45 protein-coding genes (1 of these 45 running past the window's edge) are annotated in these 57,671 nt (G+C 49.9%); 25 read left to right on the top strand and 20 right to left on the bottom strand.

Annotated features, from left to right (window positions below):
* The 5 genes from KP814_RS09720 to KP814_RS09700 all read left to right on the top strand — a co-directional run.
* Positions 1-708, top strand: the 3' portion of a protein-coding gene (locus KP814_RS09720; protein WP_216736593.1) for an SDR family NAD(P)-dependent oxidoreductase. Its footprint begins 45 nt before the window's first position; only the last 708 of its 753 coding nucleotides appear in the window; its start codon lies beyond the left edge, outside the window; it ends in the stop codon at positions 706-708.
* A 37-nt stretch (positions 709-745) separates the two neighbouring features.
* On the top strand, positions 746-1,345 hold the full coding sequence (locus tag KP814_RS09715; protein ID WP_216736592.1) for a YigZ family protein: 600 nt from the start codon (positions 746-748) through the stop codon (positions 1,343-1,345).
* Between the two features lie 170 nt (positions 1,346-1,515).
* Entirely contained in the window at positions 1,516-2,277 is a 762-nt protein-coding gene (locus KP814_RS09710) for a M48 family metallopeptidase (RefSeq protein WP_216736591.1), read from the top strand.
* A gap of 130 nt (positions 2,278-2,407) precedes the next feature.
* Positions 2,408-3,748, top strand: a complete 1,341-nt coding sequence (locus KP814_RS09705) for a hypothetical protein (protein WP_216736590.1) — start codon at positions 2,408-2,410, stop codon at positions 3,746-3,748.
* Between the two features lie 593 nt (positions 3,749-4,341).
* Positions 4,342-4,968, top strand: a complete 627-nt coding sequence (locus KP814_RS09700; RefSeq protein ID WP_216736589.1) for a PEP-CTERM sorting domain-containing protein — start codon at positions 4,342-4,344, stop codon at positions 4,966-4,968.
* 138 nt (positions 4,969-5,106) lie between these two features.
* Here KP814_RS09700 and KP814_RS09695 read toward each other — a convergent pair whose 3' ends face one another.
* The 9 genes from KP814_RS09695 to KP814_RS09655 form a co-directional block, all read right to left on the bottom strand.
* Positions 5,107-5,373 carry a hypothetical protein gene (locus tag KP814_RS09695; RefSeq protein WP_216736588.1) on the bottom strand — a complete coding sequence of 89 codons (267 nt, stop codon included), beginning with the start codon at positions 5,371-5,373 and terminating at the stop codon, positions 5,107-5,109.
* Between the two features lie 300 nt (positions 5,374-5,673).
* Positions 5,674-8,346, bottom strand: a complete 2,673-nt coding sequence (gene acnA, locus KP814_RS09690) for an aconitate hydratase AcnA (protein ID WP_216736587.1) — start codon at positions 8,344-8,346, stop codon at positions 5,674-5,676.
* Between the two features lie 35 nt (positions 8,347-8,381).
* Positions 8,382-8,612 (bottom strand): DUF2061 domain-containing protein, encoded by a 231-nt coding sequence (locus tag KP814_RS09685; protein WP_127974208.1) that lies wholly within the window; start codon positions 8,610-8,612, stop codon positions 8,382-8,384.
* A gap of 185 nt (positions 8,613-8,797) precedes the next feature.
* Positions 8,798-9,358, bottom strand: coding sequence for a DUF4190 domain-containing protein (locus KP814_RS09680; RefSeq protein WP_216736586.1), 561 nt, complete (start codon positions 9,356-9,358; stop codon positions 8,798-8,800).
* A 284-nt stretch (positions 9,359-9,642) separates the two neighbouring features.
* Complete coding sequence (locus KP814_RS09675; RefSeq protein WP_216736585.1) at positions 9,643-10,668, bottom strand: substrate-binding domain-containing protein; 1,026 nt, start codon at positions 10,666-10,668, stop codon at positions 9,643-9,645.
* 167 nt (positions 10,669-10,835) lie between these two features.
* Complete coding sequence (locus KP814_RS09670) at positions 10,836-14,465, bottom strand: ATP-binding protein (protein WP_216736584.1); 3,630 nt, start codon at positions 14,463-14,465, stop codon at positions 10,836-10,838.
* Positions 14,466-14,532: 67 nt separating this feature from the next.
* Positions 14,533-15,204, bottom strand: a complete 672-nt coding sequence (locus KP814_RS09665) for a DUF4194 domain-containing protein (protein ID WP_216736583.1) — start codon at positions 15,202-15,204, stop codon at positions 14,533-14,535.
* Positions 15,201-16,676 carry a Wadjet anti-phage system protein JetA family protein gene (locus KP814_RS09660; RefSeq protein WP_216736582.1) on the bottom strand — a complete coding sequence of 492 codons (1,476 nt, stop codon included), beginning with the start codon at positions 16,674-16,676 and terminating at the stop codon, positions 15,201-15,203. Before KP814_RS09660 ends, KP814_RS09665 begins: the two co-directional genes overlap by 4 nt.
* A 105-nt stretch (positions 16,677-16,781) precedes the next feature.
* Positions 16,782-17,675 (bottom strand): FHA domain-containing protein, encoded by an 894-nt coding sequence (locus KP814_RS09655; RefSeq protein WP_216736581.1) that lies wholly within the window; start codon positions 17,673-17,675, stop codon positions 16,782-16,784.
* 179 nt (positions 17,676-17,854) lie between these two features.
* Between KP814_RS09655 and KP814_RS09650 the strand changes: the two genes are divergently transcribed.
* Positions 17,855-18,712, top strand: a complete 858-nt coding sequence (locus KP814_RS09650) for a PP2C family serine/threonine-protein phosphatase (protein ID WP_253938284.1) — start codon at positions 17,855-17,857, stop codon at positions 18,710-18,712.
* 56 nt (positions 18,713-18,768) lie between these two features.
* Positions 18,769-20,583: a serine/threonine-protein kinase gene (locus tag KP814_RS09645; protein WP_216736579.1), complete on the top strand. Its 1,815-nt coding sequence runs from the start codon at positions 18,769-18,771 to the stop codon at positions 20,581-20,583.
* 3 nt (positions 20,584-20,586) lie between these two features.
* On the opposite strand, the gene KP814_RS09640 is transcribed toward KP814_RS09645, so the two are convergent.
* A complete protein-coding gene (locus tag KP814_RS09640) occupies positions 20,587-21,564 on the bottom strand; it encodes a hypothetical protein (protein ID WP_216736578.1) in 978 nt (325 codons plus the stop codon).
* 365 nt (positions 21,565-21,929) lie between these two features.
* Here KP814_RS09640 and KP814_RS09635 point away from each other — a divergent pair, with 365 nt between their 5' ends.
* A complete protein-coding gene (locus KP814_RS09635; RefSeq protein ID WP_216736577.1) occupies positions 21,930-23,042 on the top strand; it encodes a triacylglycerol lipase in 1,113 nt (370 codons plus the stop codon).
* A 77-nt stretch (positions 23,043-23,119) separates the two neighbouring features.
* Here the strand turns inward: KP814_RS09635 and KP814_RS09630 are convergent, their stop codons facing one another.
* Both KP814_RS09630 and ilvG read right to left on the bottom strand, forming a co-directional pair.
* Complete coding sequence (locus KP814_RS09630; RefSeq protein WP_216736576.1) at positions 23,120-23,401, bottom strand: ACT domain-containing protein; 282 nt, start codon at positions 23,399-23,401, stop codon at positions 23,120-23,122.
* Positions 23,398-25,107, bottom strand: coding sequence for an acetolactate synthase 2 catalytic subunit (gene ilvG, locus KP814_RS09625; protein ID WP_216736575.1), 1,710 nt, complete (start codon positions 25,105-25,107; stop codon positions 23,398-23,400). The genes KP814_RS09630 and ilvG overlap by 4 nt, the downstream gene beginning before the upstream one ends.
* A 755-nt stretch (positions 25,108-25,862) precedes the next feature.
* Between ilvG and KP814_RS09620 the strand changes: the two genes are divergently transcribed.
* The 4 genes from KP814_RS09620 (at position 25,863) to KP814_RS09605 (ending at position 28,347) form a co-directional block, all read left to right on the top strand.
* Positions 25,863-26,354: a JAB domain-containing protein gene (locus KP814_RS09620; protein ID WP_216736574.1), complete on the top strand. Its 492-nt coding sequence runs from the start codon at positions 25,863-25,865 to the stop codon at positions 26,352-26,354.
* Between the two features lie 357 nt (positions 26,355-26,711).
* On the top strand, positions 26,712-26,759 hold the full coding sequence (locus tag KP814_RS33370) for a hypothetical protein (protein ID WP_371824048.1): 48 nt from the start codon (positions 26,712-26,714) through the stop codon (positions 26,757-26,759).
* Positions 26,760-26,823: 64 nt separating this feature from the next.
* On the top strand, positions 26,824-27,843 hold the full coding sequence (locus KP814_RS09610; protein ID WP_216736573.1) for a hypothetical protein: 1,020 nt from the start codon (positions 26,824-26,826) through the stop codon (positions 27,841-27,843).
* A 9-nt stretch (positions 27,844-27,852) separates the two neighbouring features.
* Positions 27,853-28,347, top strand: a complete 495-nt coding sequence (locus KP814_RS09605; protein ID WP_216736572.1) for a hypothetical protein — start codon at positions 27,853-27,855, stop codon at positions 28,345-28,347.
* 411 nt (positions 28,348-28,758) lie between these two features.
* On the opposite strand, the gene KP814_RS09600 is transcribed toward KP814_RS09605, so the two are convergent.
* From KP814_RS09600 to KP814_RS09570, 7 genes are all read right to left on the bottom strand, one after another.
* Entirely contained in the window at positions 28,759-29,529 is a 771-nt protein-coding gene (locus KP814_RS09600) for a nuclease-related domain-containing protein (RefSeq protein ID WP_216736571.1), read from the bottom strand.
* A 759-nt stretch (positions 29,530-30,288) separates the two neighbouring features.
* Positions 30,289-30,774, bottom strand: coding sequence for a hypothetical protein (locus tag KP814_RS09595; RefSeq protein WP_216736570.1), 486 nt, complete (start codon positions 30,772-30,774; stop codon positions 30,289-30,291).
* A gap of 106 nt (positions 30,775-30,880) precedes the next feature.
* Positions 30,881-31,102 (bottom strand): AlpA family transcriptional regulator, encoded by a 222-nt coding sequence (locus tag KP814_RS09590; RefSeq protein WP_216736569.1) that lies wholly within the window; start codon positions 31,100-31,102, stop codon positions 30,881-30,883.
* A gap of 337 nt (positions 31,103-31,439) precedes the next feature.
* Positions 31,440-32,081: a response regulator transcription factor gene (locus KP814_RS09585; protein ID WP_216736568.1), complete on the bottom strand. Its 642-nt coding sequence runs from the start codon at positions 32,079-32,081 to the stop codon at positions 31,440-31,442.
* Positions 32,078-33,601, bottom strand: a complete 1,524-nt coding sequence (locus KP814_RS09580) for a sensor histidine kinase (RefSeq protein ID WP_216736567.1) — start codon at positions 33,599-33,601, stop codon at positions 32,078-32,080. The genes KP814_RS09585 and KP814_RS09580 overlap by 4 nt, the downstream gene beginning before the upstream one ends.
* Positions 33,562-34,572: a hypothetical protein gene (locus KP814_RS09575; RefSeq protein ID WP_216736566.1), complete on the bottom strand. Its 1,011-nt coding sequence runs from the start codon at positions 34,570-34,572 to the stop codon at positions 33,562-33,564. Before KP814_RS09575 ends, KP814_RS09580 begins: the two co-directional genes overlap by 40 nt.
* Positions 34,542-35,237, bottom strand: coding sequence for a hypothetical protein (locus KP814_RS09570; RefSeq protein WP_216736565.1), 696 nt, complete (start codon positions 35,235-35,237; stop codon positions 34,542-34,544). Before KP814_RS09570 ends, KP814_RS09575 begins: the two co-directional genes overlap by 31 nt.
* Positions 35,238-35,397: 160 nt before the next feature.
* Between KP814_RS09570 and KP814_RS09565 the strand changes: the two genes are divergently transcribed.
* Positions 35,398-35,778 (top strand): hypothetical protein, encoded by a 381-nt coding sequence (locus KP814_RS09565; RefSeq protein ID WP_216736564.1) that lies wholly within the window; start codon positions 35,398-35,400, stop codon positions 35,776-35,778.
* 2 nt (positions 35,779-35,780) lie between these two features.
* On the opposite strand, the gene KP814_RS32775 is transcribed toward KP814_RS09565, so the two are convergent.
* Positions 35,781-36,230, bottom strand: a complete 450-nt coding sequence (locus KP814_RS32775) for a PH domain-containing protein (RefSeq protein ID WP_216736563.1) — start codon at positions 36,228-36,230, stop codon at positions 35,781-35,783.
* Between the two features lie 230 nt (positions 36,231-36,460).
* On the opposite strand from KP814_RS32775, the gene KP814_RS09555 reads away from it, so the two are divergent.
* From KP814_RS09555 to KP814_RS09500, 12 genes are all read left to right on the top strand, one after another.
* Positions 36,461-38,065, top strand: coding sequence for a hypothetical protein (locus tag KP814_RS09555; RefSeq protein WP_216736562.1), 1,605 nt, complete (start codon positions 36,461-36,463; stop codon positions 38,063-38,065).
* A gap of 115 nt (positions 38,066-38,180) precedes the next feature.
* Positions 38,181-39,074 carry a DMT family transporter gene (locus KP814_RS09550; protein WP_216736561.1) on the top strand — a complete coding sequence of 298 codons (894 nt, stop codon included), beginning with the start codon at positions 38,181-38,183 and terminating at the stop codon, positions 39,072-39,074.
* 195 nt (positions 39,075-39,269) lie between these two features.
* Positions 39,270-39,632: a histone-like nucleoid-structuring protein, MvaT/MvaU family gene (locus KP814_RS09545; protein WP_216736560.1), complete on the top strand. Its 363-nt coding sequence runs from the start codon at positions 39,270-39,272 to the stop codon at positions 39,630-39,632.
* 440 nt (positions 39,633-40,072) lie between these two features.
* On the top strand, positions 40,073-41,044 hold the full coding sequence (locus KP814_RS09540) for an RHS repeat domain-containing protein (protein ID WP_216736559.1): 972 nt from the start codon (positions 40,073-40,075) through the stop codon (positions 41,042-41,044).
* On the top strand, positions 41,044-41,481 hold the full coding sequence (locus KP814_RS09535; RefSeq protein ID WP_216736558.1) for a hypothetical protein: 438 nt from the start codon (positions 41,044-41,046) through the stop codon (positions 41,479-41,481). The genes KP814_RS09540 and KP814_RS09535 overlap by 1 nt, the downstream gene beginning before the upstream one ends.
* Before the next feature lie 305 nt (positions 41,482-41,786).
* Positions 41,787-42,122, top strand: a complete 336-nt coding sequence (locus KP814_RS09530; protein WP_216736557.1) for a DUF6572 domain-containing protein — start codon at positions 41,787-41,789, stop codon at positions 42,120-42,122.
* A gap of 66 nt (positions 42,123-42,188) precedes the next feature.
* Positions 42,189-42,821 (top strand): SMI1/KNR4 family protein, encoded by a 633-nt coding sequence (locus KP814_RS09525; protein WP_216736556.1) that lies wholly within the window; start codon positions 42,189-42,191, stop codon positions 42,819-42,821.
* Between the two features lie 748 nt (positions 42,822-43,569).
* Positions 43,570-43,989 (top strand): hypothetical protein, encoded by a 420-nt coding sequence (locus KP814_RS09520; RefSeq protein WP_216736555.1) that lies wholly within the window; start codon positions 43,570-43,572, stop codon positions 43,987-43,989.
* 102 nt (positions 43,990-44,091) lie between these two features.
* Complete coding sequence (locus tag KP814_RS09515; RefSeq protein ID WP_216736554.1) at positions 44,092-55,749, top strand: PQQ-binding-like beta-propeller repeat protein; 11,658 nt, start codon at positions 44,092-44,094, stop codon at positions 55,747-55,749.
* 16 nt (positions 55,750-55,765) lie between these two features.
* Positions 55,766-56,806 (top strand): RHS repeat-associated core domain-containing protein, encoded by a 1,041-nt coding sequence (locus KP814_RS09510; protein ID WP_216736553.1) that lies wholly within the window; start codon positions 55,766-55,768, stop codon positions 56,804-56,806.
* Positions 56,807-56,809: 3 nt separating this feature from the next.
* On the top strand, positions 56,810-57,250 hold the full coding sequence (locus tag KP814_RS09505; protein ID WP_216736552.1) for a hypothetical protein: 441 nt from the start codon (positions 56,810-56,812) through the stop codon (positions 57,248-57,250).
* 156 nt (positions 57,251-57,406) lie between these two features.
* Positions 57,407-57,671, top strand: a 265-nt coding sequence (locus tag KP814_RS09500; RefSeq protein ID WP_216736551.1) for a transposase family protein, incomplete at its 3' end; no start/stop codon positions are given.

Raw genomic sequence — 57,671 nt, 5'->3', positions numbered from 1 at the left:
AAGGGTATCGGACTGGCCGTGGTGAAGAAACTGTTGCGTCAGGGGGATTGCGTGGTTACCTGCGGTAGAAACGACGCCAACTGGGAAGAGGCGAAGGCCGCGCATCCAGATCTGGATGCGGTGGATTTTTACGCCTGCGACCTGACGGATCGCCGCTCCCTGCGCCGCCTGTTCGGATACATCGAGAGTCGCTATGGCGCATTGGATATGGCGGTGAACAATGCCGCCTCGGGAACCGGCTCCACGAGCGCCATTACTGATATGTCGGAAGAGCAATTGCGCGGGCCGTTGGAAAACGAACTCTGGGCGCCGGCGCTATGTCTCAAGTATGAGCTTGAACTCATGTCGCGCGGCGGCGCCATCGTCAATGTCAGCTCCGCCAATCGCTTCCGCCTGCAACCGGACCCATTCAACGCCGCCGCTGGTCAGGGGCTGGAGAGTCTGACCCGTTCTCTGGCGCTGTCGTATATTACGCGGGGCGTGCGCATCAATTCGGTCGCTCCCGGCGCCACCCGCACCCCGCGCTGGACCTCGCGGTTGCAAGACGGCCATAATCCACAACAGGAGCAAGCTGCCTCATCGGCGCCTATTGGCCGCTTCGCCGATCCTGAAGAAGTGGCGGAGGCCATTGTCTGGCTGGCCTCTGAAAGTGCAAGTTATGTGGTCGGCCATACTTTGGTGGTGGACGGAGGCCTGTCGCTTACCTGAATGTTGCGTTGAACTGGAATACCAAGAGTGAGGACTGATGTCTTATTTTGCCCCGGCGGCGGCTGTGGAAACTGTCTCTGAAGTGAAAAAAAGCCGCTTCATCACTCGCGCTGGATATGCGGACAGCCGCGAGGCGGCGATGACGATGCTGGCCCAGGCGAAGCAGGACTACCCCGACGCCGGACATCATTGCTGGGCCTATCTGTTAGGCAACCCGAAATCCGCACAGAGCGCGGCGATGTCTGATGATGGCGAACCCAGCGGCACGGCGGGAAAGCCGATATTGAACGTGCTGCAACACAAGGGCGTCGGCGATGTCATGGTGATTGTTATTCGCTACTTTGGCGGCGTCAAGCTGGGAGCGGGCGGATTGGTGAGAGCCTATTCCGGCGCGGCCCAGCAGGCGATGGTGGAACTGCCGGTACAGCTTCGCGAAACTCTGGCCAGCATCAGCTTGAGCTGTGACTTCCGCCATGAGCAGGTATTGCGTTTATGGCTGGATCAACATGGCGCCCGCAATGTGGCTGCGGAATATGCCGAGCATGTCATGCTCAGCGCTGAGTTGTCGCAGGATAAGCTGACTGCTTTGCAGGAGTTCTCCGCCGGCTTGGGAGTGACGTTGACGGTTGCGGAATAAACAAAGTAACGGCTGTAACCTGACGGACGGCGCTAATAGGATGGTTGCCAGCGGCGTCCGCATAATTTCTAATGGTCGCGCTAGCGCCCGAATAGATAATCAGACTGAATGATTTAATCCGGACCTGCTTGTGGGCGGGTTCGTTCAACTATAGCTGAGGAAGCCTGAGAATGTTGCGAAAACATCTATTGCCTTTAGTCGCCGCCCCTATTTTGAGCCTGGGCCTGGTGTCCGGTTGCGCCAATAGCGGCGCCTACACCGACTCCGCATTGACGCTGGGCGCCGGTGTGCTGCAGGCCACCACCCTCACGGAAGATCAAGTGGTGTCCGTGTCCCAACAGGCGGCGGACAAAATGGATAAAGAAAATAAAGTGGCTCCGTCCAGTAGCAAATACGCCAAGCGTTTGGACGCCATTACCCGCAATCTGAAAAATGCGGACGGGCTGACGCTGAACTACAAGGTTTATTTGTCGGATCAGATCAACGCCTTCGCCATGGCGGACGGCACCGTACGAGTCTACTCCGGACTGATGGACGTGATGCCTGACGATCAGGTTCTGGCGGTCATGCAGCATGAGATTGGCCACGTCAAACTCAAACACAGCTACAAGCAGATGCGTGAGAAAATGCTGACGGACGCGGCATTTCAGGCGGTTGTTTCAGCCGGCGGCACAGTGGGCGAGCTGACCCAATCGCAATTGGGGCAAATCGCATACGCGGCAGTGAATGCGCGTTTTTCTCAGGCGGACGAACTGGAAGCCGACGCATATTCCGTGAAATCACTGCACAGACTGGGCAAAGATCCCTATGCAATGAAGCGCTCCATCGAAACGTTGCAGAAAAAAGTCGGCGGCGAGTCCAGCTTTCTGAGTTCGCATCCGTCCAATGAGAAGCGACTGGAAAAAATCCAAGAAGAGATCAAACGTCTGTAAAAGATAAGATTCGACCCAGAGCAGGGAAGACCCAGCCTGAGTCGACAAGCTGTGCGGCGGACGCCGGTTTGGCGCCGCCGCGAAGCGGGACTACGCTTAAGAAAGCTCAACCAGACGCAGGGAGTGTGTGATGGCCGCGACAACAATCAGCCCCGTAATCAGTAAAGCCGAACCGGATTCCGGCTATACCGAACCCAACTTTCTCCCCTTTCCTGAAGAAAACGCCTGGAGCAATCTGGCCAAGGTGGTGCGCGGCGCGTTGAACATGTTCCCGCCGTTCTATCTGCAGTCCATCTTTGGACCAATTTCAAGCTGGCCGCCGCCACACCGTGAGTTGTCGGAATACACCATACTCGACCTCTGGCGTTTAAAGCGTACGCTCGGATTTCTGGCGGACGCCAATATCCCCGCCTATTCCCATCTGCCCAACAAATGGGCGCGGACCTTTCTTCCGCCCTTCGTCAACCGGCTGTTCTGGCGGCCAAGCGGCTACTTCCAGCAGGCGGACCCCTTTGACTCCGTCACCTCATTCAGTCACGAACGCTGGTTTTTCCTCAACGGTATTCTAACCAACAAACCTATTGCAGAGCTTAACTCGCAGCTGATCAGCCAGATGTTTCAGCGCCCGGTGACGGTTATCCACAACCAGACCAGCTCGTTTCTCTTGGATTTGTTTCAGTGCGCAGTCGGAAAAAGCTTCAAGATCGATCCGGATCTGGAGATTCCGCAAACCATGACTGAACCAGACGTTAAGGCGACGATAGCGTTGCTGGAGGCGATGAAAAATCCGGCGCTGGAGCGGGTGGTGCTACTCTGCCATTCACAGGGAACCATCATCGCAGCCAATGTGTTACGCGCAATCAGTCGGGCTTTGAAAGCGTTGCAGAAACTGAAAGATAACCCGGAATGCAATGACTGGGCGAACCTGGAGTTTATTGACCGTTTGGCGCTGGCGCACCTTACGCCGGATCAGTTTGGCCTCATGGATAAGAGCGGCTTTAACGCCTACGCCATTAAATTGCTCAAGAAGCTTGAGGTATACACCTTCGCCAATTGCGCCAATACCATGACCTATATCGCCAAAGTAAACCTGCCCATTGAGATGGGCGGCGGCGTTACTGCGCTGCCTTATATCGAAAACTTCGCCAATCAGTATGATCTGGTCGCCCGCCTTGGCGTCATCTCGCCATTGCGGGAATCCGGTTCATCCATCATTGATATTGACGGACCCCTCTACCTGCGTACGGATATCGACGCCTGGGGACATCTGTTGAACCAGCACTATTTGTACGCCATCAGCGATTACCTCTCCGCACCCCAGGGGACCTCTCGCAATCCTTATCAATTAGAAGGCGATAATGCGGATAAAACGCCTAGACTCTACTGTTACTTCCGAGGCGATAGCCCGGAGCGGATAAAGTCGTTGGATGAAAATCTGCGCAGATTCCCTGTTGCATTGGACATGGTTTGATCTGTTTTTCGCTGCGCGCCATCGTCGCCAAGGCTTCCAATGAGGGAAAAATCGCGGCAGCTTCCCCATTTAACTGCTGATTTTGTGATCAGAATCGCAGGTTAAAAGGCGAGAGGAACTTGTTTTTAGTGCGCAAACTGCAAGTGTAAAAAATACTGACGATTATTGGGTCGTTATTCCCGCGAAATCTCATCAGAGAATAACTGTATGTTTAATCGGCGATAATCTCGGCCAAATTATGTGATGCATTGTTATCTTTGTGGGTTTTTTATCTGTTCTTAAAGGAATGATTGAATAAAAGCCTAAATATAGTTCCTAAAGAATAGTCTCAAAAGTCTATGCATGTTCTTCATGAAAATATCGGGACTATTTCTTAAGGTCTATATCTTTTTTGTGTTTATTTAAATGCGAAGTGAACGGCTGATCAAATTTTGTCAGGCCTATATCTAAAGGCCGTGTCCACTAACTTTACTGAGAAAATATACTTTTATATTGGTTAAAAATATAACGATATGTTTTTTATTATATTTTTAAACCAGGGAATACTTTGTGCCTTTCGGGTAACTCCAAAATCAAAATTATAAGGAGTAACCATGCACAAGGTTATTAATGCATTGTTTCTAGCAAGTAGTGCAGTGGCCTTTGTAGGGTCTGCTCAAGCCGCCATTGTAGACATTTACACGGATCAAGCTGCTTGGGCGTTAACAACAGGAGCCTATGAGGTCGAAAGTTTTGACCGGGACGCGTTAACCTCAGGACTAAGTATTTCTTCAGGATGGAGCCACTCCACGGTCAGCGGCGGGAAGTTCTATGACCGTGTTAGCGACACCTATGCGCCCACCGTTTTCACTTTTGAAGGCGGCGCCACCTCTTTTGGCGGCATTTGGGACTTGGCGGGCCCCGGAGGAGAGGGGACTGGCATCAAGATGGAAATTGAGCTGCTGGACGGCAGCAAGGTTGTCGAAGAAATGGCTCCGACGTTGAGCGGCACTTTCTGGGGCTTCGCCCTGGACCAAGGCTTCTCTTCGATCAAGTTCCTGGAAGGCTCATTCGCTGCGCTGTTTGAAACTTACAGTCTGGACGAACTCTTTTTCACAGGAGTCGCCGGTAAGGACAAAGACGCGGCTGAGACCAGCGAAGTTCCCGAGCCGGGAGTATTCGCACTGCTAGGTTTGGGCATGCTCGGTTTGTCGATGCGCAGGAGATCTTCTCAAGCGTAATCGATCTAACCGATGGAATAGGCCGGCGGAGACGTCGGCCTGAACCAGGAGTTAGCTCAAAAACTCCCTTTCCATTTTCGCGAGAGTGCGCTACTGCGTTAGCGCCCATGAAGTACTCGCTCCTTTTCCGACGTCTCGTTACATTGAACGCAAATGCGTCGGGATAATTCTTTCTTCCAGAATCTCTGGAACCATCAGGCAAAGCTCCCAGTAAACGCCGTCTTCTTTCTCTGAGCGGTGTGAGGCGAAGCTGTATCCCAGCCGGCTTAACACATTTTCAATTCGTTTTGTGGAGAATTCAGGGCCGACTTTGAAAACTCCATTAGAGCGCCCGATACACCTGGCTTCCCGCACCATGCGAAACAGCTGTCGCTCAAACTCCGGAGATGTTTTCTTGGTGGTCATGTTCACCGTACTTGGTCATGCTGAGTGTTGGTTTTGAGTAAAACTTCCCAGACTTAACAGGCGAGCTTAACTGTGATGCCGCCTCTCTCAGCGTTAGGGAATAGTGCTATGGTCATAAAGACGCGGTAAATAACACTTGTATGAATATGATATAAAAACATCAAGTTATCAATATTTTTTAAACTGGCTATTAAGTGTTCGAAAACACGGACATGGAGAGGCGAACGTTCAAGCAGGCCGCCGCGGCGTCGCCGTGCGGCCTGGATAATCTCTTAACGCGATTTGAACGTGGCTTGAGCTTCAGGACGTCGACTTCCTGGCCAGATCTCGCACCACATATTGCAGAATTCCCCCATGGCGGTAGTAATCCCACTCGGTTGGCGTATCAATGCGTACGTCCATGTCGAAAGTCTTCTTCGAACCTTCTTTATCTACGGCAGTGACAGTAATTGATTTGGGTGAATCTTCCAGAGAACCGAAAGAGTAAGTTTCCTCTCCATCGAGGTTCAATGTCTGCGCTGATTCGCCGGGCTTGAACTGGAGAGGTAAAACGCCGAAGCCAACCAAATTGGAACGGTGAATCCGTTCATAGCTTTCCGCCAGCACCGCTCGCACGCCAAGCAAACTGACCCCTTTGGCGGCCCAATCGCGACTTGAGCCGGAGCCATATTCTTTTCCAGCGATGACAATCAGCGGAGTCCCATTCTCCCGGTAGCGTGAGGCGGCGTCGAAGATACTGACGACTTCTCCGCTGGGCCAGTGTGTGGTCCAGCCGCCTTCGGTTCCCGGCGCCAGTTGGTTGCGTAATCTGACATTGGCGAAGGTGCCGCGCATCATCACTTCATGATTGCCGCGACGGCTGCCGAGACTGTTGAAATCCCGTTGCTCGACGCCGCATTCGAGTAAATATTTTCCTGCGGGGCTATCCGGGCCGATGGAGCCGGCAGGGGAAATATGGTCGGTGGTAATGGAGTCGCCAACTTTCACCAAGGTCCGCGCTTGTTCGATTTTCGTCAGAGCTGGCGGCGATAGGGTCATTCCGTCAAAGAACGGTGGTTTCTTGATGTAGCTGGAGTCGGGCCAATCGTAGGTTTTACCCTCTGGAACTGGCAGTGCGCGCCAGGCGTCAGTCCCAGTAAAAACATCCGCATATTGGCTGCGATAACGCTCTGAAGAAACAGTAGCGGCGATAAGGTCGGCGACCTCTTTTTGCGAAGGCCAAATATCCTTCAGGTAGACATTCTCGCCATTCTTGTCCTGGCCAAGAGGATCTTTGTAAATATCCATACGCATGGAGCCGGCCAGGGCATAGGCCACGACTAACGGCGGCGAAGCCAGATAATTGGCGCGCACTTCTGGATGTATGCGGCCTTCGAAGTTGCGGTTACCGGATAGCACGGACGTCACCATGAGCTTGTCTTTGCGGATGGCGCTTTGAATCGCTTCCGGTAGTGGCCCGGAATTACCGATACAGGTGGTGCAACCAAATCCAACCAGATTGAAGCCGAGGGCTTCCAGATCATCCATGAGATCCGCCGCTTTGAGATAAGCCGGTACGACCTGAGAACCGGGAGCGAGAGATGTTTTCACCCAGGGTTTGACGGTCAACCCGCGCTGCCGCGCATTTCTCGCCACGAGCCCGGCCGCCAGCATGACAGCCGGGTTCGACGTATTGGTGCAAGAGGTGATGGCGGCGATCACGACGTCTCCATGCTGGAGTTGATGAGAATCGCCGTTGCGCTCTTCTGTCGACTTGTTGTCGGAAGCGGAACTCAGGTCCAGATAATCCTGAAGAGTGTTTTCAAAAGAGGCTTTGGCGTCGGAGAGCGCGACGCGGTCCTGTGGACGTTTGGGACCGGCCAGACTGGGTGTGACTGAGCCCAGATCCAGTGTCAACGTATCACTGTATTGCGCTGGACTATCGCCTGTTTCCCGCCATAGGCCCTGGGCTTTGGCGTAGGTTTCCACCAGATTGATCAGGCTGTCCTCTCTGCCGGAAAGCTTGAGATAGGCTAGCGTTTCTTTATCCACAGGGAAGATGCCGCAGGTGGCGCCGTATTCCGGAGCCATATTGGCGATGGTGGCGCGGTCCGCTAAGGGCAGGTGGTCGAGACCATCGCCGTAAAACTCGACGAACTTTCCTACCACGCCTTTCTTGCGCAGCATTTGCGTGACAGTGAGAACAAGATCTGTGGCGGTCGCGCCTTCGGCGAGCTTGCCGGTGAATTTAAAGCCCACGACTTCCGGCGCCAGCATGCTGACCGGCTGCCCCAGCATGGCGGCTTCCGCTTCAATGCCGCCAACGCCCCAGCCCAATACGCCGAGACCATTAATCATGGTGGTGTGAGAGTCAGTGCCGACCAGGGTGTCAGGGTAGGCGAACCATTCACCATCGATTTCTTTTTGCATCACCACCTGTCCCAGATATTCCAGGTTCACTTGGTGCACGATGCCGGTGCCGGGAGGGACTACCCTGAAATTGGAAAACGCTTTTTGTCCCCAACGCAGAAACTTGTAACGTTCCTCATTGCGTTCGAATTCTATCTGAGTGTTGCGCGCCAGGGCGTCCTGGTCGCCGAAATAGTCGACCATCACAGAGTGGTCGATGACCAGATCAACGGGTTCGAGGGGATTGATCAACCTGGGGTCGCCGCCGAGACTCATCATCGCGTCGCGCATGGCGGCCAGATCCACCACCACTGGAACGCCAGTGAAATCCTGTAAAACAACCCGCGCCGGCGTGAACGCAACCTGCGCGCTGGGTTGGGCGCTGGCGTCCCATTGCGCGAGAGCGGCGATGTCATCTTTGGTGATGCTATAGCCGTCTTCTCGCCGCAACAGATTCTCCAGCAGAATCTTGATGGAGTAAGGCAGCCGTTCGACTTTGTATTCCGCCGGCATCGAACTTAGTAGATGGATGCGGTAGCTGCGGTCTCCGACGGATAAATCGGAGAGTGTGTTAAAACTGTTCATGGCGCCTCCTTGATCCGCCTGGTCGGGAAGGAAGGTTAACCGCTTGCGGCGCCGGCTCCATGTACTGCTGCATCGGGAGAGGAGGCGGGCTTGGATAACCGGCCGAACCGTTCCCAGGCCTTTTCATGAAAGAAATAGGCTACAGTGTTGCACAGTGGCTCCACTAATGCGATAGCGCCTCCGACGATGAGGTCGCCGGTTAACAGGTACCCTACAGTGAAGGCGACGCTGAAATGGATGATGGCGAAGGTAAACGTTTTAACCATGTTTGACTCCCCCGTACCACGGTAGCCGTTTGTTTGTTATGGCTAGATTAGAATGATTCTCATTATTTAAAAAGGTAATCATAACTATGCTTCCGATTGATTGGTTTAATCGGAAGCAGGAGCACGCGCGGGGTCGTAAGTGATGAGCGCCAGAATGAAAGATTGCTACAGAAAGCAGATGAGTATCAGAGCTGTTGATGGTACGCCTGATAACCAATCCATAGGACAGTGCCTAACAGGCCAAGATAACCCAACACCAAGCCAGTGATAGCCAGCCCCGCGCCGGTCAGTACGCCAGCGCTTTCCCGAATTTTATGGAGCGCGATATGTCCACAGATAATCGCTATCAGGGAGCCAAAGAAGAACAGGCCAATGAGGCTGAATATAAAGCTGGTCACCGCCAGGCCAGAAGTATGGGAAAACGTGGCCTTGCCTGATGCCGGGTTAGCGTTGACGCGTTCACTCGACTGCGGTTGCGACGTCGGGGAAGCGTGCGCGGTGGGGGAAGGCGTTGCTGCCTGAGCTGAAGCGTTTGGCGCAGGCGTTGGCTCTGGTGTGGCGGCCCGTTCCAGAAAATAGATTTCCGTCGCTAGCGTGCCCAGAGGAAGGAAGTCCACTTTGTCTCCCCGTCGCGGCGCTTCCTGACTTTTCCACTCCGCCAGGCTGAAGGCGTAACGGTTGCCTTGATGACATCTCAACACGCCTTCACGGTTGTTATGATTGATATCAAGTACTACTCCGTCCATATCTGTCACCTACGTCTGCTGGAACTCTATATGCGTCATTTGGAAAAGAAGGGGCCGGTTAGTGTAACGGACGCAAACAGTGGAAGTAGCCTGGGGCAAACCCTAGGGGCGTTAGGTCGTTTTATCGGAAAAATATCAAATAGAATCAGAGAGAAAGCGCTGTATAAGTCGGAACGTAACGGACTGCTTATGCAGCTGGAAAGGAGGCGGTAAGCGGAGGGCGGACGTGATCAATCCGCCCTTGCAAGGCATGCGGCGAATAAGTGCGTTGAAATCTATACAGCTCACTCCTTGGTGACGCGCCTTTCCATAATGGCGGGATCGTCCCAACGGTAGATACGGTTTTCCGTATAAGTGATTTCGGGAACACGCTCTCCCTCTGAGAGCTTTTTCAGATAGCGGTAACTGATCCGTCCCATCTCCTCGAAATCAATGGAAACAAAGGCATGGACGAGCTTCTCACTCAACTGATCCAGCTGTTCAGGCAGTGGCGTGCCTATGCCTATGACAACTATCTTGTTGAGCGAATCAAGATACTCAGCCTTCGCCGGCATCATGGCTTCCCGGTAAAGATTGAGGTCGATCTGAGGCCATGAGCCGACGGAGAGGAATACATTGATCTCCTTGTTATAGATCGCCTCCCGCATTTGCAGCAGGGCGCGATCGTATTTATCCCAGTTGTACCAAGGACAGCGAACAGGCTCATGCCATCCGTTTTCGCCAGTGAGTTTGCGGTCAGCGGGAAAGGCGTCATCTCCGCTAAGCACCTGCCGCACGCCCAGCAAGCGCGCGTTAAGGTTTGGGTTGTAAGGGCCGCCGCTCATCAGGCAAACAGCGCCGCCTTGCGGTCGCAGACGCATGGCCTGAGTGGCGAGATTGCGTCCAAAGCCCAGGTTGTCGGGTCCCACGTAAGCGCTACGCAAGTTGTCGTGAGGTTTTTCCAGATCGGAATCAAAGGTAATGATGGGAATGCCGCGTTCTGAAGCAGCTCGTAAAGAACTTGCAGCGAGGTATTCAGAATTGGTGACGGAAACGGCAATGCCGTCAATGCGTCGATCCATCGCCTCCAGCAACACACGGTCTTGAGTGCGAAAATGTGCGGGGCCGACTTCTCCAATGTGAATACAGGTGTCGTCATTGAGGCGGGCCTCTTCTTCACATCCCTTCCAGGCGTTGATGAAATTGATGTCCTCCACGCTCTTGCCGGCGATGCCGAAAATGCGTCCGGCGGCCTGCGTCGAAAATGCGGCCAGGGATAGCGACAGTGCGGTGATGAAGTGAATCCCAAAGAGCCAAGATCGACTGTCCATGTGCGTCTCCAAAACTCATTGAACCCAGTGTTGTCTCTAAGTATGGAGCAATTTCCGTGAAATTCACGGCTATAGTTATTGGTAGCGTCGTGACGTAGGAATAGATAGCTGAAGCACGAGGGCCGGAGCCCTCGGCTTGCATGTTGAAAACGTAAGTTAAAACGTCTTCAACCAAACTCCTCCATAAAATCCAGCGCGAACTGGTGGCGGATTTGTTTGCGGTGGTTGGCCCAGAGTTCGGCGATTTTTTCCTGGTTGCACTTTTGCCTGTCCACCAGAACGCGGGTTTGCAGCTCGCCAACCGGGCGGGTGGTGGGGCATTTGGTGAACACAAACTGGTTGCTGATCAGGTCCATGAAGGGGCCGGATTTGCTGGTGGGCATAATGAATACCAGCTGCAGGCCCAAAGTCTGGGTCAGATAGTTGATGACCTCGCGGGAGCGGGTTTCGTCCATTTTCGAGAAGGCTTCGTCCACCAGCACCATACGCAGATGACTGTCGCCTTCGTTGAAGCGGAATGCGGAGGTGATCGCCGCCGAGCGGATGATGTAGGCCGGGGTCTCCAACTGGCCGCCGCTGCCTGTGCCGTATTGCGACAACGGAATCGGTTGTTTGCCTTGCGGCTCCTTATAAATCTCGTAATTGCGGTAGTTGCGATAATCTGAGATGCGTTCAAGCTCCCGCATCGCTTTTTGCTCGTCGTCGGACAGCAACATCGCCATCATGCGGTCGCGCACTTGCGAGGCTTTCTTCGACAACTCCGCGTCAAACAGCGTTGCGCCTTCGCCGAGATTAGGCAGGGCGATGATTTCCTTGAAGAAATCCCAGTACTCCTTGAATTCTGGCACCCACGTCCAGTCGAAGCGGAAGGATTCACGATCGGCGCCGAAACGATGGTGCTCCAGCTCCCGGTTCATGTCTTCCAGAATCTTCTTGCCGTCATTGATGGCCTGATAGATGGCGTGACAGAGGTGGGTGACGAAGGTGTTGTTGAATGCCAGTTTCAACTGCGTCAGCTTCTCTTGTTTCTCCACCAGAATATTGTTTTTCAGGCGGTTGCGAATTTTGTCGATTTCCCGGCTGACTTCACAGATGCGGCTGAAGAATGCGCGGTTGTGCATCTGGTCATAGTCGGGCAGATAGGCGATCTGATCCAGTGGATTGCTCGACTGGTTGTGCTCAATCAGCTTGTTTTCGAACTGTCGCGCCAGGCTTTCAATGTTGGATTGAGTATCCTGCAACTCCAGATGCAACTGATCGGAACGGATGCTTTCCGCACATTGATCCGCTTCCTGCAGCCGCGCTTCGCTATCGAAATTCGGCCATAGGGACGCAATTGAGCGCAGAGACTCTTCTTTTTCGTCCTGTTTGGTTTCCGAGGCGTCTTTACGTTCGCTGAGCGCTTTACAGAGATCCGCCTTCTGCGCCAGCTCGGTTTGCAGACTGCCTTCCCGCTTAAGAAGAACCTCAATACGTTGCTTGAGTTCTTTGTCCTGTTGCTTGAGTTGCTCCAGCTCTTGTTCCAGTTGCTCGAAGTCAGCCAGGTCCAGGTGGGCCAGGCGATCTTCCGCTTCGCGCAGTTCCCGGTGAATATCGAGCATGGCTTTCAGGCGGTCGGCGTAGGACAGCGGCTTGATCTGATCCGCGGCGCGCAGCAGATTGGACAATTCCTGCCACTGCTCGCCGGCGCGTTGGTGCTCGATGCGGATTTGCTGCAGCTCTTCTCTCTTTGCGTCCAGAGCGCGTTCCCGCGCCTCCTGTCCAAATACCAGCTCACTGTCGGCCACGTCACAACGGAACATGCTGTAAGAGCCGGAGCCCAGGCCGTTGGCGGTGACGCCGCGACGGGTCATCCGCAACTCTTCCTCAGAGCGCACCCGCAGCACGTTGCCGTAGCTGGCGGTGATGTAGTAGCGCGCGGTGGCGTGGCTGAACTCCATGACATGGATAATGGAATCTTTGTCCAGGTTCATGCGCTCGCAATCGCGGCGGGCTTTTTCGCCCTGGATTACGCGCGCCTGTCCGCCGCCTTTCAAGGAGCGCAGGATGCGGGTGGCGCGGGCTTCGTATTCCGGCTCCACCAGAATCGAGAAGCGACCGCCGCCGACATAGCCTTCGATGGCGTTTTGCCATTTGGGGTCTTTGATTTCGACGTAATCGCAGAGCACTCGGGGGTCTGCCTCGGGGCACTCCCGGCGAATCGCCTCTAACGCTGTTTTGACGTGGTAAGGATAAGTGACCTGACGCGTCTCCAGGCTTTCGATTTCCGCCTGTTTCTGATGGCGTTGCTGCTCCAGCTTCTGATTCAGGCTCTCGCGCCGGTGCAGGGCGCGACTGACTTGGTCGCGCAGGCTGACGCCGTCTGCGCTGATTTCTCCATCGTGCCACTGGCGCTGCCACTGATTGGCTTTCTGTTGAATTAATAACGCCTGATCGAGGTGGCTTTCAAGGGGAGAGATATCCACCCAGTCGCGTCCCAGCAGGGCGGCGAAATCCACCTGACCGTGTTGTTTCAGTTGGCTGAACTCCAGGGCTCCCGCCCAGACATCCTTATGCCCCAGACGCGGTACGTCATCCAGGATATTCTGGTTCTTCATCAGGTTGATGATGTTATTGGTGGCCTGAAAGATGGCGTCCAGACGATGATTCTGCTCCAGCAGCCCCGGCGCTTGTTCGTGCAGGGCGCGGCCATTGGCGGCGATCAGCTTCTCCAGCTCGTCTTTCTGCTGCAGGGGTTGATGGCCCATACGTTTGGCGGTCAGCTCCAGCAGGCGGCCCTCGATCTGGTCATGTCGGGCTTCCAGCGTATCGCGCTCCTGCTGGTTGGAAACTTTCTCATCCTGCAAGGACTTCTGCTGCTTCTTAGCGGTGAGATAGGCTTCCTGATCCGTCAGATACTGGTGACGCGCGGCGACGTATTGCCAGACGTTCAAATCGATCCAGCGTTGAATATAGCTCTCGCCGTAGCCCGTGGCGTCGCTCAGAATGCGAATGGCGTTCTTGAGGCGGGACGCGTCGCTTTCCATACCGTGGATAGTTTTGAGCAGATCGGAAACGGAGCGGATCGCTTCGCCCAGGTCTTTCTTTTCCAGGATTTCATTGGCGACGAAATCATTGATGCTTTTCACTGGCTTATAGGCCATGAAACGGGAGAATGCGCGCGCGGCGTTCATCGCCTCACGCTCCGGCACCTCGTGAGATTTGCCGCGCAGAATGCCGTAAAGGCGTTTTAGATAGCCTTTCTTGGTATCGTACTTCTCCACTTCGAATTTTTTACGCAGGCGCGCCACGATCTTGTCCATGGGCATGACGAATTTGTCGCCGCTGGCCTCTTCACCCTGCAGGTCGGTCAGGCTGATTTCCGCCCCGGGTAATATCAGGAAGAACAGGTCGTCCTGGCGCGCCACCCGTTGCGAGCCAGCCTGATCGATGTGGGCGCGGCAACAGATAATGGCGGTGAAGGGCTCGGCGGACTCGCCTGTCGTTGGATGAAAACAGGCGGCGATATAGCCTTCGGTGGGCTCCAGACGGGCGAAGCTGCCGTCGTCGCAACCGAGTACATAGGAAGACAGCGTACGCACCTGCTTGCCGCCGCGACCCCGTTGCGTGGTTTCATCCTGGCCTGGGTTGTAGGTAAACAGGTAATCGTGGGCGGCGGTCATCACTGTCTGAATGGCGTCTGCCGACGTGGTTTTACCGGAACCGTTGCCCCCGGAAAGCAGGTTAATGGGGCCGAAATCGAATTCGCTGTTGGGGATGTTGCCCCAGTTAACGTAGATGCATTTCTTTAGAAACATGGTGCTCTCAAATCACTGATAGTGGACGCCGCCTTATTTATTCCGTCCTTGGGCCAGCTTCCGCCGGTTAGCTTTCTTCCGGGGACGCCGCTGCGTCTTCCTGCTGCGCCTCTTCTCCCCGCAACGCAGACAGCGCTTCATCGCTGACGAAGTTGACGATTTGCGGACGGATGCGGACCCAGCTTTCGCCGCTTTCCAACGTGTCTTCCTGGCTGAATTGCAACAGACGCAACTGACGTAGGCGCTTCAGCAGCTGGCGGCGTTCCGTCAGATTCTCCGGCAGGGTGCGTTGCAGCAGGTTCTTCATGGCGATGGACAGCGCCTCAAAGCTGAGCGTGACGCCGCCCTGATCGTCCACCTGACCCTCTCGTAGGGCTTTGTCGTACTGGCTGCGCAATACCAGAATCAAGGCGATTTCCTGCTGATTCAGGCGCGCGCGCAAACCGGTGTTGAACGGCTGATCCACCTCATCGTCGAGACCTGGCGCCTCCGCTCCCGGCGGATACGCACGGATATATTGGAACTGACGGTCATGCAGCAGACGCACGCCGAGAACGGACAGATAATCGTCCACCAGCTTGTCGATGCGCAGGTAACGATCATACAAAGATTGTTCGATCAGGCTTTCATCGCGGCAGATGATGCTGTAATCCAGCAGACGCAGCACCAGCTCGCTGAAGTCCGTTAACTGAAGTCCTTCAGAGGACAGTTCATTTTCAAGGCATTGACTCAGAATCATAAGGTGTCTTGCATCGCTTTTTTCGGTCGTACTTCGATGATGAAATCATCCGCCTGCAGTAAATATTCATTGCTGACCAGATCGCCCGTCGGCTCAACCACGAACTCGTATTCGCTGGAGAGTCCTGACACGGAGCCCAGTTCCACGGCATGCATCGCCGCCAACAGATCGGGAGCGGCGTTAATGGGCAGATGTTTGGTCTGGATGCGCTGGCCGCCCCGTAGCGCCTGAATCAGATACTGACGGGTACGGTCGTCATTGATGACGAAAGCCTGATCCAGCGCGTGTTGTATGAACAACTCTTTACGAGCGCCCTGATCCAGCGGCTCATCGTTGAGCACCCGGCTGTCCACGGTAATCTTACGGCGACCTTCGCGCAGGCTGATCTGTTTGGGGTCGATAAGGCCCACATTGAGATTGGCCATCAGGGCGCCTGCGCGCTCCAGACGCGCCTGTTGCTCCTCCGCCGGCAGCTCGGTCAGCTCCTGGCAAATCTGCACCATGTCATTATGGCGCTGGCTGGCCAGATAGCTCATTTGACGGATAATGATATCTGCGCGTCGGGTGAAGTTACGCAACGCGCTGCGCAGGGCAGGCAACATGATATCGCAGGCGTTGGTGAGTCGGATTTCTATATTATCCAACAGCAGCCAGAGCAGGGATTGCCCCTCCACCACGCGATCCGGCAGCAGACGGCGCAGTTCGCCTTCGGCGTGCGCCTTGGCTTCTTTGGGGAGCCTGCGAATCTGACGCACCTGGGACATGATCTCGTCCCGGTGTTTCTCCACGGAGTCCGCCGACAGACGCACTGACAAATCCGGCTGGAAGCGTTTGTCCATGAAGTCGAAGAATTCATCGCTGGCTCGTTTGATCAGCGCGGTGATCTCAATTTCTTTCACCAATTGGCGCTTGCGATCTTCCAGCTCAGTAATAATGTCAGTGAAGTCGCTGATGATACGTTCGGAGTATTCGTAAGCGTCCAGCAGGTCGTGGACTTCGCCGGCTTCAATAAACGCCCGAAGCGCATTACGGGTATTGCGGGTGTTGCGGTGACGGGTGCGCACCGATGCGCCGCTGAGCTCCACAAAGGGCTGGGTGAACAAACGCCCTTTACGGCTGAAGTGGTAGCTGGACTGTAGCGTAACCTCGTCGACCTGTACTTCCAGCCAGCCGTAATCAATCAGTGTATTGAGAATCCACAGAGCCTTGTCGCGATCCGTACGGAAACGCCCTTCGGTTTCGCTTTCTTCATCGGTTTCCAGCTCCGGCGCGCGAGTCAGGGCGGTTTGGAAGATCTCCACCATCTGCTCTCGCTTCAGAGCGTGGCCGTAGTCCGCCATGCTGCTGTAGAAACGTTGATACAGCAAACGCAGGCATTCCACGATCATTTCGCGGTATTTGCTGGTCAGCGGACGAAAGAATTGCGGGCAGTCTGTAGAAAAAAACTGCTGAAAACGGTCTGGATTCGACATCAGTAACGGCTGTGCAGGTTGTTCTGGGGCGACCGCCTATTATAGGGGCAAGGTGGAGGAAATCCCATGAGCAAAATGTAACAGGGGATGCCCCGACCGGTATCCTTACCGGAGCAGGAAAAAGGCTGACAGGGCGCCGAACACCACGGCGAAGCCGATGACGGTGTAAAGCAGATAGCCGCTTTTGGATTCCGCTTTGGCTGCGACTTCCTGAGCGGGAGCAGGTTTCTCTTGCGCCGGTTTTCTGGCGGCTTTGGGCGGCGCAGCAGGTCGCATTGGGCGTGGCGGCGGATTATTGGCGACGGTTTCTTCACCGGTTGGCGCGGGAGAGGGCGCTTGGGCAACGGCGTCTGGACGCACGATGGTGCGGTCGCCGTCATCTTCGGGCCCGGTCACGGTAAAGGTAACGACGTCAAAACGCAGACGATCGCCTCGTTTGGCGCGCCCCTGGGTAATGCGCTCGCCGTTCAGGTAAGTACCGTTGGTGGAACCTAAATCCTTGACCAACATATAATTTCCCGCCACAGTCAACTGGGCGTGCTGACGTGACAAATGGGACACCGGCACAGTGATATCGCACTGTTCGTCACGGCCGATGATGACGGTGTCTTCGATCGGGTAAAACGATTGCTTGGCCCAGCTGGCGTTGGTTTGCAGGCCCCATTCATTATGGGCGATGCTTTGCGGCGCTTCGTGTTTCGGTTTATGCTCGGCACCGGGATGCACCACTTTAAAGTGGGCTTTTCCCAGTTGGATGGTATCGTTTTCGTTGATTTTTACGGCTTTTTGCACCTTTTTGCCGTTAACGCCCACGACATAGTCGGGGCTGAGGTTCAGCAGATACAGCTGTTCCTCCTGCAAACGAATCTCGGCATGAAAGTCCTGGATGTCCGGCTGGTTGAGAATCAGGTTGTTGGAAGAATGCTTACCTATTTTCAGGCGCGGTTCTACCAGCCAGATGCTCTCCCGGCTTCCATCGGTGAATTGCAGTTTCAGCATGCTGCTAGGGGCCTCGTTAAGCTCACACTTGTGGAAATGACTACTGAATTAAGGTTCTGCCGGTCAGAAGGCGCTTTAACACTTTAGAGTATAGTCAAGGAAACTAAACTGAAAACCCATCTATACTAAAGAAATATACTTTTTTAATCCCCATGAATCAGGGACTTGGAAATCTTTTAATGCAAGTAGGTTTCGCAACTCATACCGGCCGGCGGCAGCAAAATCAGGATAATGGATTAGTAGACGAATCGACAAGTCTCTATGCCGTCGCCGACGGCGTTGGAGGGGGCGACAGTGGGGAAGTCGCCAGCGCGAGCGTGTGCCAGTCCATGCAAAGAGCGGTGCACGCCGGACATCCATTGGAGCAGGCTATTCTGCTCGCTCATCAATCCTTGTTAGGCGACGACATCAGTGGCGAGCGCGGCTACGCGGCGTCCACCGTTGCGGCGTTGCATGCGCATTCCGATGAAATGGAAGTCGCTTGGGTGGGTGACAGCCGCGTGTATCTGTTGCGGGACGACCTCGTCATGCAGATGACGGAAGATCATTCCGTCGCGCAACGCAGCACTGGACTATCTGAAGAAGAAGCGGCGCGCATTCGCCATGTGCTCACCCAGGCGGTGGGCGCTGCGGGTGAGGGTGGGCTGCATGTGGACGCCTATCGCGTGCCCCGTCAGGCGGGGGATGTCTGGTTGATGTGCAGTGATGGACTGCATGGCGTGGTGTCTGAGGAGCGGATTCAGGAAGTGTTGGCGCGTCGCGGTAACTCGCAGAGTAAAGCCGATGAGCTGGTGGAAATTGCTCTCACTAATGGCGCTGATGACAACGTTACCGTGCTGGTGGTGACTGATAAAGACGGCGCGCCCCATAGCAACGCCGCTCCCAAGCGCGATTTGTCCGGTGAAAAAACCCGACCCATGCCGCCTTTCGCCGAGTCGAACGCATCACAATCCGCATCGGGACGGCCTTGGCGTTACATGGCTTTAGGCGGCATACTGGCCGCAATACTGTTTTTGGCGCTGGCGTTCGCTCTTTAGCGCTTTGGAGAGATTCGGCGACGGACTAATGCATCTAATTCGGAAAAGATAACTACATGGCGTGGCAGGGATACAAAGTTCTCAGCAAGCTGGGCGAGGGCGGCATGGCGACTGTATACAAAGCCCTGCAGGAGTCGCTGCAACGTCCTGTCGCCATCAAAATACTGTCCGCCAACCTGAAAGATCACCCTGAGATTCTGGAACGCTTCGAAAAAGAATCTCTCATCATCGCGCAACTGAATCACCCCCACATCATTCATGTCATCGATAAGGGCGTTACCGGCAAGGGACGCCCTTATTTCGTCATGGAGTATGTGGAAGGCATGACCCTTGAGGACGCCATCAACCGCGGAAAGCTCGACTTTTCCCGCAAAATGGATGTGCTGGTGCAGTTATGCAAGGCGTTGGCGTACGCACATAAGAACGGCGTGATCCACCGCGACATCAAGCCGTCCAATATTCTCATTGACAATGATTGGCAGGCGCGGGTGCTGGATTTTGGCATCGCGCATTTCTACGACTCGTCCAGCAAACAAAAGACCCTGCATACTGAAACCAGCAACATTATGGGCACGTCCGCCTATATGGCGCCGGAACAGCACAAGTCGGCGGACGCCGCCTCAGTGCAGAGTGATATCTATGCGCTGGGCATCCTCATGTATGAGTTGTTCACAGGAGTCTGTCCGCAAGGAGAAATCCCTCCGCCGCGCAAATTTGAGCCGGAGATGGCGCCGGCCTTGAACTCGCTGATCATGCGCTGTCTGGAAAAAGACCCGGCGGAGCGGCCGGCCTCCGCAGACGAGGTGAAAAACGGGTTGCTGCATATTCTGCAAGGCGGCCATCTCAGCAAGGCCCAGAAGGAGCGGGCGCTATCCAACAGCGAGGCGATAGAGTCCAAGTTTTCCCTGTTGGACGTGCTGAAGGAAGATCGTCATAGCTCCGTCTATTTATATGAAGATCAGGGCAAACAGAAGCTGCTGATCATGAAGAAGTTGCCCGCCGACACGCCGGGGATCAAGGAGCACAAGCTGCTGGCGCGGCTCAGTCATCCCAATATCTGCAAGATCCTTGCAGTGTCGAAGGGGGATAAGGGTTACGTTATCGTGACGGAGTATCTCCCTGGCGGCTCTATGGCCGAACAAATGCTGGCCCCGCTGCCTGCGGTGAAAGTGGTGGAGTGGGCGGAGCAAATTGCGGAGGGGCTGGCGTTCGCCCATCGCAACCGGATTGTGCATGGCAATTTGCGTCCCAGTAACCTGTTGCTGGATGAAGAGGGCTCCATCAAACTCACGGATTTCGGCTTGCGCGCGCACTATACTGATTCAGACGAGCCGAACTGGTATGAAAATGCCGACGCCAAGGGCATTCTCGGCGACATGTTCGCGCTGGGCGCTATCTGCTATCACGCGCTGACCGGACAACCACCGGTGATTCGCGGACAACGTCTGGTGCGCAGTAAAAGATTTACCGAGCTTCATAACCGGCTGCAAGAGCTGATTACTCGGCTGTTGGAGACACGCCCGGATAAACGCTATCCCTCGCTGGAAGTGGCCATGGCGGATATTCGCGGGGTCTTGAAAAACCTGCGTGCGCAAACGGCGGCCAAGCAGACGGAAGCGATCAAAAAGCATGTGTCTCAGGTCGCCAAGAAAGAACGTCGCTATCGCCCGCCGATTCGCTGGGGACGGTTGATTTTCTTCATGCTGGTGATTGGCGTCGCGGCGGAAGAATACTTCTGGGGGCACGGGTATCGTTATCTCAAACCTTACATTGACCCCTATCTACAGCAGATGCAGGAATCCGACGCCTGGATCGAATGGTCGGAGAAAGCCAAGGAAGTCGGCCGCAAAACCAATCAGATTGATTGGTGACCCTCAATTGATTCCGTATTGTTGTGAGCTCTCGAAACGAAAGTAACCGCTGGCTTCTTCGGCGGCGATGATATCCGCTTCGTCGCCAAAATATTTCTGCTGCAGCGCCTGAATACGCGCGGCGTTCTGCGCGTCACCCTCTGTCAGCGCCTGCCGTTGCGCCATATAGGCGTCGCCGTTCGCTCTCCGTTCGTCCCGGGTTTTATCCAGATCCCCCCAACGGCTCAGCGCCGCCTCATCCATTCCCAGTTCTTCACGTAAATGGCGTAGCTGCGAATAGCGCTGTTCCGGGGGCATGGTCCGCAATTGTTCCTGCACAGAGGAGAGACTCAGAAAGCGATCGGTCAACTCCTGCTTCTTATTGTTGATGAGGTGTTCGGCTTTTTCGGGGAAGCTGGCCAGGATTTGTTGTTTATATTGCGCAATTTTCTCTTCCACAGGAGCGGAGGACTGTTCCAGGTCGGCCAGGCGATCTTGAAACTGTTCGGCCTGCCACTGATCTTTCCAGATCTCGTAGGCTTGTTCGCCAAACAGCGCCTCACGTTTTTGCCAGAGGCGAGTGCGCTTTTCCGCGTCGCTCAGGGACATCAGAGCATAGCGTTCCGTGTTCATCCACTCGGTATAGGTTTCCAGAGCGACGAAGGTCTGCATCAACGCGTCCTGCAGGTCAGGAAAGGCGGCGCCGATCAGAATGGCCAGTTGTTCTCGCCAGCTTTCCGGATAGCGGCTTTGTACGAAACGCATGAGCTTTTCCAGCACCTGGACCTGAACTTTCGGATGTTGGATATGCGCCCCGAAGGTGCGTTGTAAATATCCAATCAGTTCCTCTTCTTCCAGATTGCGTTGGGCGAGGGCGTCCTGGGACGGCGTTGCAGTCTGAACGGTGGACGTGGATTGCGACGCTGCCGTCAAAGCAGAGGTTGGCGCAGGCGATGTTTGCTGTGTCGCGGCGTCGCTGGAATGTCGATCATGCCAAAACACGACGGCGGATATCAGAGTTAAAGCGAGGCAGCCGCTTATCAGGAGTGCGCTTCGACGTGAAGTAGCGTTTGTTATTTTTGTCATGCCTGGGATTGTTATTGTTTAGTCAGAGCGAATGCAAGCCTGAAGGCGCCGCAACAATTGCGGGTTAAGTTTTAATGGGAAAAATTGTCGGCGCCATCACACATTCGGGGGATGGTACAACTGAACTGTGCTTCATATTATGATTTACTCTAATGTCGCTGAGCGGAGTTCCTCCACGTAACCTGCATCGGCGCCGGCGTAGAACAAAAATAAAAAACCGAATTACGATCAAAAGAGTCGTATTACCTCGTTACAACAAAAACAAAATGAGGACTGAAAACATGAAACCAATGCTCAAGGCCGTTCCGGCGGCGCTTGTTTGCGCTTCGTTGGTCTGCGCACCGGTCGCTCAGGCCCGGGACGCAGACAAAACCAAGTACCCCATCGTCTTCGCTCACGGCATGGCCGGGTTCAACAATATCCTGGGACTGGATTACTGGGGCGACGATTTCGGCACTTATGTGCTCGATCCCTGCGATAAATTCCTTGAAATCGCGTGCAACGGCGACATCAACGATAATCAACAAAGCTACGTTTCCGCCGTACAGCCTTTCCATAGCTCCGAAGTTCGCGGCAAGCAACTCGCGGATAACATCGAAAGCTACATGGCCACCACTGGTAATCGTTACGTCAATCTGGTGTCTCATTCCCAAGGTGGGGTAGACAGCCGTAAGGCGGCGCGCGTGCTATACGAACGTAAAGGCTATCGGGTAGTGAAGACGCACGTCAGCGTTTCCTCTCCACACAGGGGGTCTCCCGTCGCCAAATTTATACTCGACAATTTCCGCGACTCCATCGTAGAAGTGCTGGCCAATTTCTACGGCAATGTCGTTTACGCCGCAGGCAACGACGCGGTGGCGGGCGCCAAGCAGCTGGTGTATGACGATTATGAAGCCGACGGCGTCACCACTGGCATGAAGGCGTTCAACCAGAACTATCCCGCCAGCGGCGCCTATATCGAACATGCGGCGTCGGTGATGACGGCGCAAAGCGGACTGAACGTGAACCCGGCGTTATGGCTGGTGTCGGAAGGCCTGTTCAATATCGACGGCAACGGCTATTGCCTGGACGATTGTAATAACGACGGCGCCGCCGGGCAGGGTGATGGCGACGCCAATCAACGGGACGACGATGGCCTGGTCGGCATCAACTCCCAGCAACAAGGGGAGCGGTTGCAATATTACGAGCATTGGGGATCGCTTGATTCCATCTACGCGCAGCCGGCGTTTGGCTATGTCAGCGACCTGAACCGACCCAGCGAATTGCAATCCACGTCTCTCGCTTACGTGCTGAATCAGGATCATATCGACGTCATTGGCGTTGGTCCTGACACCTTCGATGAAATGGAGTTCTACGCGGCGATCACGGACTACATCGCCGATCGCGGGCATTAAGCTCATAAGGGAAGGAGCGGCGGGACGCCGCGGCGATGGGGGAGCGGGAAACTCCACCCATCGCCTGCCGGGACGGCTCAGGCGCAAGCCAATTCAGGTGGTGCGGCCTGAGTGGGTTGATTGAGCGCCTTTAGCGTTTTCACATCCAATAGCTTTTGCAATTGTCGCAGCAGCGTTTCCGGTGGACGCGAACCGGAAACGATCAGTTGCGCCTCGTAGACATCCGCCAGTCGCTGCAGTCGCAGGTCCTCCACTTGAAATCCGCGTACGCGCACCACTCGCATAACGCGTTCGAGAGCGCCAGGCTGACTGGATATTTGGCATTCAAAAATAGTTTGCGGATGTCGTGGGGAGGTCATGCGGCTCTTCCTTTTTGCTGATTGGCGATAGTGGTCGCCGGAGCGTTCTCCAGCATATTGGCGTTGGCTTCGCCGGGTTTAACGATCGGCCATACGTTGGTTTCTTCTTCAATGTGTACGTGCAGCAACATTGGTCCAGGGTAGGCGAGCAGCGTTTCGATACTGCGACGCATCTGGCAGCGCTTGCTGATAGTCATGGCGGGGATACCAAAGGCTTTGGCGATGGCGCTGAAGTCCGGGTTATCAGAGAGATCCACCTCGCTGTAGCGGCCGGCGTAGAACAGCTCCTGTTGCTGGCGCACCATGCCCAGGCGCTGGTTGTCCAGAATGATGAGCTTAATCGGCAGGCCATAACGCTGGATGGTGGCGAGCTCCTGCATATTCATCATGAAAGAGCCGTCGCCGGACACGTTGATAACCGGCGCGCCGGGTTTTGCGAATTGCGCTCCCATGGCGGCGGGAAGGCCGTATCCCATGGTCCCGAGTCCGCCGCTGGACAGATGCTGGCGCGGGTGATTGAAGTCGAAATACTGCGCCACCCACATCTGATGCTGCCCTACGTCGCAGCTTATGATGGCTTCAGGCGGCGTTACTTTGTCCATGGTGGCGATGAAGTCAGGACCCTGAATTGGCGCCGGATCATCCTCGTTTGAAGTGGAAGCGAACCCGTTACGGCTCTTGCTCGCCATACATTGCTCGCGCCACTCCGCGATTTCCAGAGGCTGGCGCAGCCCGCGCAGAATTTCCCGCATGTCGCCCAAGAGTACGCAGTCGGCGCGTTTGATTTTTCCTATTTCGCTGTGGTCGCAGTCAATGTGAATAATGCGCGCGTTGGGGGCGAAGGCGCTGGGTTTACCTGTCGCGCGGTCATCAAAGCGTGCGCCGATAACGATGAGCAAGTCGCATTGCTCCACCGCCTCGTTAGCGGCGCGGGAGCCATGCATGCCCAGCATGCCCAGATTAAGAGGATGGCGCTTGCCGGGGTTGCCGACGCCTTTCAAAGTCACCACTTGCGGAATACCGGTGGCGTCCGCGAAATGGCGGTAGCTGGTCACTGCTTTTGCGAGCATGACGCCGCCGCCGCTATAAATCAGCGGACGTTTTGCGGCCTTGATCATTTTACGGGCTTGTCCCAACGGATTGTCCCAATCCGTCAGGTCGCCTCCGCTGCTTTCTGTGGCCAGGGAGGCCGGTGCGGGCGTTGAGTCCAGCTCTTCCAGCAATACGTCTTTGGGGATATCCAGCCATACCGGGCCGGGGCGGCCGGACATGGCCAGCGCAACGGCCTCGTCCATGATGCGCGGCAGGTCGTTGGCGTCTTCCACCAGGTATGAGTGTTTTACTACGCCTAAGGTCATGCCCAGGATATCGCTTTCCTGGAAGGCGTCTGTGCCGATCAGGGCGCGTGGCACTTGTCCGGTGATAACCAGCATGGGAATGGAGTCCATGAAAGCGTTAGCCACGCCAGTGATCAGGTTGGTGGCGCCGGGACCGGAGGTGGCCAGACAAACACCGAGTCGGCCCGAGGCGCGGGCGTAGCCGTCGGCGGCGAGGGCGGCGGCTTGTTCGTGACGGCAGAGGACATGTTTGACATCGGCGTCGAGGAGCGCGTCATACAGGGGCATGATGCAGCCCCCTGGATACCCGAAAATGGTGTCAACGGAGTGCTTCGTCAACTTCTCGATAATACATTGTGCGCCGTTCATATCCTCTGTTCCCGTCAGTGGCCGCTTGCTGCGGGGGCCATAAAAAAACCCCCGGTTCTTGCGAAGCGGGGGTTTTTCGAAGTCTTACTTTGCTAGTTCCGACTCGTAAACGCCAACCCCCGCGAAGGTACGACGACCACCGCGACGATAATAAGGTTGACGACTAGAATCAGGGCTTGCTTCATGTGTTTGCTAAATTCGTACTTTAAATTCGACTGTTGTCAGAAATCTTGAATGCTTTTTGACCTGGAAATCAGGTCTGAAAAATATAGACGCTGCCTTTTCAGAAGGCAACCCCCTTTTTGCAAGTTATTTTTTTCATCCTCATTTCAACCCTTAACGAACCCAGTCAGTTGCTGGCGCGGCTTAGGTTTTTCGATACGTATTTTCTGTCGCGTTCACCTGTTTGGGGGATGGCATAGTGTTGCTTGTTTGTAAAATTTATTCAATATATCAATCATTTATGCGTTTGTAGGCTGTGTCCATAATCTGGTTAATTGAAGTTTGGTACACATCTGGGACACTTTTAGAGCCAGTGAAAAAATTGATTGGTCTGTTCTACTCCCCTGTCCTCAACTTTTCTGCTCATTACACAGGAGCTCTCTGCTTAATTGCATTTCCCTTATCCGCTATCGCCGTTATAGTAGTCTGCTTGAAACTAAATCCATACTTTCCTGATGAGTTATAAATACTTAGCCGGAAGATATCCCGGTGTAGAAACAGCCAAGATACTGAGAAAAGGAGGCCGGAAAAACGTGGCGGAAAACAAAGATAACCGGCCTACCTATATCCGCGAGATTGATATCCGGTACAAGAAAAAGCGGGTGAAGTCTTCTGCTCCCGTGAATGTGCCTTTGACGGACCCGACTTTAGTTTTTGAGCTGTTCTCTGACCTACAGAATGAGGCGAAAGAAAAGCTAATCACAGTCAGCCTTGATAGCAAGCTGAAAATACTGTGCTTTGAAGTCGTCGCTATCGGTTCAGTTGCTTCCGTATACGCGAGGCCAGTGGAAGCTCTCAGAAGCGCCATTCCATTGAATCCCTATGGCTTGATAATTGTTCATAACCACCCATCGGGCGATCCGACGCCCAGCCCAGGCGATGAGCAGTTCACATCAAATTTATTAATTAACACCACATCCCTAGGGATACAGCTTTACGACCACATCATTATTGGAGAAAGCAGATACTTCAGCTTTGCGGAAAGCGGATTGCTGGATAAATTGAAGCAGAAACTGCCAATTTAGTTCGTATAGCGAGAGGGCGAGATCAACTGGCTTTAGAATAGCTGAAGTGGGTTGCCGAGACAGATTATTCTTCCCACCCACCTTTAACCAATACCTGAACTCTATCTCTGGAACATCAGAAACAGGGTGTCTATCACACGTGTGACAAAATCACTTAAACGGAAAATACTACCCGGCATAAATCCCGAAACTGTGAGAGCCACGCAGACAAGCGAGAGGCGACACGCTGGGGAGTCTGGCAACTATAGAAGGGCAGTGACACCCAACGCGGTTATGGTTGGCAATGGCGTAAGTTTAGAGCGCGGCCACTGAGGTCGATCATATCTGGCCCAAGGTGGGTCAAACCATGATAGAAACTTGATGGGTATATGTCTTACCTGCCATCGAAGTAAAACGTGTAAATAATTGTAGTTTTAGGGCTTCGTTTGCTATTCTTGATTTTGATTAATTAAAGATCAAAGGCGCTAACATGGATGGCATATTTCTATTGGTAATAATAATTATCGCCCCATTTCTTATTCCTTTTTTGTTAGTGTTCATTAAGTATGGAGAGGGGGAGCGTTTATCAAGTAAGGTAATTTCTGTATTTGGGTTGAATGCTGAGAAAGGGTTAGCGCAACAGGGTATACTTTGGTTGTGCATCCTGGTGCCGCTATTATATTTTTTAGTACTAGGTTGCATTATTTGGAGCGAGTATTCTATTTCGGTGAATAAAGAAGGGTTCTTGAAGTTCGCTGAAATAAGTACATTTCCATTAGCAGTGCTATCTCTGTCACTACCGCTGTCCGTACTTGTTACTCGTTTGCACTCTACAATGCAAACAGCTGAACAGATTTCAATTTTAAAGAGGAAGCAAAACGCTGAAGAATTTTATGCACACAGAGATCAGCTTTTTCAATATTTTTCCCAGATTGATGAAGTTTTATATCATAAGCATTTAAAAGCTAAATTTAAAGTTAACCCTAAACTACATAAAAGGTTTTTTGTAGGTTCTCATGAGACTGGAATGCCATTAAGGAATGAAACGCGATTTCATGATGTTAATTGGCGGATTGTTAACCTTAAGCAAATGCTGGGCACCGTGATTCAGAATTCATACAAAAATGATGATGAGACGCTTAAGACATATTTGATAGCAAGTGCATCAATATTCGATTTGGCGGAAGACCTATTTCTTGTTGAGTTGCGGACATTCCTGCTCCAGAAGAGCATTAAGGTGGTGTTAGAGGTTGCCCCATCCTGTAATGAGCAATTTTTAACAGCAGGAACTGAGACAGTGCACGTTATTGTGGCATACAGGTATTTAAGGGCTTACTTTGAGTACCTATGTGAATATTCTGGTTATAGGCTACAGCAGTGGGATACGCTAGATTCAGGTTTTATGTATTCAGGTGAGCAATATCTTAATGTTAATCGATTTTTGGTCATTGAAAGTCTACATGCTACGAAAATTAAAAATATAAAAGTAAGAGATCAGGATGGTATATAGGGGTAGCTGATGTGTAGATTAGTTGAAATATTTGAATCTTCTTCGGATAAGGTAAAGCTAATGACGTGGTTTTTGTCAACGGTAACTGCATTACTAGTAGTGTGGATGGCTCATCTACTTGCCAGCCGGCGAGGACGGAAAGAAGCATTTTCCAAAAAGCTAGAGGAAATATATTTGATTTGCAATGAATATTGCGCCAGCTGTATAGATCTGATTAATGCTAAAGTTTCAGAGAAGCGAGGCGGAGCGGGACAGAAAAGTCATTTTTCAGAAGTGTTTCACAATTACCATAACTTGCATATAAAGATGAGTATGTATGCTTCTGTTTACAAGTTACAAGAGCTTGATAATTTGAGTGAGCTTGATCGATTGGTATTCCGTGAGCCAGTAGATGAGTTTGTGAATGATCCTGATAAGTATGAAAAGCTGCTTGAGTCTATCTACGAGCTCAGAGCTCAAATGCTAGATGGCCTAGCTGCTAAAACCAGAAAGCTAGTTTCATAGCGGTGCGGGGCAGGTCAAATTTCTGATATCTGAGCGACCAGCACCGCACCCCTAAGACTTTATATATTCCGCGAAATTAAAAAATTTAGCCTTGGAGTTATTGCTCTCATTTTGCGCAATTGTCAGTGTTGAAAAAAGCATGATTTGGTCCTGCCTACAACCATCATACACATCATTAAGCTGCTTTCAATGCTTCATAACTCTGACTAATAATCCAGAGGCTGAATAGATTTGCCCACATTGTGTCTACATCGATTGCCAAAGTGGGAATCTAACTAGGCTTTGGGAACAAAACCCGTGGGGAGATAATTTCTGTAATTAGTTGAGTCCACTCGGGTTCACATAGCGCCTACATAAGTGGCAGTGAAACCGAGCGAAGCGGAGTGTAAGCCATCTTGCTCTTTTGACTTGCTAGATGGCATTTTGCACAGCTCTACATTTGGGATATGCCGAACACCCCCAAAACTGCCTACCGGCATTTGCGCCCTGTTTAGCTTTGCGCAAGACCATGTTGCTGCCACATCTCGGACACTTTCGTTCTGCTAAGATGTTTGAACGAGCTTTTATCTGCTGGATGTGTTGGCGGTGAGTTTCTCGCGTGGGTTCAAGACGACCAGACGCAATTTGTTCCACTACACGCTGAACTTGCGTCTCGCTTAGAACTGGCGCCGAAAAAGACTTGATGTATGTAATGAAACCTCCGCCACTGGTAACATTTGGCGGCATCTGCGATTTGAACTTACTGTCTCCAGCAAAGACGACTACAGAATGAATCGTGTCAGGTGGCACATCGAGCACCGCCTCTAATGCTTTTACATGCTTGTAGTTTTGGCGAAGTGGGTTCTGAAATTTGAATGAATTCCTAAAGATCTTCTGTGTCCACTGAGGCTGATTTTCATTGCCGAATATCCAGCCTTTCATATTCTTTGTTTCCACAACAAAGATACCAAACTGGGAAACAAATATGTGGTCGATCTGCGTAGTACCATCTGGCGTTGGCAGAGTTACGTAATGGATACGATGGTAGGTATCTTTCGGCAACCGGAGCCGTGCTGAAAATTTAACCAGGATCTCCCCAAGAATGCCCTTCAACCATGGAGTCTTGAACACGGAGATGAAAAGGAAGATGGGAATGAGCCACCAAAGTTTGAAGGCCTGGTTAATCATTGGAGAATAATCCATTGCTGAGATTTCCTAATGCCTGCCGTCCTCAAAGTGGGCGGCAATGCTCGATTACTTTGTTAAATTTAGAGTGGTTCGCAGAGATGACAGATGCTGTCATGAAAGCTAATAGATTTTTCAATTTTACTACCAAGCTCAGTCTTATCAAAGTTATCTATGGAAGCTTTGGCTCGCACTTAACCTTGTTAAGGTTATATTGTTTATGAAGTCTTGGAACTCTTGCCGCATTTTAGGATTGTATCTTTACTTCCTCGCGCGCCTTCTTCATCGTTATTTCAACTCCATCATATTCGCTGGAGTCAAAGTCCGGTTACCCTGCGTGTTTTTTTGAATTATGTTTAAATATAAACCTTTAAAAACAGATAGTTATGAAATTGACCGATAACAAGAATTGATCAAAGAATGTCAATGTGTCCACAAAGAGTCCGCACAGTTAATAGCGGATCTACACTAAGAATGTTCATCCCATCTCTCCAGACTGCTAGCGCTGCCTACAAAATGTTGCTGGGGTCTTCAATTCATGAAAATTGAAACTTCCTGCGACTCCATGGGCTCAAAGCTTCCCCTCAGTTTCTCAATTTCATGGCGAAAAAGATTTCGCAAAACCCGCAGGCGTGGGGAGGAGTGAATATATAGCCTGCTGGTGCTACTGAGGATTGTGGTTGTGTAAGGGAAAGTTCTGTCAGATCAGGATGCACGCCTACAAGAAAGAACGACCGCCAGCAGCGGTCTTAAGATCATTGCTATTTAATAGAAGGATTAATCTTCATCAAGCAGCATGGCATTAACTGGCTTATACTTTGATCTTTTCACCGTTGAGCATGGCGCTTTACGGGGCACTTTGGGCGGAGGCGCTTGTTTCCATGTGTTTGGCGCTGTATCCGTTGCTTTCTTCAATAGTTTGCCGCCACAGTCATTAATTGGGAGCCAAGCTAATGCATAGAGAGTTGGAATGTTGGGTCTGGCTCCCTTGCGGGTTTCAATCAGCCAACCCCGTTCTTCCAACTCTTTGCGGGCTTTATGAAGCTGGTCACTGCTGGTCCATCCATAGGACTTCATTATGGTTAAACTGGCGCATAGATCGCCGTTATTGTGGCCTCTGAATTGGCTGGCTACATCCAGAAGTAAACTCTTCGCCCGGTATGATAATGAACGGAAGTTATCATGCGCCAACATATGAAGGGGGAGCTTAAGAAACGGCGCTGAATCGCGGCGATTTTTAGCGCGTTTCAATTTGTATGACATCTCATATTCCTCGACTGATCACGAGTTAGGCTGTTCAATTGAAGAGAGCGATTAGCTCTCCTCTCTGGCGCCAGTAACGGGTGATGCTCTTTCTTTCCCTCAAACCTTAATGATGTGTTTCTTTGCGATTGACCCATTGCTGGTAAGGTACTCCAGCCTTTAGGGAGGCTTGCCAATCATCAAGGGATGACTCAAACCAACCTACTGCTCTTTCTCCTAAATGCACCGGAGGCGGGAAGCTGCCGTTGGCAACGCGTTCATAAATAGTTGATCTAGACAAGCCTGTTAGCTTGGTGGTTTCTTTAATTCGGAAAATCATTTCTGCCATACTTCATTGGACTCCTACAGTATTAATCGTGACCACTCGTCACGCCTTGGAATACTATCAGTCAAATTCAGTAAAAACCAATATAAACAAAAGGTTATAGGTACTAGGAAGGGCTAAAAAGAGTGATTTTTGATCTATTTTTTGATTATTTGTCGCACAAATGGAAAATATAGGAAACTAAAAAGTACTCAATTTCCCGCAATGTCCTGAAATGTCACATACCAAAAAATTTTCATTACAATCTGGTAATGTGCGACTGAAAAACATTCAATTGGCGAATCTGAAAGAGTTTCATGGTGTGTTGTCGGACGACGCAGCTTCTTAAAGAGGGCTTCCGCTAGTCATCAATATCATCAATCACCCCTAACCTGATGGCGCATTCCCTGAAGCCTGTTCGACTGACGCCAAGCACGGGTTTGATTTTCTCAGTAATGAGATTGTTGATCCGCTTTTCGCTCAGGTTCAACTCGCTGGCGACTTCAGTCATATCGCTGCCTTGAGCGAACATTAGGAAAATCTGCTTTTCCCTGTCATCCAGTTTACGCAATGGGTCGCGCACGGCTTTCATACCGATGCTTTCCAAGACGCCGGGTGCGAAGTAATCGTCGCCTTGCGCAACGGTTTCTATCGCCTCTACTACCAGTTTCAGGCTGGCGCTCTTTTTTACATAGCCTTGCGCGCCCATGGTGTAGCACCCGGAGATGGTATGAATATTCTCTCGCATGGAAAAAATGACAACCCGAATGTGCTCATTCCGCTCTTTCAACCGTCTGATAAGAGAGATATCCCCTTTGGTCCCTTTGAAGCCAAGATCGACAACAAACACGTTTACATCCTCTCGGCTGGCGTTCTCCATTAGATCCGCCTCAGTTGAGGCGTGCCCAACGACGTCAATGTGAGGATATTGGCAAAGCATATCCCTTAATCCGCTGATGACGATATCGTGATCGTCAGCAAGAAAGACGTTTATCTTAGTCATGGCGTTAATATCGTCTGAGGGTCCATCATTTCAGGTAATTGTATGGGGAGGCGTACATGGATGGCGGCGCCTGTTTCAGGTTGTTGCTCAATCCAGAACTGGCCTCTTAGCGCTATCGCTCGCTCCTTCATGGAGGTTAAACCGTGCCCGCCGCTACCGCCTGCGGGAGGTACGCCAACGCCATTATCCCTGATGCATAGGCGAAGGCAATGTGGAGAAGCCGTTTTGTCCACGTCCAGGCTAACGCTAACTTCCGTCGCTTGGGAGTGCTTGGCGACGTTCACCAAGGCTTCTTCAACTATGCAAAATAGAGCGTGGCTGACGGCGTCGGGTAAATTTTCTGGAATGTCGATATACGCCTCATAGCGGCGTGTCGGTAGCTTTTCTCGCCATTCTTCAATGGTGCGCCTTATAGCTTCCTGTAAGCCAAGCGTATCGAGAATTTCAGGCCTGAGCCGTTCGATGATGTGGGTCGTGGTGGAGATTAACCCGTCCACTCGCTCCAGGATGGCAGTAAGCCTGTTAGCGTCGGATTGTGTGTCGGCACCGTCGGCGGCGATCTCTACGTCCCAACGTAAGCGCATTAACGAAGCGCCAAGCAGATCATGAATTTCATTAGCGATTTTGCGCTTTTCAGTGTCTTCAATATGTTTCTGCAGATGCAGCAGGTTACGCGCATCCCGGATATCTAGGATCTCCTTTACCGGCAACTTGCGCGGGTCGTTGCTCAGGTTAAAGGGATACGTGAGGGGCGCGATGATTTCTCTGCGAAATACACTGGCGATCATCGCGCGGGAGCAGATGGCGAATATCAGGAGCGCAATGAAAGTGATAACGACGAACAGATAGAAGCGCCAATCGAAATTGGGCTTTATTTCTATGGGAAGATTTACGGCGGACTCGACAATCAATCCAAATTCGCTGTCATAGCTTAGCGTATCAATGCCATCACACTGGTCGCACAGGGCGATGTTTGAGTTAATGCTCTTAATCTTATCAATGACATTATTGCGGTCTAAATACAGGGTGACGGTCGCTTCACATTGCCCAAAGGCAGGACTCAATACATAGCCTAGATAACAAATTTCCGTTGAGAGGTAATCGCTGGTCGCGGTCCCGAATGAAAAGATTTTTTCATCGCCTTGGTTCTTAATCAGAAAGCCGCTGATGTCGTCCCTGGGGATACGCGTCATCAACTCAATAAAACGCTTATTACGTTGACTTCGGGTGATCGGTCCAGAACGCACAAATTCAATAAACTCTGAAGAGCTGGCGATGATAGCCATGCGGTTAAGCAGGTTGTTGGTATAGATCTGAACAGAAGAGGTCAAATCCTCTTGGGCGTCATCTATCGCCGAGGCGCGGTATTCGAAATACAAAAAGGCATAGATGACGATGGAGATAACCGAAATCGACGCGCCAAACAGCAACACGGAAAGCGATAACTCATTTTCAACCGAGCTGAGCGTCCTCTCTCTTTTCAAAGCGTATGCCCCAACTGCAGTTTTATCATCAACCATTCTTCCTCTAGTTGGTTATATTGCTCTGTGGGATAACGCTGGAGCCAGGGCAGTGCATCAATGTGCTGTAAGAACTGCGTGTAGTCGTGCGCAAAGAGTTTGTCCTCAATATCGTCTGGCCTAACGCTCAGAAAGGGCGAGTAGTATTTGGTGGTTAACATCAACCCATTGAGAAAAGACTCGCTGGAGAGCGCTTTCGCCACGCACACAGCTACTTTGTCAGCGCTAAGTGCGGTAATCAAATCGCGGGAGATGTGCGATAACGAGGGATGTATAGTGAAGCGCAAATGAGGATTGTTGCGCAGCTTGCTCAGCGCCGCGCCGCTCCATGTGTAAGCGAAAGAGAAACTCGCATCGGAAAAGATTTTTCCAAGGCTGTTGGTAATAACGAACTGTGAGTCGCCCACCAGCGTTTCTATTCGCCGTAAGCCATTGGGACTGTGAGCCTTGGCGACGAGATTCGCCACTTCAATCGCATCGTCAATCACCACGATGCGTTTCCCTTTGGCGGCTTGAAATATATCTTCAATCTGTTGCGATTCATCAACACTGAAAGTGTTTCGGTTCCACAAAAAACCAGTTAAGGACAATTGGAACAGCGCAGTATTTTCGGTATATCCATCCCCAATGAAGCGCTGCTTGACAGCTGGGTGATAGCGATCGCTGATTTGGCTCAGGTTAACCCGTGGCGCTTGGGCGACGATATCTTTGGTGAAGTCGTAAACCACATCCGAGTGAATAATGATGTCATAGCGATCACCGTCCAGGCGTGATAGAAACTCTTGGTTGGTGTAGTAATCATCATAGGAAATCTCTGCGCCGCAGGCGCGCCCAATTTCATCCATCAAACTTGGCGCATTGAGATACCCCCACCACGTGAGAATATTCACGGGGCGGGCGTTGGCATGACCTATCAGTACGCCGAACAGCAGCGTGGAGGTCAGTACTTTTCGAATATGAAATCTATCCATCCCGGTTCAACTACGTTGTCTCTATTAAAATTCTCAACACGTTGTATGAGGGTGAGATTAAGCCCTTCCAGAAAGGGGAGCAGGTCTCGCTCGTCCTCGACGATTCTGACGGAGAGCGAGCATTCACGTGCGCCCTCGTCAACGGAATAAATGTCCGTCCAAATGCCTTGCTTTTCATTACGTCTGGACAAGTCAAACGCAGGAATATAATTCACCCACTGACCATTTAGTTCAAAGTCGCCTTCCACTGCCTCTCCCCAATAATCTGGATGATAGTAGTTTAGGGATGCGCGTCCTCCCGGCTCCAGGTGTTGATCGATCAGCCGGAACAATCCTCGCAAATCAACATCATTGGTGAATAGACAAAATGAATTGTAGGCGGCAAACAGGCGACTGAATCGCTTGGGGCTGCTGAAAGTCCTGACGTCGCAGACATGCTTCCTCGATGATGGCAGTTGTATTTGATCCGAGAAGAAGGGACTGATCTCTACCGTCTCAAGCTCCACGCCATGACTGGTTAAATGATTGCTGACTCGCCCGTATCCTGCGAATAACTCTAGGGTTGAATGCCCTTGGCAAAACTTCAGATAGAAATCCAGGTCATCAGTGAAATCGCCGGAATGAGATTGGTATAACTGCTGATCCGTAATATGAAAGAAATCCATATGTGTCCTTAAACTGTCTTCCTGAGTCGGTAATTCGTTGCTCTTGTTCGTAACTGGGTGATGAAGTTTACGTGTTGCTTTTCTCCTGTCGTAACAGGGAATTAGAAAATCTGGGTATTGATTCCCAATATTCGGGAGTATATTCTCGCGCAAAAGGAAAATGTTCCCAGCGTCCCGGATAGACCATCGCAATGATATCGATCTTTACCTCGGCTTTTTGTCCCTCATCGTCTACTTACCTCGTTGTAAGCCTGACTTATATGTTTCAGGTGAAGGGTTACGCTTGCCCCGTGTCCGCTTGCTGATGTTGCGCAACAAAGGACCGTTCATGTCACCGTCTTTACTCAATAAATTCTTGAATATCGAAGACCTTAAGTTTCAGTTGTCCCGCCTTGAAGCTCTGGCGGAAAAGCCGGAAACCGCCAATCTTGTTATTCGCTACCTAACGAGCGACCCACAGTTACAAATGCAACTAGGTTATGTTTTGCAAAAGGCCTATGACACTCGCGCCAAGGTGCGGGCTCGCCAACAAGAATTATGATTTTAGGAAGCAATAAGCCTAGGAGATTCTAATGGCTCGCCTTGCTTTGTTTCCTGCATTTCAAAAAACGCCTTTCTGAACAGCAGCGGCTTGGAAACGCCTGGAATTGGGGCTTTGGGATTGCCAGCGCCGGAAACGATAATACTGCCGTAATTTAGCAATCGGCCCAATATGCTTTGATGGACCTGGATGCTCTCGACCTTAATCACCGCCATCTCAATCGTATTGCGTCTGATGAAGCCAAACTTGGCGATAATTCTCTTGTTGGTGATTACCAACTCTGTCGTTAGATAGCTAATGGCGGCGGAAAGCCAGAACAACAATCCTAACCCAAAGACGCCAAGCAAAATTAAACCAATTACTATTCGAGGCCATAGCGACCAAACGCTGACCTTGCCCTCATAGATCACATACTCGCCATTGATAAGATTATTATTAACGTAGGAAGCCACTTACATTCTCCTTGTGGTGCATGACGATAGATGGCGAAACAACTTTCCGCCGGGCAGGCATATTATAAGAAATGCGTTGGTCTTGCCTAACAGAGATGAAAGGGTGGAAAGATGGTTAACTATCGCCATATATGCTGGCGACGCGAATAAACTTTTTTGGCTCCGTATTGTACGGTTCCACCGACTTAATTAAGGTTCCGCCTTCACTCCCACACTTTTGGACCGCCCTCGTGACAGACTCCAGACAGGACTTTATTTGCGACATGCTCAGAACCTTCGCCAACGAGCACGAGAAAGGCGGAATACGGGATCTCTTAATGATCACGCTGCGCGCGCTGGAACAGGTGACGGACAACGAAGAAGACATGCTGCAAGCGCTGATGGCGGTCATCTGCGCCACGGATTGCCTGGATGAGAGCGAGGTTATCGCCGACTTGGCGTTCGCCTCGCTTATGGCGGTGATGAATGCGGTGACAGATCGCTGTCCAAACCCCAACCGGTTGGCGGAAATTAGCATTTGGGTTGATGAGCAGCTATGGCTTGCGTTGGAAGCTGGCGTGGACACGATGAGGCTGCGAAGAATCATACAATGTGCCACCTACGCCAGACTCGAAATCAGAGAAGACGTGATATTTCGAATTAACGAGAAAGAAGTTGAAGACAGCCCGCCGTTCATTGGCGCTCCCACGACCGAATCGATGGCGAGAGCCATCCTGGAGCTGGTCGAGATTAATGGCTGTAAAACCGAGTGGGATTTGCTGCAAGTGTTGACCCATCTAGGAGCGCAAATGCCCGAAGGCGCAACGGCGCTTTATGTGCCAGCGCTGTTAAGCCTCGAAACGCCCTGGCGCGACTGCGCGGCGTTGCTGACCATGGACCCGATCAGGAAAAACCGACAGGGGGCCATTGAAGCTTGGTTATCGCCGGAGTGTCAGGCTCTCGCCAATGAAACGGACCTAGCCCGGTTAGTGGCTGCGCGTAAATGGCTGCCTGAGGAGGATAGAGAGCTTACCGACATGGTGGTGAAGGGATTGCAGCGCCTTCGTGTGGGCGGCGCTGTGACGCCTTCCAGCAAGGCGGAGATACTAGGGGTCTATGTCTCCCCATTTGATTCTCAGGGGGCGTTCTATGCCGTCCTGGCGCTACGTCATGAAGACGCCTGGAAGATCTGGAGCGCTCGCCTGCAACAGGGCGTTGGCGTCACTAAGGGCGGCGTGTTGGTATTCCCGGAATTAGAGTCGCTTGAACATCACATTGAGGGCGGCAAACACCATTTTCACCTTGGCGAACTCTCCCTTTTTACCCTGCAAAAAATCATTCGCCACTTCCTACTGAAAAATCGCGATTCGGGAACGCTACCGGCGCCGGAACTGCTTTGGTTGATCAGCCATGTTGAAGGGGAGTGGTCACTGCCAGACGCCATGAATATGGACGACCTCATTGAAACGCTGACGGATGCGGGAGAACTGCCTGCGGATCAATGGGACTTTGCGCAAGACATGCGTAGCCTGACGCAACCTTGGTTAAGGTCGGAATGGACAGGCCAGCACCCAACAAGTGAGGCGCTAATCCTTGAATGCCTGGAGCCGCAACGAGAAAGCTGGCTGGAGCGCTGCGTCCTCTTGGCTTGCTTCCTTCACGAGCGAAAAGGAAGTCGCAAGGAGATTGAGCTGCTGAGGCAGGCCGCCGCCAGCATCGCTTCCGGCAAACCGCTGATAAACGTTTCCCTTATACGAGAAATGGCGGAATCCGCGTTTCACTGGGAAGGAGCGCCGGTACAGTGGCTGGATATGCCGTCCGAGATAGCGAAGACGATTCGACAGCAAATTTATTAACACTAGGACTCAGTGATAAGGCATGATGGACGCCTACCCCACTCAAGCAGATGAAAAGTTTGTTCAGTCACTGAATAAACAAAATCACGGAATCATCGTTAACAAGGACAGGTAGATGCTTTACAGCTTTCTTTGCGCCACCCTATGGGCCTCGACAGGAATTTTCGTTAAGTTTATTGATGGTTTGAGCGTCCCGTACATTATCTGGGGGCGTTTTCTCATCGCCTTCTTATTCGGGCTTCTCTTTGTTCAAAGCAGAGCCAAGTTTCAATTTACGCCTCTCCAGCAACGCTCATACAGCGAGTATGCATTAGCCTTGATGATGACCGCCTATTATGTACTGGCGACCTATTCATTCTTTTACGCGCCAGTCGCCGTGGCGGCGCTGCTTATTGCGCTAGCTCCTTTATTCACGTTTTTACTACGACTGTTTATTAAAGGTGAATTTCATCGTAATGAGATACTGGGCTTTGTCATCGCCTTCATAGGACTCATGCTTTACTTCTACGGCAAGGACTATGCTGGAGAAGGGTACAGTACGGATGCGATTATAGTGGGTGGCGTCTGTGCGCTCAGCGCCGCTATTTTGAGGGCGGCCTTTTCGTTCATTGTTTGGGAGAGCGTTGGAAAAGGGCGCTCCGTAGATGCCGCCAATATTAATAACAATACACTGTTGTTAGGCGTCATTCTGTTGAGTCCCGCGCTTTTTCTCCAGAGCGCGTCTGGCGCCATCACCTCACCTAATATTTCTTATCTACTTGGACTTGGCGTTATCGCCACCTTTGTCCCAAATATGCTGAACAACCTATCATCTATGAAGTTGAACCCAACCCTTCACAACATAATAGGGATGTCCACGCCTATTTCTGCAAGTATTATGGCCTGGATATTTTTAGGTGAAGAGCAGGACGCGCTTGCTTTGGTCGCTATGCTGGTGACGGTTTCAGGAATATTTCTATCTATGAGGACGCCTGTAAAGAAGCCCGCGACGGCAACTGAACAGGCTTAATAATTTAGAGCAACGAGTCTCTTAATACTTGTTGCTCATACTCCCAAACCGCACTTGGCCATCGCATATATTTTGATATTCCCAGCGGTATATTGCTGAAATTAAGTGGGCTATACTCATTATTCAACTCGTAATAGATGAGCTTGATAGTTAACTTTAAACCGTTAGTTCACCGTATAAAAATTTGGGGAAAAAATGAAAAAAATAAATGCGTATGCGAATACTCTGGCTGAAATTGAAGCCCTCAAGAAGAAGCTTGAAGCGCTTGAAAATGATGAAGGCCTGAAGAAGAGTCTGGAGTTCAAGAAGAAGCTGGAAGACTTGATGGCCAAATATGAAGTCTCACCGGATGAAGTGGTCAATCTGCTTGGCGGTGGCGGGAAAGCGGCCTCTAAAGCGTCGGCGTCCGACAAACGTCGCGGCACTCGTCCGTTAAAAGTATATAAGAATCCCAAAACAGGGGAAACGGTTGAGACTCGCGGCGGAAACCACAAAGTGCTGAATGAGTGGAAAGAGAAATTCGGCAAAGAAAAAGTTGAAAGCTGGTTAGTCTCTTAATCTTTCCTGAAAGCTCCACACCAATTCTAGATATAACGCCTCTTTCAAAGGGGCGTTTTTCTTGCAGAACACATCAATATTTTACCCTGTTAAAAATATACAGAGCAGGTAAGCATGAGAAACTAGGCTACAGCCGAAAGGCAGCGATACTACGTATGGGAATGATCGGAAGGCAAATCTACAGTGGATTTGGCATTCGAGATAAGCAGCAAAATAATAGCTGGTATGGACTAGTGTACTGTCTTGTTCAATATGTAACAGAGTGTTAATCTTGACGGTCTAACCTGACTGTCGAGTTTTGACTCTAAAGGAAATATGCATCTCATTATTTCGCGGCAACGGAAGCGACACCTCTTGTCTTTTTTCGCCGTAAAGTGAATGAACGCTTATTGGTCCTGTTAACGTCCTGACGTCGTGCCCCATAAATAAGGATTTTTCATATGGCTGCCGCTTTGTTTTGCTTTATTCAAAAGTATACATCTAAAAATAGTCCCGCTTGGCTTGTTCTTATCGCATTAATTACATTACTTGGTGTTGGGCAAGCCTCTGCCGCGAGAAAAGTCACTTTCTACCATACAGACGCTCAAGGAACTGTTGTTGCGGCCTCGGATGAAGAAGGAAAGCTGCTTTGGCGTAAGAGCTATACGCCTTATGGAGTGCAGGTAAATGAAGAAGGGGTCCTAAAAGAAAAGCTCTCATATACTGGTAAACCATATGATCAGAGCTCTGGCCTTACATATATGGGGGCTCGCTACTTTGACTCTGAATTGAAGCGGTTTATATCTACGGACCCAGTTGAGTTCTCAGAAAGAAGCCTGATGAGCTTTAACCGCTATGCTTACGCAAATAACAATCCATACAAGTTTGTTGATCCAGATGGTAGGCACCCTTTAATTGTTGCCGCCATTGCTGCAATATCAATTCTGACCTTTAGTGAACATGCGAATGCTCCGGAGCCTGGAGGCGCGACATCGTCAACTTCATTGTTGGATAAAGTATTAAGTATAGGTTTAGGCCCAGGAGGAAAAGCCTCTGGGGGGTTACTCCGAGGCCTTACTGGAAAATCTGCATCAGAAGCGACAGAGGTAGCCGCTGAATCAGTTGCTAAGAGTAGCGATGACTTGATGTATCATTACACTAGAGCGGAAGAGTCCGCTTTCTCTAACGGGTTGTGGAGAGATACTTCTGTTACGGATAAACTCTATGATGATGCCATAGAAGCTGGTCAAAAACTTGGTATACCTACACCAAATAAAGTGATTCCAATAAAGAATAACGGTCAATTTATTCCAAATAAGCCCTCTACAGTGGGAGGCACAGAACGCTATATGGGAGGTGGGTCCGATTTTGTTAATCCAAAACGTGTACCAGCAGAAGACATTTTACCTGCTATGCCCATTGGAGGTGGCTGATGAATGAACAGCAGTTTGAGTGCTTACGTGAACACTTAAAAAGAGTTCTCCCCGAGATCGAAAAATTTTGTTCATTAAAAGGGTTTGAATTTATGGATGCTAGGGCTTTAGGTCGTTATCCTAGGATCAGAGTTAGACAGGAAGGTGAAATAGTTCGCTGGATTGATCTCTGGATGGAGCTTGATGAAAATGGAGATAGATTCGAAAAATTTTATGAGACAATACCCTATGAGCTCTCCGCAGGTGCGCAAGTAGATATCCCCGATGGAACAAAATATGGTCATAGATATCAAAAATCTTTCTCTATTTTTAAAAGTAAGCCTTTTAAAGATATACCTAATATAATATTTGATGAAATGCTTAAGGCCGATTCTGTCATAGCTGAATGGGATAAAAATTATCTGATCGAGAATGGAAAGAAAGTGATTCTTGGCTAGTTAAGTGTTGGCTTTACTATAATTTTGGAGTTTGTGCTATAAGTATGAATATCATCTATCTAGAAACAGTTAAGTAATATGTCAATACTAGCCTTCTAGTACAGAATTAGGCTGAGCTTAGATCCTATAACCAATACTATCGAGCGGCTAACGGCTTCGCTAACTAAAAACCAAAGAGCGGCCTTTCCTGAGTTCAACAATCTGGCGCAAAAGTAGTAGGTGGTGGCAAGCCAGGGTATCTTGGAGGTACACAGATTCCGCCAGCTCCAGTAGATATCATCAGGGGACCATAATAGGTAATAGTTATGACCATAAGCCAAACGATTGTAGTAGATGCGGTTTCAGTAGATAAAGATGCAGGAAAAGTCGTGCTGACGATATCCGACCATCTAGAATGGGAGGATGATGAACACCTATACCTATTGCAAGAGAAAATTAATAGTTATTTGGCTTTCATCGAGTCTGGAGAAATATATGAGAAATACCCAGGAGCTAAGGGGCGAGGTATAGTAATAAGCTTAATATGTAAATATAATCCTAGTTCTATTGGGGTTGGTTTTTTGAGTCAAGTTTCTGAAATCATTTTGGGGGCTGGTTTCGATTTCCGTTATGAAGTTTTTGATTCGCGGAAGGACTCGTAGAACAAATTTTTTGATGCGCAAGTGAAGATAAATAAAGCCTGTTTTGCATTTTATTGAAATTTAATAATGTATATAGATAAGCTGTTAAGCATTGCTGGAAATGAATTGTCCAACGCACTTGCTATCATCCCTGAATGCTTTAGAGATGGGCATGGGGTGGCCTTTGAACAGCTTGTGGCACTTTTGAACTGTAAAAATGGATTTTTCGCTTTTGAGTCTGCGCTAAGAATTTTTCCTGTTGATACAACGGAGTTATCAATAGGAATGGTCGACTGGAACTCAAAAGGGTTGTGGATAAATAGTTATTATGGGCTAGCTGATAACTGCATATTCTTTGCTGAAGATATATTTGGCGGGCAGTTTTGTATTAAAGATAATGCAGTATTCTCGTTTGACCCTGAAATAGGTGATTTAGCTTATGTGGCTGATGATATTGAAGGCTGGGCAGGCGAATTATTGGAAGAGTATGAAGTCATGACTGGCTATCCTTTGGCGCATGATTGGCAAAAGCGAAACGGCCCTTTACCTAATAGCGATAGACTTATGCCAAAAACACCTTTTGTATGTGGAGGTGAATTCAGTATTGATAACTTGTGCAAAGTTAATGCTATAAGTGGTATGAAAACCCGTGCCAATCTCGCTCGCCAAATTCATGACTTGGAAGATGGGGCCCAAATTGAATTCCGCATTATAGAGTAAAATCTATAACCTTATTTTCCAACATATAGCGTTGTATGATGTCGCTGTTATTTAGATTTTGCATCACTCCATGGATTATGTACGGCACTTATAAAGCATGGGATCAGTAATGACAGCCGAGAGCATTTACACAAACAGCGATAACTTTACGGCATTCGAGATAGGGCGTTACTGGATGGCTCTAGGAATGGCTCCAGATAACTGGAGTGTCAGTCTCAGGGGTAGCACCGAACGCACCATAGGACGCGCCACAGTGGCCTGGGTGCAATTGATCAAAAAACGATCAAATGTCGAAAATAGGAAGGGGTGGGGCGGGTCAAATTTCTGATACCTGAGCGACCAACACCGCACCCCTAAGTCTTTTTTTATACCCGCGAAATTAAAAATTTGCCCTAGTGGCATAGGTCTGTGTGCTTGGCGACAAATGCTGTCGCTTTCGTGTCTATGATGGAACTATGGCGTATCTTGAGGTTATATGAAGTTGCGTTGGCTTAAAAAGGGACGCGGAAAAAGTGGTTGTGTCCTAACGAGAAATTTAATATTCTTTAATGTAACAATATGTAATTAGTGGTTTTCATAGCCTATTCGGCTATACCCACCCTCTCTATATTCGCGCATCCAAATCAATGGGTTACAGGGAACGTACTCAACCCCTTCTCTGAGCCCAACTATCAGTTAGCTTTGTTCTTGTGTGCTTTGCCACTCAGGGCTAGGTGGGGTTGTAGTTTTTCAATTGGAGTGAACCGACATGGCGAATTTCTCATTCTCCCGAAAGGCGATTTTGGCGGCATTGTCCTGTATCAGCATCGTCGTTGCATACGTGTTGATAGGCAGTGGAGCGCCAGAACAGCCTTCCCCTTCTGAAACCAGAGATGACTCTCAGCATTCTCAAAATGCAGGGATCACTGTATCCAGCGAAGGCCCGATGCAGCCAAAGAACATAGCTCCTGACGCGCCAGAGACTAGCAATGAACAAATAGGATTGCTTGATATAGAGCGCTCTGATGACACCACATCAGCAGCTATTAGCTCTAGCGAAGATCCAGAGCATTACCAACAAAATCAGGGCTCAATAGCCCCAACGCTGAAGGAGCGCCGATTTTATCCCCATTCTCCCGATGTCTCGGGTGGGATGAGTGCGACTTCCGTGCAAAAAAATAATTCGTAGAAAATCGCCACATAGATATCTCGTTATTAAAAACAACTTCGTTCTAGATGCAAAGCTGCTAGACATGCGCCAGCTATTGCTACTTTGAAAAGGGAAACGTAAATGCGTAAGTGGTTAATGGGTTTAGGCTTAGCCAGCACGTTGGCGCAGCCTCTGCAAGCAGAAGAAATTAGGGATTATTACTCCGAACCTGGGCTAAACCCCTTTCAGAGTACGATAAACCAGAGCTTTAATGAGCACATCGACCCGTTCTCTGGCGGGCTGTCGCTAAAATATACGGATGTTTTTCTGCCTGGTAATGGCGGCATGGACGTACGGATAAACCGTATCTACAACAGTATTCAGACTAATGCTTATCCGATCCAGAGCCAGAGCGGCTTTGGGTGGACCATGCATTTCGGAAGAATTGTCGCCTCAAAGCAATACAAAGACAGGCTTTGTAATCAAGCTCTCTATAGCGTGACGACAAAAGACAACCCATCTCTTGAGTTTTCTGATGGTGGCAGGGAATTATTGCTACTGAGCGCGATTCATGGAAACGACAATACCCTGATCACTCGTAGTAACTGGAAGGCGACTTGCTTAAGTGATGGCAACGGCATGCTGGTAACCAGCCCGTCAGGCGTTCGCTACACGATGAATAAGTATGACTACTTCCAAGAGGAGCCAAGCTGGCTAACAACACGTATCGAGGATCTACATGGCAATTGGATTCGTATTGAGTATGAAACCAACCCTGTTGGCGTTAGCTTATTAAATAAGATCTACCGTAGTGAGGAAGGGGACGAGCAGCCTATCGTCACCTTCGAATACGCTGATCCAGATAATGAGCGTGCTCGAATTGTTGCAATTAATGCAAAAGATCAGCGATGGGAATATCAATATGAAGGTGTTCCTAGCGTTCCGCATGCAAACCAATTAACTCAGGTTATCCGTCCGGATCATAAAGCTTGGCAATACGCCTACAATGACCGGGTCGCAGACCCAAATCCTGATGATGATATCAATGAGGATGGTTTGGGAAGCTACTCCCTCAATCATGTCACATACCCAGAAGGGGGTGAAATAAGTTACACCTACCAGTACGTAAAATTTGATCCAGGAACGGAAGCGAAGACAACATCAATATTGACTAAAGAGGTATCTGGTATTGATGTGGAAAATGGAATCTGGACATATGCTTTCACCCCTCACAGCTATCCTTATACTGATGTCGAAGAAGATGGGGCCCAGCTGAGATTAGACGTAACGGAAATAACTACTCCTTCCAATAAGCAAGTTTTTCGTCATTATGGCAAAGATTATCATCGTCATCTGGGGTCTTATCACTACACCCGGCCGAGCTTTGTGGGCCTGTTGCACTCCCAACTAACTTATGATCTTAGTGGTAACTTGCTAGAGCGTCGCGCGAAGGCGTGGGGCGGACGTAGAGTATCTGATGAGAACTTCTTCCATGGAAGCCCGGATCGTTCCTGGTGGCAAGATCATGCTGAAGGTGAAGTTGGAGGGGCTTCATACGCTCCTATCCTCTTGGCGGAATACACCAGCCGAGACAGCTATGCCCAGGAAGAGGCGTTTATATTTGGGACATTATATGAAGACCATGATGACTTTGGTAACCCAGGAACAGTGATTGAGGGCGGCGCGTTTGCCGATCAACCAAACCGGGTGACAAAGTATCAGTATAAAAATGATACCACTAGATGGCTAATAGGCTTGCCTGTCTCTGAGAAAATTCTGGCTGGCGAAGAGCTAAAAGGCGAAGTTTCTAAAGTTTATAATGAACTGGGGCAACTAGAAGAAGAAAACAAATTTGGCGTTATCACTAAGTATGCCTACCATCCAGATGGAATGCTGAAATCTGTCGAAGACGCCCGCCATCATGTAACAACTTATCTTGACTATAAGCGCGGCTCTCCCCAACGCGAAGAAAAGCCGGAAAACATAGTTCTCTATAGAGAGATTAATGATGATGGAACCTTGGCGTGGGAAAAGGACGGCGAAGGAAATAAAGTATCTTATGACTACGATGAATTGAAGAGACTTAAGTCCATTGATTATCCAATTCATGATAGTGTCAGTGTTGTTTATGAAGATAACCTTCGTACTTTATCAAGGGGTAGCTATAAGCAAATAGATCAATTTGATGGGTTTGGACAGTTAATAAAATCCACTAGACAAGATACAACTACTGGCGAGTCAATAGAGACGACAACAAAATATGATGCGTTAGGCCAAAAGAAGTTTGAGTCGTACCCTAACAGCCCCTCTGGAAACTCGTATAAATATGATGCGCTAGGAAGGCTTGTTAAGAAAACTTTGCCTGACTCGAATTTTATTGAATATCAGTATGATGAGTTTTGGGTAACGTCTATTGATGAGCGAAAAAACTCCACTAAATCCACCTATCGAAAATACGGGGCATCGGGGCAGCCTGTTTTAATTTCTGTGGAACAGCCTGAGTCAATCAAGACTATTATTACTCGTAATCTGTTTGATCAAATAGTGGAAGTCACCCAAGGTGAAAGAAATTCCACTGGATCAGTACGTGGTGATAAACGCAAGTATATTTATGATGACAAGCACTTTCTGATCGAGAAAACCGACCCTGAGACTGGAACGGTTACCTATGAAAGAGATGGGTTGGGCAATGTCATTTCTGAAGCATATGAAGGCAAAGACCCCGTTAATTATAAATATGATGGTTTGAATAGGCTTTATTTTGTTGACTATCCTAATGGGACGCCAGATATCGAAAAACAGTTCGATAAAAATGGCAACCTGAAAAAGCTTGTTTCGGGCATGAGTGAATGGGCTTATGAATACGATGCGAATGGTAATTTAACCGATGAGACCCTTAATATATCCGGAATATTGCCTAAAACGTATCATTTGCACTATGACTACGACCCCCTTGATACATTAAACAAAATCGTCTATCCGAAAGGATTTGAAGTTGACTATTTGCCAAATGCTTTCGGCCGACCAACAAAAGTGGGTGCGTACGCTAGAGACTTGACCTTCCATCCTGGAGGGCAGTTAAAAAGTTATACTTTGTCAAATGGCGTGACGACAACCTTAACGCTTGATAACCGCTTTTTGCCCAGGAAGATTCAGTCTGGTGATTTGGTTAATCTGACTTATAGCTACGACAATAGCGGTAATGTGACTTCCATATTGGATGCTATTGATCCATCACAAAATATAAAAATGGATAATCCGAATAGCTATGACAAGTTACATAGACTGCGTAGCGCTAATGGACCATGGGGAACAATAGCCTATGAATATAGCGCTGACGGGGATATTTTAAAGAAGACGCAAAATGGAACCGTAACGGATTACTACTATAACGCTAATAAAATGATGGCGGTTAAGACATCCAGCATTGCTGAGACTGCCATTAAATACGATGCGTTCGGTAATATTACTCATAAAATTCAGCGTATTGATGATGGTAACGATGGTGGAGTCGTTTCTAGCAAGCAATACCGTTATGACGCTGCATCTCGTTTAATACACTCCGATGCGAAAAGCCAAAGTAAGCGTTATGCCTATGATGGCGCTGGCCAAAGGTTTTTTGAGCAGGCGGAGAACTCATATGATCTTGTTTACAGTACATATAGTAGTAGTGGCCAGCTGCTCTATGAAGAGTCTATTAAAGACTGTAGCGGAACTTATTACGTTCGCGTTGGCTCTGCGCTGATTGCTAAGGTTGAGGATGCCGATGATACGCCAGATAAAGACGCGGATGCTGACCTAATTAGAGACTGTCTGGAAGTTCAGTTGGGTCTGTCTCCAACTGATCAAAATGACGGACTATTTGGGGATAGCGATAGCGATGGAATCGTTAACAAAGATGAGATTTCATTGGGAACCGCGTTAACGGGATCTGGAGATACTGATGGCGATGGCGTTAAGGACGGAGATGAAGTTAGCGCTGGCACTAACCCAACTCTGACGGACTCAGACTGGGATGGCATTCCTGACGACCAAGAGCTTGCTAACCCAGCATTAAATCCACTGTTAGCCGATAGTGATCACGACGGCGTCAGCGATTATTGGGAGATAGTACTTAGGAGTAATCCAGCGGACGCAACGGATGCATACGCAGACTCAGACCTGGATGGCTTCAGCAACCGCCAGGAAAGCCTGACCGGATTTAACCCTAATAGTAAGTTGATAACGCCAGCTAGCGGCTCTTTGGCCTGGTCTTTTGAAGTCGGCGGACAGTTGGAAGGCGATGTCGCAATAGATGGTAATGGGGTGGTTTATGTTGGGTCTCGAGATGGATTCCTTTATGCAATTTATCCTGATGGAACGCTTAAATGGAAGGCCAAGCTAAAAAGTATTATAGGAACATCTGCGCCTCCTGCCATAGGCGTCGATGGGTCAGTATATATTGGTGACTATGACGGTTATTTGTATGCGTTCACTGAAAATGGGGAATTAAAAGAAGGATGGCCTAAGTCTGTTGGCTCTGTGGAGTCAGCTGCTGCATTCGACAGTAATGGAAATATATATATCGGCACTAGAGGTGGCTATATTTATGCTTTTTCTACTGATGGCGAGGAGCTTTGGCGGCAGTACATTGGCGCCGCCATGTATGCTTCGCCCATAATTACTGTGGATGATGTTCTGTATATTACTGCGGTTGATGGCCGTCTGTATGCGCTTAGCTTAGATGGAAAAATAAAGTGGGCCTACAAAGCTGCTGGTTATGTCACGTCGTCTCCTGCTATTGGTTATGATGGAACCATTTATTTTGGGTCTCGTGATCATAGCGTATATGCAATCTACCCAAGCGGAAGGCTCAAGTGGAAGTATGATACAGGCGAAGAAGTTCGCTCATCCCCGGTTGTAGGAAAAGACTACCTATATATTGGAACTTACACAGGCCGTTTGCTCGCGTTGGGACATCAAACGGGCGACGTTGTAGGTGAGTACAACACGAATGCCACCATTAGCGGCTCGCCAGCAATAGGTCGTGATGGGACTGTGTATGTGGCCAATGAGGCGGGTTACGTATACGGATTAAATTCCTCGCTAAGCTCTGATACCCCGCTAGAGTTTTATTATCCCACTTACAGCAATATTCACGCCTCCGTCATTCTTGATAAAGACGGAATGCTTTTTGTTACAAACTATGCGGGACGCGTTTTTGCTATTGCGGATAATAGCGAAGGACCGGCAGCCACGGCGTGGCCGCAGTTTCAGCATGATCACTACTCCTCAGGTAACCAATGCCGTTATGAGGGGGGAATTTATAGCAAGGATGGCGATAGCGATACGGATAAGATTCACGACTGCTATGAATTTGCTCATGGCTTGAATCCACATGATTCCAGCGACGCCGCCTTGGATGCTGATGGTGATGGTCTATCGAACCTAGAGGAGTATCAGCAAGGGACTTCAATGCAAAGCCAGGATAGCGATGGCGATGGTTTGGATGACTATTCTGAGATTTATACGCATATGACCAAGCCTATGTCTTGGGATACCGATGGCGATGGTCTTAGTGATAAAGCTGAAATAGATAATAAGCTCGATCCTAATGACTTTAGCGATGCATTTGCAGATTCCGATAAGGACGGTTTCAGCAATATTCAGGAAGGACTATCTGGCTCCGATCCGTTCAAAACAGAGGTTATACCGTCTCGCGGTTACGAACTGTGGAGCTATTATGGGAGTGATGTGCTAACTGATGTTGCTATTGCTGCTGATGGCGCTCTGTATTTTGGATCTAGTGCAGGAGAGCTTTTTGCGGTAAATCCCAGTGGCGAGGAAAAATGGCGGATTAACACAGGAGGGGGCATTTCCGCTGCACCTGTTATAGCCGCAGACGGTTCGATTGTGGTCTTGAATGGCAGCTTTCTGAGCATGTATCGTCCTGACAAGTCTCTAAAGTGGTCCGTGAGATATAAACCAGACTTTAGGAACTCTAGTGATCGCCCTGCTATTGCTCCAGATGGAACAATATTTGTTTTTGCGAGCCAGCCTTCTAAAGCGTTAGCGTTTAATCCTGAAGATGGCTCTGTAATTCCAGAGTGGGAGATTGCGTATGACGATGGGTTTATTACCCCGCTAATATTGTCAGCAGATGGCATTGCATATTATGGCGATGTAGCAGGTTTGAACGCGATATCTCTGGACAAGGGATTTCGTAGGCTATTTTCAACCTATGACTCCTCGTATAGCTCTACTGGCGGCTCTGTCAGGGCTGCTGCAATTAATGGCGATGGTTCGATTCTAATTGGGGCCAGTAACGGCTTTATATACTCATTAACCTCAGAAGGAACCGAATTATGGGCCTACGATGTTGGTGGAAGTGTAAAGGGGATTGTTACTAATTCTGAACGCCAAATTTATGTTGTTGCTGACAATGGAGTTGTTAACAAGCTGTCGCCAAACGGTGAACTATTAAGCTCGCGAAGTCTCGATTCCAGCGTGGAGGGATCTTTATCATTAGCATCAAATGGTGCGGTTTATGTTGTAACCAGTACGTATCTATACGCTTTAAGCTCTGCATTGAATATTGAGTGGCGTTTACCTATTACTAAGGGACGCACCCCAATTGTCTCCACTTTGGACGGCACTGTTTATTTGTCCACAAAGCTGGGACGGCTTAACGCCTATGTTGACAATGCGAGAGGCCCAGTAAAAGGGAGCTGGTTCACATCAGGGCACGATACATTTTGGTCAGGTAGTGAATGTCGCTTTGATGGCGGCTATTACGACCCTGTTAATGATGCGGATGGCGACTTCATCCCAGACTGTTATGAATCCGCTCGCGGTCTGGATCTAAACCGCATTGAAGACGGAGAGGAGGATTCAGACAATGATGGGCTGGTTAATACCGTTGAGTACGAACTTAGAACCAACTTTTATTCTTCTGATACGGACCAGGATGGACTCAACGATAAGCAAGAAGTTGAGCTGAATACCGACCCTCTCGATAGTGATACAGATAATGATGGTTTATCAGATGGCTACGAAGTCGCGCATTCTATGAACCCGAAACTCAACGCTGAAATCTGGCTGGATAGTGATTCAGATGGTTTTAGCAACCGTCAGGAGATGCTGGCCAAGACCAATGTGTTGGACCCTGAAAGTACGCCAACCAATGGATTAGAAATCAGTCCCATATCAGGAAGTTTCAGGGGGGATGTAGCAATCGATGAAAACGGCGTTCTTTACGTTGGACGAAAAGCAGACCTCAAGGTTGCGGCTTATGACCTGTATGGCATATTAAAATGGGAATCGGCTGCGTTAGAAGAGGATGTGCGAGGATTAGCTGTCGGTCCTAATGGCGAGGTTTACGCCACTACCGACACGTTGTTGTACTCAATTGAGCCTGATACAGGCGCCGTTAAGTGGAAGGCGGTTGTAGATGTAACGAGTTTCAGCGAAGCGACGGTAGGAATAGCGATTGCTTCGGACGGGACTGTCTATGTCTTAGCGGCCGGTGGCGTCTTCGCATTTGACCCGGAAAGTCCAGAACCCAAATGGAACTACCATATTCCTGAGGCGACGGCCTCTCAAAACTTAATCGCTGTCGGGAAAAGTGGCGATATTTACATTGGCGGGAATTTAACGGGACATAAAAAGGTCTATAAGCTTGATTCAGGAGGAGTTGCCGCTGACGTTCTATACGACCTATACGACAGCGAAGGTGGATTAACTGGATTGGCGATTGGCGCTGATGATGCGCTCTATGTTTCAACTACACAAGGGTTGCTTTGCTTTAGTGGTTCTGGAGAACTCAAGTGGAAGCGGCTTGAAGGGCGTCTAGTAACGCCTCCAGTCATTGGCGCTAATGACGTTGCTTATGTGGCGGAAGTTACTCCGTATAGTGGACCCAGTACCATTAATGGCTTCACTGCAAATGGGGAGACTATTTGGGCGGAAGGTTATACCTCCGGTGAATATGTTGATAGCTTGGCTGTTGCGAAAGACGGTACGGTGTATGCCTCTACGTTCGAAGCCACAGATTCCTGGAAGCGCGCTCTATTTGCTGTAACCCCTGAGGGCCAGCGGAAGTGGTGGAAGCGTACCGGATATAATCCTGACTCAGCGCCCTTGATTGATCAGGACGGCGTAATTTTCTTCCTCTCCGAGAACGGTAAGCTCTGGCGCATTCTTGATGGCACTGGCGGCCCTGCGGCCTCACTATGGCCTATGCTGGGAGGAAGCGCGACACGAGCCAACAGAGTTCCATTTGACGGCGATCAAAGACCTGTCTTACGCATTTTGAGTCCTGCCTCTTCATCCATATTTGGACTAGAGGATGAAATACATTTATCAGCTACGGCGACTGACAAAGAAGATGGCGATTTGGGCGAGAGCATTAGCTGGAGCTCGGATGTGGACGGTCTGCTGGAAACCGGTGGGAACATCACTGTAAAGCTTTCCGCTGGGGAGCGAGTCATATCCGCTTCTGTGGTCGATAGTGCAGGCAATCGTAGTCAAGACTCTGTCAGAATCCGTGTGAATCAGCCGCCAGTAATCAGTATCTTGCGCCCTAGTAAAGGAGAAGCGGTTACTGACGGTATAGGTATGACTCTTGTGGCGCAGGCGAATGACCCTGAAGATGGGCCACTGCTGGAGTCAATTGTCTGGCGGTCGGATTTAGATGGTGTGATAGCCTCAGTCAGTGATACGAGTGCTCTACTGAGCGTAGGCCAGCATTTAATAACTGCAGAAGTGGCGGATGCCGATGGCGCTTCGGCGATAGCTCAGGTGAATGTAATCGTTCATGCTGCCGATGCATATGTGGATTCTGATAGCGATGGTATTCCTGATTTCTGGGAGGTTGCTCATGGGTTAGACTCCACTAATGCATCAGATCGATATGGCGACGTGAATCTAGACGGCTTGAACAACTATCGGGACTACATACGCGACACACAAACGGGTGACGCGAATGGGAACGAAAATATTGGCTATCGTGTTGTATCCGCAGATTTAAGCGGGAAACCGATTGCCGCAGTGAGTTTGGAAAATGAGAACTCAATACGATTAGGACCTAACAGCATCAGCCTTGATAAGGGAGAGCTGGTCGTACTTCCGAATGCAGAGATATTGCCAGGAACCACCATCAAGGGAACCAAGCCCTTTAGTCTTGGTAGTGAAGAGCCATGGATGACGCTACCAACACCAGAGGCGTTCAAAGGGGTGCGCTTTGCGTATCCTCTGCATCGGGGACGGCATTATTTTCATATCAAAGCTGATAATGGCGCCACTTACGTAAGCGTCAAACACGGTTTGAAGTCTGAAACGTTAGTGGTTCGTGATGAAGGTGATTTCTCAATAGAGTTGGCGCAAGAGGCGACAGTCGTTGAGTTTAAGGCTGATGCGCCAATTTATGTGACCCATCTTGGAGAGAGCAATGCTGGCGGCAAGCAAGATGAGTCGCCACTGCTTCCAGCCGGTCTGGACCTGTGGGGAATAGGTGAAGGCGTCGTGATTGGCGGCTTGGAAGATGATACGCAAGTCCAGCTGCAAAGCTCGTCTGGCTACTCTAAAACTATATCAATTCACGCGGGAGAGTTTTATTCCGCTGTGGTTGATGGGGCCGCCGAGAGTCAACCTGCACTACACATAGCTTCTAGCAAGCCGTTAGTGGCTTATCAGGTGGCGAGCTCTTCAGCGTTGACCTATGAGCTTGTTGATGCGCCACAGGGGATGACCATTGATCCAGATACCGGACGGGTTCAATGGAGTCCAGGTGATACGGATGCGGGCGACCACTTGGTAACCATTCGGGCTCAAGATGGCGTTAAGAGCACGCAGCAGTCTTATACATTGAGCGTGCGAGCCGTTGAAAGTAATGCCGTGCCTATCCCGTTTGTAGTTGATAATGGCGATCCCGCAACTTTGACGGTGGGTAGCTGGCCGACATCAACTTATCAGTCCGGCTATTACGGAACAAATTACCAATCTAGGCCAGCAGGTAGTGGGTCTAATAAGTACATTTGGAATATTGGCGTAGGGCAAGAAGGTAATTATCGCGTTTATGCACAATGGACCGCTCAAAGTTCCCGCGCTTCCAATGCGGAATATGTGATTGCAACTTCGGCGGGCAATGAAACGGTCTACATGGATCAGCGAAGCCATGGTGGAACGTTGAATCTTCTCGGCGTTTTCCCGCTCAATGAAAATTCGTCCGTGACACTGACTGATAGCGGCAATGGCTATGTCATCGCGGACGCGATCAAAGTGGAGTGGGCTGCCACAAGCGCAGACTCATTTATTATCGATAATAGCGACAGCTCAACCAATGCGGTGGGCGGGTGGCCTCACTCTAGTTACCGTTCAGGGTACTATGGCAGTGACTATCAATATGAGACTGCAGGAAGCGGGTCGAAACACTTTAGTTGGCTACCCAACATTAGTCAGGCAGGAGATTACCAAGTCTTTGCGCGCTGGACTGCGGACGGCAGTCGGGCTAATAACGCTAAATACAAGGTGGTTACAACGACAGGAGAGCAAACTATCGTTGTGGATCAGCGTGTAAATGGGGATAGTTGGCAGCGTTTGGGGCTGTTCTCTTTGGGTTCAAACGCGCAGGTGACATTGTCGGATGACGCAAACGGTTCCGTTATTGCGGACGCCATAAAGTTTGAAGCTACCCACTCGTCGCCTACTACTGGAAATCAGGCTCCAGTATTCTCTACACCTGCGACCACATTTGCTAAAGCAGGCTTGAGCTATGAGTACACAGCCAGCGCTAATGACCCAGACGGCGATACTGTCACTTACGCAATTGAATATGGTCCCTTAGCAATGACGATAGACTCTGTGTCTGGCGATTTGCAATGGACGCCTTCTGTGGAAGACCTGGGAGAGCATCTCATTACTCTCGTTGCCTCAGATGGTGACACAGTGGGCAGGCAATCTTATACCTTATTGGTTGTGAGTGATGAAAGCGGAAGCATATCTCCTGTTCCGGTAGTGATAGACAATACTGACTCTCAAACGACTGCGACGGGGACTTGGGGAAGCTCATCTGCAATAACTGGTTTTTATGGAAGTAATTATCAGTATGCAAGCCCTCGCAGTAACAGTACGTTTACATGGCGCCCCAGTATCTCGGTAGCGGGAAGCTATCATGTTTACGCAAGATGGGCGGCGCAAAGTAACCGCACCTCAACGGCGACCTATCGTGTTAAAACCGCTACTGGCAATGAGGCTATAACGGTAAACCAGCGAATCAACGGCGGTTCTTGGCAGTTACTGGGGACGTATGAGCTAGATGGTTCGGCTGCAATTGCCTTAAGCGATGATGTAAATGGCGTTGTAATTGCTGACGCCATACAGATTGAGTGGGCGGGCGGAGAGACCCCTTCCGGTGGTGAAGGACCCTTTGTCATAAGTTCAGCTGTTCCTACTTCCGCTGAGCCTGGCGAGGTGTACGACTATCAAGTCGCAACCACTAATTCGGCAGCAGGGGTAATGGATGTTGCAACCTTCTTCGACAGAGTTTTCCTGGCCAAGCGCTATGCGATAGCGGATAAGAGCAGCCGTATCGACATCGTCTGTTCTGAGCCTAATACGGAAATTACTTTATACGATGGCGTCAGAACTCCGCGCTCCTTGTCTTGTGACGCAGGCGGAGACTTCCCTGGAATAGCCTCCTTTGAAGAACTGGAAGAGGGTGCAGGCATCGGTGCTGGCGCCTTGCTGGAGAGCAATCATCCGATTTATCTGAACTATAGAACTCTCGCCAATGGCGAAATTCGCAATGTTTTGGGTTACTGACAGGGAGGTTATGACTATGACTCAACAAATGACAACGGTTATCAGCGAAAGGGTGCCGGACATGACAACCATGGGCGATATCCAAAGAAAAAGGAACAGTGTAATGTCTAGTTGGCTGTATAGAATAAATCTAGCCATTTTGGCGTTACTGTTAAGTTTCGGGACAAGTTATGCCGCCCGAACTACCACCTTCTACCACACCGACGCCGCTGGCTCGGTGGTGGCGGCTTCGGACGAGTCTGGCAATCTCCTATGGCGTAAAAGCTATACGCCTTATGGTGTTCAAACAGGAGGGGAAGAAGGGAAGGCCGAATCTATTTCCTACACAGGCAAGCCGCATGATCTAGCCTCGGGGCTTACCTACATGGGGGCCCGTTATTATGACCCTGAGATAGGGCGTTTTCTCTCTACTGACCCTGTTGAGTTCACAGGAAGCAACTTAATGAGCTTCAACAGATATGCCTACGCTAATAACAATCCATATAAGTATGTTGACCCAGATGGAAGAAGTGCTGTAACTGCATTTGGCGGGGTGTTATATGAGACTGGCCAATTCTTGACTGGTAATGGTTTTGATGCGCAACGTGTGGCTGGGGCGCTAGTGGATGGCTACAATGGCGAAGGCAGTGGAGTAGGGGCGGCTATTTTTGAGGATGCTACAAGTTTCATTCCTGCGGGAGTGGTTTTAGGAACTCTTTCGAAAATATCTAGGCTGGTAAGCATTTCGAAAAGCGCAAAGGGTTTGATAGGTGTAGACTTTGAAAAGTACTTAGCTAAGACCTTAGGTGGAAAACCTGGTTTTCAAGTTGGAGGGAGAGACTTTGATGGCGCTATTGGAAACCGGTGGTTTGAAGCTAAATCGGGTAACTATTGGCAGGCGAAAGTGCAAGAAGGAACAAAAGGCTTTGAGAAATTTAAATCAGATATGGGAGCAAGAAAGCGTATAGCGCAGGAAAATGGTGCTACTTATGAACTGCACTCTAATACACCGATACCTTCTCATGTAACCGATTACCTGGATAAGAAAGGTATTCCTTACTTTGAACATTTGGATTAAACAATGGCAACTTCTGCAGATATTGATATTAAATGGAGTATGAAAGCTGGATCTATTTATAATAATATAGATCTGATTGAAGCTTTGTTAGAGTGTGGGTGGCGTTTTGACTACGGAGATAGCTATTTTTACCTTCCATTAGGTGATGAAGATTTTAATTGGGAGAGAACTAACATTTCTAAACAGGAATTGTTAGGGGTTTTTCGCAAAAAAGAGCAGCTTGGCGAAATAATTGGCGTTGCTATGGTATGGGGGGATTTGGGCATTGGGGGAGAGTTTCTCTTTCGAAATAACCATACTTTTTCTGTATGTTTGACTATTAACAGGAAAGTGGTTGAAAGAGGCGGGTATACTAATGTTGAGTGGTATCTCGATAAACTTATTCCTGTCCTTGTGAATGCACAATTAGATATAGTGTCAATTGATTTTTCTGAGCATATATAGTTTTAAGAATATTGGTTTGATAGCATAATAATTAGGTGGGTGTTTTTAATGTTAGAAAATATATCATAACCACCCAGGCAAATCGCACTATGTGGTTGAATAGTAGACAGTAAATCCATAGAGTACGCCCATTTTTCTCCCCTAATAAGGACTGTTATGGGYTCTTCTTTAATTGACGGCGTTAAACACCATTTCTCCAGCCTTTCTGATCCTCGTCGAGAGACGCTCAATATGCGGCATAATTTCTATGATGTTCTCACCATCGCACTCTGCGGGATCATCTGTGGCGCTGACGATTGGGTCACCATCACTCGGTTTGGCGACGCTAAAAAAGAGTGGTTTGAGTCTTTTCTGGAGCTGCCCAACGGCATTCCCTCCCACGACACCTTCAACAACATCTTTGCGAAGTTAGACCCGACCC

It is taken from the genome of Hahella sp. HN01, assembly GCF_018986435.1.
Taxonomy (GTDB): domain Bacteria; phylum Pseudomonadota; class Gammaproteobacteria; order Pseudomonadales; family Oleiphilaceae; genus Hahella.
This window is presented reverse-complemented; position numbering and strand designations above follow the sequence as displayed.

What these genes read in the sequence shown, in the direction of transcription:
- acnA (WP_216736587.1), bottom strand. Translation starts at nt 8,346, where the DNA reads ATGAACAGTTTTAACACACTCTCCGATTTATCCGTCGGAGACCGCAGC.
- KP814_RS09700 (WP_216736589.1), top strand. Translation starts at nt 4,342, where the DNA reads ATGCACAAGGTTATTAATGCATTGTTTCTAGCAAGTAGTGCAGTGGCC.
- KP814_RS09575 (WP_216736566.1), bottom strand. Translation starts at nt 34,572, where the DNA reads ATGGATAGATTTCATATTCGAAAAGTACTGACCTCCACGCTGCTGTTC.
- KP814_RS09695 (WP_216736588.1), bottom strand. Translation starts at nt 5,373, where the DNA reads ATGACCACCAAGAAAACATCTCCGGAGTTTGAGCGACAGCTGTTTCGC.
- KP814_RS09630 (WP_216736576.1), bottom strand. Translation starts at nt 23,401, where the DNA reads ATGACCTCCCCACGACATCCGCAAACTATTTTTGAATGCCAAATATCC.
- KP814_RS09540 (WP_216736559.1), top strand. Translation starts at nt 40,073, where the DNA reads ATGGCTGCCGCTTTGTTTTGCTTTATTCAAAAGTATACATCTAAAAAT.
- KP814_RS09715 (WP_216736592.1), top strand. Translation starts at nt 746, where the DNA reads ATGTCTTATTTTGCCCCGGCGGCGGCTGTGGAAACTGTCTCTGAAGTG.
- KP814_RS09675 (WP_216736585.1), bottom strand. Translation starts at nt 10,668, where the DNA reads ATGGACAGTCGATCTTGGCTCTTTGGGATTCACTTCATCACCGCACTG.
- KP814_RS09635 (WP_216736577.1), top strand. Translation starts at nt 21,930, where the DNA reads ATGAAACCAATGCTCAAGGCCGTTCCGGCGGCGCTTGTTTGCGCTTCG.
- KP814_RS09505 (WP_216736552.1), top strand. Translation starts at nt 56,810, where the DNA reads ATGGCAACTTCTGCAGATATTGATATTAAATGGAGTATGAAAGCTGGA.
- KP814_RS09605 (WP_216736572.1), top strand. Translation starts at nt 27,853, where the DNA reads ATGTGTAGATTAGTTGAAATATTTGAATCTTCTTCGGATAAGGTAAAG.
- KP814_RS09680 (WP_216736586.1), bottom strand. Translation starts at nt 9,358, where the DNA reads ATGGACGGAGTAGTACTTGATATCAATCATAACAACCGTGAAGGCGTG.
- KP814_RS09515 (WP_216736554.1), top strand. Translation starts at nt 44,092, where the DNA reads ATGCGTAAGTGGTTAATGGGTTTAGGCTTAGCCAGCACGTTGGCGCAG.
- KP814_RS09520 (WP_216736555.1), top strand. Translation starts at nt 43,570, where the DNA reads ATGGCGAATTTCTCATTCTCCCGAAAGGCGATTTTGGCGGCATTGTCC.
- KP814_RS09545 (WP_216736560.1), top strand. Translation starts at nt 39,270, where the DNA reads ATGAAAAAAATAAATGCGTATGCGAATACTCTGGCTGAAATTGAAGCC.
- KP814_RS09685 (WP_127974208.1), bottom strand. Translation starts at nt 8,612, where the DNA reads ATGGTTAAAACGTTTACCTTCGCCATCATCCATTTCAGCGTCGCCTTC.
- KP814_RS09590 (WP_216736569.1), bottom strand. Translation starts at nt 31,102, where the DNA reads ATGGCAGAAATGATTTTCCGAATTAAAGAAACCACCAAGCTAACAGGC.
- KP814_RS09530 (WP_216736557.1), top strand. Translation starts at nt 41,787, where the DNA reads ATGACCATAAGCCAAACGATTGTAGTAGATGCGGTTTCAGTAGATAAA.
- KP814_RS09595 (WP_216736570.1), bottom strand. Translation starts at nt 30,774, where the DNA reads ATGTCATACAAATTGAAACGCGCTAAAAATCGCCGCGATTCAGCGCCG.
- KP814_RS09570 (WP_216736565.1), bottom strand. Translation starts at nt 35,237, where the DNA reads ATGGATTTCTTTCATATTACGGATCAGCAGTTATACCAATCTCATTCC.
- KP814_RS09710 (WP_216736591.1), top strand. Translation starts at nt 1,516, where the DNA reads ATGTTGCGAAAACATCTATTGCCTTTAGTCGCCGCCCCTATTTTGAGC.
- KP814_RS09565 (WP_216736564.1), top strand. Translation starts at nt 35,398, where the DNA reads ATGTTCCCAGCGTCCCGGATAGACCATCGCAATGATATCGATCTTTAC.
- KP814_RS09600 (WP_216736571.1), bottom strand. Translation starts at nt 29,529, where the DNA reads ATGGATTATTCTCCAATGATTAACCAGGCCTTCAAACTTTGGTGGCTC.
- KP814_RS09705 (WP_216736590.1), top strand. Translation starts at nt 2,408, where the DNA reads ATGGCCGCGACAACAATCAGCCCCGTAATCAGTAAAGCCGAACCGGAT.
- ilvG (WP_216736575.1), bottom strand. Translation starts at nt 25,107, where the DNA reads ATGAACGGCGCACAATGTATTATCGAGAAGTTGACGAAGCACTCCGTT.
- KP814_RS09580 (WP_216736567.1), bottom strand. Translation starts at nt 33,601, where the DNA reads ATGGTTGATGATAAAACTGCAGTTGGGGCATACGCTTTGAAAAGAGAG.
- KP814_RS09650 (WP_253938284.1), top strand. Translation starts at nt 17,855, where the DNA reads ATGCAAGTAGGTTTCGCAACTCATACCGGCCGGCGGCAGCAAAATCAG.
- KP814_RS09510 (WP_216736553.1), top strand. Translation starts at nt 55,766, where the DNA reads ATGACTCAACAAATGACAACGGTTATCAGCGAAAGGGTGCCGGACATG.
- KP814_RS09535 (WP_216736558.1), top strand. Translation starts at nt 41,044, where the DNA reads ATGAATGAACAGCAGTTTGAGTGCTTACGTGAACACTTAAAAAGAGTT.
- KP814_RS09670 (WP_216736584.1), bottom strand. Translation starts at nt 14,465, where the DNA reads ATGTTTCTAAAGAAATGCATCTACGTTAACTGGGGCAACATCCCCAAC.
- KP814_RS09660 (WP_216736582.1), bottom strand. Translation starts at nt 16,676, where the DNA reads ATGTCGAATCCAGACCGTTTTCAGCAGTTTTTTTCTACAGACTGCCCG.
- KP814_RS09655 (WP_216736581.1), bottom strand. Translation starts at nt 17,675, where the DNA reads ATGCTGAAACTGCAATTCACCGATGGAAGCCGGGAGAGCATCTGGCTG.
- KP814_RS09610 (WP_216736573.1), top strand. Translation starts at nt 26,824, where the DNA reads ATGGATGGCATATTTCTATTGGTAATAATAATTATCGCCCCATTTCTT.
- KP814_RS09525 (WP_216736556.1), top strand. Translation starts at nt 42,189, where the DNA reads ATGTATATAGATAAGCTGTTAAGCATTGCTGGAAATGAATTGTCCAAC.
- KP814_RS09645 (WP_216736579.1), top strand. Translation starts at nt 18,769, where the DNA reads ATGGCGTGGCAGGGATACAAAGTTCTCAGCAAGCTGGGCGAGGGCGGC.
- KP814_RS09665 (WP_216736583.1), bottom strand. Translation starts at nt 15,204, where the DNA reads ATGATTCTGAGTCAATGCCTTGAAAATGAACTGTCCTCTGAAGGACTT.
- KP814_RS09585 (WP_216736568.1), bottom strand. Translation starts at nt 32,081, where the DNA reads ATGACTAAGATAAACGTCTTTCTTGCTGACGATCACGATATCGTCATC.
- KP814_RS09550 (WP_216736561.1), top strand. Translation starts at nt 38,181, where the DNA reads ATGCTTTACAGCTTTCTTTGCGCCACCCTATGGGCCTCGACAGGAATT.